The organism is Streptomyces sp. NPDC054770 (assembly GCF_053611985.1).
This window is the reverse complement of record NZ_JBSHBL010000008.1, coordinates 109624-165950: the sequence shown is the minus strand read 5'-3', so window position 1 is coordinate 165950 and position 56327 is coordinate 109624. Positions and strand designations below refer to the sequence as shown.

The 56327-nt window shown below is 69.5% G+C and carries 52 protein-coding genes, 1 tRNA gene and 5 pseudogenes (1 of these 58 running past the window's edge); 31 read left to right on the top strand and 27 right to left on the bottom strand.

The features are described 5' to 3' along the window. The 7 genes from ACWGKQ_RS10725 to ACWGKQ_RS10695 form a co-directional block, all read right to left on the bottom strand. Positions 1-198: the beginning of a flavin reductase gene (locus ACWGKQ_RS10725; protein ID WP_453291523.1), read on the bottom strand. The gene continues 318 nt to the left of window position 1, outside the view; only the first 198 of its 516 coding nucleotides appear in the window; it begins with the start codon at positions 196-198; its stop codon lies beyond the left edge, outside the window. A 38-nt stretch (positions 199-236) separates the two neighbouring features. Beyond that, positions 237-1184, bottom strand: coding sequence for a PDR/VanB family oxidoreductase (locus ACWGKQ_RS10720; protein WP_453291522.1), 948 nt, complete (start codon positions 1182-1184; stop codon positions 237-239). 61 nt (positions 1185-1245) lie between these two features. Beyond that, complete coding sequence (locus ACWGKQ_RS10715) at positions 1246-2007, bottom strand: SDR family NAD(P)-dependent oxidoreductase (protein ID WP_453291521.1); 762 nt, start codon at positions 2005-2007, stop codon at positions 1246-1248. Continuing rightward, a complete protein-coding gene (locus tag ACWGKQ_RS10710; protein ID WP_453291520.1) occupies positions 2004-2531 on the bottom strand; it encodes an aromatic-ring-hydroxylating dioxygenase subunit beta in 528 nt (175 codons plus the stop codon). The genes ACWGKQ_RS10715 and ACWGKQ_RS10710 overlap by 4 nt, the downstream gene beginning before the upstream one ends. Next, positions 2521-3777: an aromatic ring-hydroxylating oxygenase subunit alpha gene (locus ACWGKQ_RS10705; RefSeq protein WP_453291519.1), complete on the bottom strand. Its 1257-nt coding sequence runs from the start codon at positions 3775-3777 to the stop codon at positions 2521-2523. Before ACWGKQ_RS10705 ends, ACWGKQ_RS10710 begins: the two co-directional genes overlap by 11 nt. Next, positions 3774-4133: a hypothetical protein gene (locus ACWGKQ_RS10700; RefSeq protein WP_453291518.1), complete on the bottom strand. Its 360-nt coding sequence runs from the start codon at positions 4131-4133 to the stop codon at positions 3774-3776. The genes ACWGKQ_RS10705 and ACWGKQ_RS10700 overlap by 4 nt, the downstream gene beginning before the upstream one ends. Positions 4134-4147: 14 nt before the next feature. Next, the gene (locus ACWGKQ_RS10695) at positions 4148-5257 is read right to left on the bottom strand and encodes an acyl-CoA dehydrogenase family protein (RefSeq protein WP_453291517.1); all 1110 of its coding nucleotides are present in this window, start codon (positions 5255-5257) and stop codon (positions 4148-4150) included. A 401-nt stretch (positions 5258-5658) separates the two neighbouring features. Here ACWGKQ_RS10695 and ACWGKQ_RS10690 point away from each other — a divergent pair, with 401 nt between their 5' ends. The 5 genes from ACWGKQ_RS10690 to ACWGKQ_RS10670 all read left to right on the top strand — a co-directional run bounded on the left by ACWGKQ_RS10690 (position 5659) and on the right by ACWGKQ_RS10670 (position 8883). Continuing rightward, entirely contained in the window at positions 5659-6492 is an 834-nt protein-coding gene (locus tag ACWGKQ_RS10690; RefSeq protein WP_453291516.1) for a PIG-L family deacetylase, read from the top strand. Positions 6493-6604: 112 nt separating this feature from the next. Next, entirely contained in the window at positions 6605-7168 is a 564-nt protein-coding gene (locus ACWGKQ_RS10685; RefSeq protein WP_453291515.1) for a hypothetical protein, read from the top strand. Then, positions 7089-7295 (top strand): hypothetical protein, encoded by a 207-nt coding sequence (locus ACWGKQ_RS10680; RefSeq protein WP_453291514.1) that lies wholly within the window; start codon positions 7089-7091, stop codon positions 7293-7295. The genes ACWGKQ_RS10685 and ACWGKQ_RS10680 overlap by 80 nt, the downstream gene beginning before the upstream one ends. 32 nt (positions 7296-7327) lie before the next feature. Beyond that, complete coding sequence (locus ACWGKQ_RS10675; protein ID WP_453291513.1) at positions 7328-7699, top strand: VOC family protein; 372 nt, start codon at positions 7328-7330, stop codon at positions 7697-7699. 131 nt (positions 7700-7830) lie between these two features. Further along, entirely contained in the window at positions 7831-8883 is a 1053-nt protein-coding gene (locus ACWGKQ_RS10670) for a fatty acid desaturase family protein (RefSeq protein ID WP_453291512.1), read from the top strand. 116 nt (positions 8884-8999) lie between these two features. Here the strand turns inward: ACWGKQ_RS10670 and ACWGKQ_RS10665 are convergent, their stop codons facing one another. The 5 genes from ACWGKQ_RS10665 to ACWGKQ_RS10645 form a co-directional block, all read right to left on the bottom strand. After that, positions 9000-9605 (bottom strand): hypothetical protein, encoded by a 606-nt coding sequence (locus ACWGKQ_RS10665; RefSeq protein ID WP_453291511.1) that lies wholly within the window; start codon positions 9603-9605, stop codon positions 9000-9002. After that, the gene (locus ACWGKQ_RS10660) at positions 9602-10177 is read right to left on the bottom strand and encodes an RNA polymerase sigma factor (protein WP_453291554.1); all 576 of its coding nucleotides are present in this window, start codon (positions 10175-10177) and stop codon (positions 9602-9604) included. Before ACWGKQ_RS10660 ends, ACWGKQ_RS10665 begins: the two co-directional genes overlap by 4 nt. 150 nt (positions 10178-10327) lie before the next feature. Beyond that, on the bottom strand, positions 10328-11410 hold the full coding sequence (locus ACWGKQ_RS10655; RefSeq protein ID WP_453291510.1) for a hypothetical protein: 1083 nt from the start codon (positions 11408-11410) through the stop codon (positions 10328-10330). A gap of 47 nt (positions 11411-11457) precedes the next feature. Beyond that, the gene (locus ACWGKQ_RS10650; RefSeq protein ID WP_453291509.1) at positions 11458-12603 is read right to left on the bottom strand and encodes an SPFH domain-containing protein; all 1146 of its coding nucleotides are present in this window, start codon (positions 12601-12603) and stop codon (positions 11458-11460) included. 279 nt (positions 12604-12882) lie between these two features. Then, complete coding sequence (locus ACWGKQ_RS10645) at positions 12883-13335, bottom strand: MarR family winged helix-turn-helix transcriptional regulator (protein WP_453291508.1); 453 nt, start codon at positions 13333-13335, stop codon at positions 12883-12885. A gap of 207 nt (positions 13336-13542) precedes the next feature. On the opposite strand from ACWGKQ_RS10645, the gene ACWGKQ_RS10640 reads away from it, so the two are divergent. From ACWGKQ_RS10640 to ACWGKQ_RS10610, 7 genes are all read left to right on the top strand, one after another. Then, positions 13543-14277, top strand: a complete 735-nt coding sequence (locus ACWGKQ_RS10640; RefSeq protein ID WP_453291507.1) for an acetoacetate decarboxylase — start codon at positions 13543-13545, stop codon at positions 14275-14277. A 37-nt stretch (positions 14278-14314) separates the two neighbouring features. Beyond that, entirely contained in the window at positions 14315-15268 is a 954-nt protein-coding gene (locus tag ACWGKQ_RS10635) for a 3-hydroxyacyl-CoA dehydrogenase NAD-binding domain-containing protein (protein ID WP_453291506.1), read from the top strand. Between the two features lie 108 nt (positions 15269-15376). Beyond that, the gene (locus tag ACWGKQ_RS10630) at positions 15377-16906 is read left to right on the top strand and encodes a CoA transferase (protein ID WP_453291505.1); all 1530 of its coding nucleotides are present in this window, start codon (positions 15377-15379) and stop codon (positions 16904-16906) included. A gap of 412 nt (positions 16907-17318) precedes the next feature. After that, positions 17319-17759, top strand: coding sequence for a DUF3761 domain-containing protein (locus ACWGKQ_RS10625; protein WP_453291504.1), 441 nt, complete (start codon positions 17319-17321; stop codon positions 17757-17759). Positions 17760-17971: 212 nt separating this feature from the next. Then, positions 17972-19282 (top strand): hypothetical protein, encoded by a 1311-nt coding sequence (locus ACWGKQ_RS10620; RefSeq protein WP_453291503.1) that lies wholly within the window; start codon positions 17972-17974, stop codon positions 19280-19282. Continuing rightward, on the top strand, positions 19219-19710 hold the full coding sequence (locus tag ACWGKQ_RS10615; RefSeq protein ID WP_453291553.1) for a TerD family protein: 492 nt from the start codon (positions 19219-19221) through the stop codon (positions 19708-19710). The genes ACWGKQ_RS10620 and ACWGKQ_RS10615 overlap by 64 nt, the downstream gene beginning before the upstream one ends. Before the next feature lie 439 nt (positions 19711-20149). After that, a tRNA-Met gene (locus ACWGKQ_RS10610) sits at positions 20150-20227 on the top strand. A gap of 227 nt (positions 20228-20454) precedes the next feature. Here the strand turns inward: ACWGKQ_RS10610 and ACWGKQ_RS10605 are convergent. Next, a complete protein-coding gene (locus tag ACWGKQ_RS10605) occupies positions 20455-21270 on the bottom strand; it encodes an SAM-dependent methyltransferase (RefSeq protein ID WP_453291502.1) in 816 nt (271 codons plus the stop codon). A gap of 167 nt (positions 21271-21437) precedes the next feature. Between ACWGKQ_RS10605 and ACWGKQ_RS10600 the strand changes: the two are divergent. After that, positions 21438-21566 (top strand): annotated as a pseudogene (locus ACWGKQ_RS10600) (peptidylprolyl isomerase); the annotation flags it as partial. 20 nt (positions 21567-21586) lie between these two features. Here ACWGKQ_RS10600 and ACWGKQ_RS10595 read toward each other — a convergent pair. Next, on the bottom strand, positions 21587-22666 hold the full coding sequence (locus tag ACWGKQ_RS10595; RefSeq protein WP_453291501.1) for a hypothetical protein: 1080 nt from the start codon (positions 22664-22666) through the stop codon (positions 21587-21589). 234 nt (positions 22667-22900) lie between these two features. Between ACWGKQ_RS10595 and ACWGKQ_RS10590 the strand changes: the two genes are divergently transcribed. The 7 genes from ACWGKQ_RS10590 (at position 22901) to ACWGKQ_RS10560 (ending at position 31977) form a co-directional block, all read left to right on the top strand. Then, a complete protein-coding gene (locus ACWGKQ_RS10590; RefSeq protein WP_453291500.1) occupies positions 22901-23296 on the top strand; it encodes a hypothetical protein in 396 nt (131 codons plus the stop codon). 498 nt (positions 23297-23794) lie between these two features. Further along, positions 23795-24754 carry a prolyl aminopeptidase gene (gene pip, locus ACWGKQ_RS10585; RefSeq protein ID WP_453291499.1) on the top strand — a complete coding sequence of 320 codons (960 nt, stop codon included), beginning with the start codon at positions 23795-23797 and terminating at the stop codon, positions 24752-24754. Positions 24755-25403: 649 nt separating this feature from the next. Further along, the gene (locus ACWGKQ_RS10580) at positions 25404-27188 is read left to right on the top strand and encodes a peptide ABC transporter substrate-binding protein (RefSeq protein ID WP_453291498.1); all 1785 of its coding nucleotides are present in this window, start codon (positions 25404-25406) and stop codon (positions 27186-27188) included. A gap of 10 nt (positions 27189-27198) precedes the next feature. After that, on the top strand, positions 27199-28152 hold the full coding sequence (locus ACWGKQ_RS10575; protein ID WP_453291497.1) for an ABC transporter permease: 954 nt from the start codon (positions 27199-27201) through the stop codon (positions 28150-28152). Between the two features lie 4 nt (positions 28153-28156). After that, positions 28157-29074, top strand: a complete 918-nt coding sequence (locus tag ACWGKQ_RS10570) for an ABC transporter permease (protein WP_453291496.1) — start codon at positions 28157-28159, stop codon at positions 29072-29074. Between the two features lie 28 nt (positions 29075-29102). Continuing rightward, complete coding sequence (locus ACWGKQ_RS10565; protein ID WP_453291495.1) at positions 29103-31172, top strand: ABC transporter ATP-binding protein; 2070 nt, start codon at positions 29103-29105, stop codon at positions 31170-31172. A 145-nt stretch (positions 31173-31317) separates the two neighbouring features. Next, positions 31318-31977: an integrase core domain-containing protein gene (locus ACWGKQ_RS10560; protein ID WP_453291494.1), complete on the top strand. Its 660-nt coding sequence runs from the start codon at positions 31318-31320 to the stop codon at positions 31975-31977. Between the two features lie 432 nt (positions 31978-32409). Here ACWGKQ_RS10560 and ACWGKQ_RS10555 read toward each other — a convergent pair. The 3 genes and pseudogenes from ACWGKQ_RS10555 to ACWGKQ_RS10545 all read right to left on the bottom strand — a co-directional run. Next, positions 32410-32990 (bottom strand): annotated as a pseudogene (locus tag ACWGKQ_RS10555) (MFS transporter); the annotation flags it as partial. Between the two features lie 740 nt (positions 32991-33730). Further along, positions 33731-34069 carry a thioredoxin family protein gene (locus ACWGKQ_RS10550; RefSeq protein WP_453291493.1) on the bottom strand — a complete coding sequence of 113 codons (339 nt, stop codon included), beginning with the start codon at positions 34067-34069 and terminating at the stop codon, positions 33731-33733. 478 nt (positions 34070-34547) lie between these two features. Then, entirely contained in the window at positions 34548-35687 is a 1140-nt protein-coding gene (locus ACWGKQ_RS10545) for a helix-turn-helix domain-containing protein (protein ID WP_453291492.1), read from the bottom strand. An 87-nt stretch (positions 35688-35774) separates the two neighbouring features. On the opposite strand from ACWGKQ_RS10545, the gene ACWGKQ_RS10540 reads away from it, so the two are divergent. Both ACWGKQ_RS10540 and ACWGKQ_RS10535 read left to right on the top strand, forming a co-directional pair. Continuing rightward, positions 35775-36830, top strand: a complete 1056-nt coding sequence (locus tag ACWGKQ_RS10540) for a ferredoxin reductase (protein ID WP_453291491.1) — start codon at positions 35775-35777, stop codon at positions 36828-36830. Positions 36831-36837: 7 nt separating this feature from the next. Then, on the top strand, positions 36838-37956 hold the full coding sequence (locus tag ACWGKQ_RS10535; RefSeq protein WP_453291490.1) for a fatty acid desaturase family protein: 1119 nt from the start codon (positions 36838-36840) through the stop codon (positions 37954-37956). Between the two features lie 504 nt (positions 37957-38460). Here the strand turns inward: ACWGKQ_RS10535 and ACWGKQ_RS10530 are convergent. Beyond that, positions 38461-39399 (bottom strand): cupin domain-containing protein, encoded by a 939-nt coding sequence (locus ACWGKQ_RS10530; protein WP_453291489.1) that lies wholly within the window; start codon positions 39397-39399, stop codon positions 38461-38463. Between the two features lie 111 nt (positions 39400-39510). On the opposite strand from ACWGKQ_RS10530, the gene ACWGKQ_RS10525 reads away from it, so the two are divergent. Both ACWGKQ_RS10525 and ACWGKQ_RS10520 read left to right on the top strand, forming a co-directional pair. Beyond that, positions 39511-40359 carry an NmrA family NAD(P)-binding protein gene (locus ACWGKQ_RS10525; protein WP_453291488.1) on the top strand — a complete coding sequence of 283 codons (849 nt, stop codon included), beginning with the start codon at positions 39511-39513 and terminating at the stop codon, positions 40357-40359. Next, the gene (locus tag ACWGKQ_RS10520; protein ID WP_453291487.1) at positions 40356-40805 is read left to right on the top strand and encodes a nuclear transport factor 2 family protein; all 450 of its coding nucleotides are present in this window, start codon (positions 40356-40358) and stop codon (positions 40803-40805) included. The genes ACWGKQ_RS10525 and ACWGKQ_RS10520 overlap by 4 nt, the downstream gene beginning before the upstream one ends. Before the next feature lie 322 nt (positions 40806-41127). Here the strand turns inward: ACWGKQ_RS10520 and ACWGKQ_RS10515 are convergent, their stop codons facing one another. The 4 genes from ACWGKQ_RS10515 to ACWGKQ_RS10500 all read right to left on the bottom strand — a co-directional run bounded on the left by ACWGKQ_RS10515 (position 41128) and on the right by ACWGKQ_RS10500 (position 45052). Next, on the bottom strand, positions 41128-41286 hold the full coding sequence (locus tag ACWGKQ_RS10515) for a hypothetical protein (RefSeq protein WP_453291486.1): 159 nt from the start codon (positions 41284-41286) through the stop codon (positions 41128-41130). Between the two features lie 324 nt (positions 41287-41610). Next, positions 41611-42369 carry a hypothetical protein gene (locus ACWGKQ_RS10510; protein WP_453291485.1) on the bottom strand — a complete coding sequence of 253 codons (759 nt, stop codon included), beginning with the start codon at positions 42367-42369 and terminating at the stop codon, positions 41611-41613. A gap of 928 nt (positions 42370-43297) precedes the next feature. Continuing rightward, a complete protein-coding gene (locus ACWGKQ_RS10505) occupies positions 43298-43903 on the bottom strand; it encodes a class I SAM-dependent methyltransferase (protein WP_453291484.1) in 606 nt (201 codons plus the stop codon). Positions 43904-44896: 993 nt separating this feature from the next. Beyond that, positions 44897-45052 (bottom strand): hypothetical protein, encoded by a 156-nt coding sequence (locus ACWGKQ_RS10500; RefSeq protein ID WP_453291483.1) that lies wholly within the window; start codon positions 45050-45052, stop codon positions 44897-44899. A 13-nt stretch (positions 45053-45065) separates the two neighbouring features. On the opposite strand from ACWGKQ_RS10500, the pseudogene ACWGKQ_RS10495 reads away from it, so the two are divergent. After that, a pseudogene (locus ACWGKQ_RS10495) lies at positions 45066-45273 on the top strand (IS5/IS1182 family transposase); the annotation flags it as partial. On the opposite strand, the gene ACWGKQ_RS10490 reads toward ACWGKQ_RS10495, so the two are convergent. Next, on the bottom strand, positions 45222-46757 hold the full coding sequence (locus ACWGKQ_RS10490; protein ID WP_453291482.1) for a hypothetical protein: 1536 nt from the start codon (positions 46755-46757) through the stop codon (positions 45222-45224). The pseudogene ACWGKQ_RS10495 and the gene ACWGKQ_RS10490 overlap by 52 nt on opposite strands. A 173-nt stretch (positions 46758-46930) precedes the next feature. On the opposite strand from ACWGKQ_RS10490, the gene ACWGKQ_RS10485 reads away from it, so the two are divergent. After that, positions 46931-47989: a hypothetical protein gene (locus ACWGKQ_RS10485; protein WP_453291481.1), complete on the top strand. Its 1059-nt coding sequence runs from the start codon at positions 46931-46933 to the stop codon at positions 47987-47989. After that, positions 47982-50651 (top strand): lectin, encoded by a 2670-nt coding sequence (locus ACWGKQ_RS10480; protein WP_453291480.1) that lies wholly within the window; start codon positions 47982-47984, stop codon positions 50649-50651. The genes ACWGKQ_RS10485 and ACWGKQ_RS10480 overlap by 8 nt, the downstream gene beginning before the upstream one ends. Before the next feature lie 222 nt (positions 50652-50873). Here the strand turns inward: ACWGKQ_RS10480 and ACWGKQ_RS10475 are convergent, their stop codons facing one another. After that, positions 50874-51278, bottom strand: coding sequence for an integrase core domain-containing protein (locus tag ACWGKQ_RS10475; protein WP_453291479.1), 405 nt, complete (start codon positions 51276-51278; stop codon positions 50874-50876). 26 nt (positions 51279-51304) lie between these two features. Beyond that, positions 51305-51772 (bottom strand): annotated as a pseudogene (locus tag ACWGKQ_RS10470) (helix-turn-helix domain-containing protein); the annotation flags it as partial. Between the two features lie 633 nt (positions 51773-52405). On the opposite strand from ACWGKQ_RS10470, the gene ACWGKQ_RS10465 reads away from it, so the two are divergent. Beyond that, positions 52406-52564 (top strand): hypothetical protein, encoded by a 159-nt coding sequence (locus ACWGKQ_RS10465; protein ID WP_453291556.1) that lies wholly within the window; start codon positions 52406-52408, stop codon positions 52562-52564. A 29-nt stretch (positions 52565-52593) separates the two neighbouring features. On the opposite strand, the gene ACWGKQ_RS10460 is transcribed toward ACWGKQ_RS10465, so the two are convergent. Continuing rightward, complete coding sequence (locus tag ACWGKQ_RS10460; RefSeq protein WP_453291478.1) at positions 52594-53052, bottom strand: hypothetical protein; 459 nt, start codon at positions 53050-53052, stop codon at positions 52594-52596. A gap of 109 nt (positions 53053-53161) precedes the next feature. On the opposite strand from ACWGKQ_RS10460, the pseudogene ACWGKQ_RS10455 reads away from it, so the two are divergent. Together ACWGKQ_RS10455 and ACWGKQ_RS10450 are read left to right on the top strand one after the other, a co-directional pair. Then, positions 53162-53290, top strand: a pseudogene (locus tag ACWGKQ_RS10455) (IS5/IS1182 family transposase); the annotation flags it as partial. 352 nt (positions 53291-53642) lie between these two features. Then, positions 53643-55145: an MFS transporter gene (locus ACWGKQ_RS10450; RefSeq protein WP_453291477.1), complete on the top strand. Its 1503-nt coding sequence runs from the start codon at positions 53643-53645 to the stop codon at positions 55143-55145. 104 nt (positions 55146-55249) lie between these two features. Here the strand turns inward: ACWGKQ_RS10450 and ACWGKQ_RS10445 are convergent, their stop codons facing one another. Beyond that, on the bottom strand, positions 55250-55498 hold the full coding sequence (locus ACWGKQ_RS10445) for a hypothetical protein (protein WP_453291476.1): 249 nt from the start codon (positions 55496-55498) through the stop codon (positions 55250-55252). 270 nt (positions 55499-55768) lie between these two features. On the opposite strand from ACWGKQ_RS10445, the gene ACWGKQ_RS10440 reads away from it, so the two are divergent. Next, positions 55769-55993: a hypothetical protein gene (locus ACWGKQ_RS10440; protein WP_453291475.1), complete on the top strand. Its 225-nt coding sequence runs from the start codon at positions 55769-55771 to the stop codon at positions 55991-55993. The last annotated feature ends 334 nt before the right edge of the window (positions 55994-56327 follow it).

The window sequence follows — 56327 nt, the reverse complement described above, 5'->3', positions numbered from 1 at the left end:
TCCGTTCGCCTTGAAGACGTCGTGCATGGCGCTGGCGCGGTTGACGCACACCAGGACGGTCGGCGGGTCGTCGGTCACCGAGCAGACCGCGCTGAGCGTGATGCCGCAGCGGCCGTTCGGCCCGTCCGTGGTCAGGATGTTCACGGCGGCCGGCAGGTGCGCCATCGCCTCGCGGAACTCGCTCTGGTCGGGGGTCACCGCGGTGCCCCTCCTCTCTTGGTTCGGTTCGGACCGGCTCACCACAGCTCCACCACGAGGCGTGGCGACCTCGCCCGCGACACGCAGGCGGCGATCTGGTCCCCGGCCGCCTTCTCCTTGGCGGAGAGGCAGTGGTCGCGGTGGTCGGGTTCGCCCTCGATCACCCTGAGGACACAGGTCCCGCAGATGCCCTCGCGGCAGGAGGTGTCCAGCGGGACGCCGTTCTCCTCCAGCACCTCGGCGATGCTCCTGCCGGGCGGCACGGAGTAGACCTCGCCGGTGTCGAGTTCCACCTCGAAGGCCTCCCCCTCGCCGGACACCTCGCCGGCCTGGAAGAGCTCCGAGTGGATCCGTTCCTCGGGCAGGCTGCGGGCGGCGAGTTCACGGACGTACGCCATGAACTCGTGCGGTCCGCAGGTGTAGACGTGGGCGTCCGTCGGGAGGCCGGTGAGTGCGGCGGCCAGTGCGTCCCGGGCGGCCTCCCGGCCGAGTCCGAAGTGCCGGACCACCCGGTGTGCGAAGGGCGACTGGGCCAGCAGCCCGGCGAAGGCCGCCTCCGCACTGCTGCGCGCCACGTAGTGCAGCGTGAACTCCGCTCCCCTGCCGTGCAGTTCGTACGCCATCGCCAGCAGCGGTGTGATCCCGATGCCCGCCGCCAGCAAGTGGTGCCGGGCCCCGTCCGCTGCGAGGCCGAACAGCTGCCGGGGTGCGCCGACGGTCAGTTCCGTGCCCGGTTCGGCCTTGTCGTGCAGGGCCTGGGAGCCGCCGCGCGAGTCCGCCTCCCGTTTGACGGCGATGGTGTAGGCGCCGGTGTCGTGCGGCGGACCGCACAGGGAGTAGGGGCGGGTGATCCCGGTGGGCCCGGTCACGTCGATGTGCGCGCCGGCCGGATAGGGGGCCAGGGGGGTGCCGTCGGAGGGGGCCAGCCGGAGGACCTTGATGGTGTCGGTCTCGTCGTGGGTGTCGGTGACGGTGACTGTGAACATCCGTCTGCCTTCGGGTGGTTCGGGTGAGTCGGCTGAGTCGGGGTGGGAGCTGACGGTGCTGTCAGCGCATGTACAGGCCGCCGTTGGCGTCCCAGCAGGCGCCGGTGACCGCGTCCGCGTGTTCGGAGGCCAGCAGCACGGCCATGTCGGCGATGAAGCGCGGACGGCCCAACCGGCGTACGGGGATGGACTCTTCGATGGCCGCGAGCTGCTCCGGCGGGACCGTCTCGCGGACGATCGGCAGGTCCTGCGGGCCCGGTGAGATGGCGTTGACCGTCACTCCGGAGGGGCCGAGTTCGCGGGCGAACACCTTGGTGAGGGTGGCCACGCCGCCCTTGGCCGCCGCGTAGTGCGCGCCGGTCGCCGTGCCGCCGTTCTGGCCGGCGAGCGAGGCGATGTTGACGATGCGCCCGTAGCCGCGTTCGGCGAAGTAGGTGCCGAGGACCTGGCAGCCGAAGAAGGTGCCGTCGAGGTTGGCGGACACGACCTCGGCGAAGCTCTCCGGGCTGATCTCCATCAGCTTCTCGACCTTGGCGCGACCGGCGTTGTTGACCAGGACGTGCACCGCGCCCCAGCGCTCGACGAGCTGGTCGCGGGCCCGGGCGAAGGCGTCCTTGTCACGAATGTCCAGCGCGAGCCCGACGGCGTACCGGCCCTCCGGGTCGAGCTCGGCCGCAGCCTTCACGGCGGCCTCCTCGTCGAGGTCGGTCAGGGCGACGCAGTAGCCGCGGTCGTAGAGCCGCGCGGCGATGCAGGCGCCCAGGCCGCGGGCCGCGCCCGTCACCAGGGCGACGCGCCTGGCGTCCTCCTCGTGCGGGCTCACAGCAGGAACCCCGATGCCGTGACCGCGTCCTCGGAATTGACCAGCCGGACGATCTTGCGGGCGATGCGCGGACCGTCCCCGCAGAACACGATCCGGTGGGTGACGTCGGCGGCGAGGACGAAGGTCTCCTCCCGCTTGTAGCCGACCAGGATCTGCGCCGCCGACACCTCGATCGCGTCCTCCTCGCGGCCGGTCACGACGAACCGGGACACCGTACGGACGGTGCGGGCGGCCGCCGCGGCGGAGATGGAGAACCCGCCGGTGAGCCGCTCGATGCGCATGCGGCGCATCCGGTCGTCGTCGTAGACGAGGTTCAGGCGGGAGGCGAAGTCGGTCGCCTCGCGGTCGATGGGGACGACGTACTCGGCGCCTTCGGCCCACAGGCCGTCCCACTCCGCATAGCGGCGGGCGTCCAGCAGGTGGGCCTCGCGACAGATCAGGGAGACGGCGGCGAGAGCCCGCGGATCGTCCAGCGGCAGCTCAACCAGCGTGCCCAGGGCCTCGGTTGCGGCCTCAGTTGCCATCGCTCATCATCCTCTTCCACATGTCGTACGCCTCCCGCATCCCGGTCTCGTCGGTCGCGTGGGAGGTGGGCTGCCCGAGGTCGTCGGGCTTCTCCCGGCCGAGGCCGCGGTTGACCAGGATCGGCATGTCGACGCCGCCGGCCACGCCCCGCTGGACGCGGTTCCACGCCTCGGCGTCGTCGGGGCTGCCGAAGCCGAAGGGCCCCTGGAAGTGCTCGTGGATGCGCAGCCGTTCGCGGTTGACGATCTCGGGGCCGCCGTCCAGGCCGAGCGCCACGTGCCGGATCTCCGTCTCGCCGACCGAGATCGGGCGCAGCACCCGGAAGAAGGACATCGACATGGCCACGTTCGGGAAGAGGTTGAGGTTGAACCCGGCGCCGTGCAGGGAGCGGACGATCCGCCGGACCTGCTCCGGGGGCAGGTCCCCGGAGAGTTCGTCGACGATGTGGCTGAAGCGGTCCTGGAGCTTCTCGGTGCCGTCGTCGACGTCCAGGTCGGCGTGTTCGGCGACGGAGATCGAGACGCTGTGGCCGTTGCCGAGGGCATGGGTGACGGCGGTCTCGTCGGTCATGATCGACAGCATGTTCGCGGTCTCCGCGTCGACCGAGGCCATCCACGAGCGGTGCACGATCGGGAAGTGGTACCAGTCGGTGGTGTTCTCCAGCTGGATCTTCCAGTTGCCGTTGAACCGGAACCGGTGCTCGCCCTGCACCTTGATCGGATAGCCCGCGCCCTGCTTCATGAAGCGGTCGATCCACGGCCGGGCCCCGCCGAGGAAGTCCTCCAGCGGCTCGATGTCCTCGCTGAAGGCGGCGAAGACCATGCCCGCGTAGGAGCCCACCTTCAGTCGCTGGAGCGGCAGTTCGGCCTTCTCCAGGACGTCCTCGTAGCCCTCGGGGTACGGGATGCCGCGCAGGCTGCCGTCGAGGCCGTACGACCACGCGTGGTACGGGCAGGTGAAGCCGTTGCCGTTGCCCCTGGGGGTCTCGCAGACGCTGGCGCCGCGGTGCCGGCAGCGGTTCAGCAGGACGTTGATGCCGCCCCGGCGGTCCCGGGTGACGATGACGGGACGGCGGCCCACCCAGGCCGTCTTGAAGTCGCCCGGCTTGACGATCTCGCTCTCGTGGGCGACCCACACCCAGGTGCGGTGGAAGATGCGCTCCATCTCCCGTTCGAAGAGGGCCGGGTCGGTGTAGAGGGTGCCGGCGACGCGGTCGGACTCGACCAGCGACGAGTCGTACGTCATCGGGCCACCTCCGGCTCGGGCAGCGGGCGGCCGAGGCGCGCCTCGATCTTCATGTACCGCCACAGGCCGTGCTCGCCGACCTGGACGGTGCGCAAGAGGTTGCAGGCGGCGGCGACGGCCGGCTGGTCGACGACGTCGGCCAGGAGGTAACAGGTCCACGGCCAGGAGTCGGACGGGCCGACCATGTGCTGGTCGTCGTCGATGGTGCCGAGGACGGTCAGGCCCGGCAGTTCGTAGAGCTGCTCGAGCATGCTCGTGAAGCCGTCCCAGACGGACTTGCCCTGGCCGGTGGGCAGGTCGAAGAAGTTCTGGTTGACGCCGATGCAGAACAGCACCCGCCGGGGGGATTCCGACATGGAGGGCCTGCCTTTCACAGGTAGCCGGGGAAGGGCTGGACGCCCGTGAGGACCGCGCCGGCGCCGTCGTACATGCCCTCCTGGAGGAAGGCGTGCTGCGGTACGACCGACGCGTCGCGCAGGTGGCGCTGGAGGGGGCTGCCGTCGGCGATGGCGCCGATGCCGCCGAGCTGGTAGGCCGCCCGGACCACCTCGAAGGAGGTCTTGGCGAGGTGCGCGGAGGCCAGGCGCAGCGCGCTCGCCTGTACGTCCGTCGCCGGGTCGCCGGCCTCGACGGTGGCCCACGCCTCCTCGGTGGCCTCGTAGAAGAAGGCCCGTGCCGACCGGAGCTGTGCCTCGGCCTGGCCGACCGCGATGCGGTAGGTGGCACGTTCGGCGGGTTTGGGGGCGCCGGTGTAGCCGGGGCGGCCGCCCTGAGCGACGACGTGGTCGAGGGCGGCACGCGCCACGCCGAGGCCGACGACGGCCAGCACCTGGGAGGCGTAGGGGACGGTCGGATAGCGGTACAGCGGTTCGTCCACGGTGGGCTCGCCGCCGCGCACGAACGTCCACTCCTTCGGTACGACGGCTCCGTCCACGACCAGGTCGTGGCTGCCGGTGCCGCGCATGCCGATGACGTCCCAGTTCTCGGCGATCTCCACCTGGTCGGGCCGCAGCACGGCGGTCAGGGGCCGGCCGGCCCGGTCCTCGCCCGCCTTGATGCCGACGCCGAGCACGTCCGCGCCCTTGCAGCCGCTGGCGAACTTCCAGCGGCCCGAGATCCGGTAGCCGCCGTCGACGCGTTCCGCGGGCTGCACCGGGAAGAGGCCGCCGGCGAAGGCGACGTCCGGGCCGTCCGCGTACAGCTCGGCCTGGGTGTCGAGCGGCAGGGCGGCCAGGTAGACAGAGGCCGAGCCGAAGCTCGCGACCCAGCCGGCCGAGCCGTCGACCTCCGATATCCGCTCGATGAGCCGAAGGAATTCGGCGGGCGGCAGACAGGTGCCTCCGAAACGCTTCGGAACGCCCGCCCGGTAGATTCCCGCACGCTTGAATTCAGCGATCGCGTCCGGCGGGACGTGCCGTTTCTCCTCGAACTCGGCCCGCCGTCCGGCCACCAGTGCCAACAGCTGATCGAAATGCGCCATGAGGGAATCTCCTCGTATTGCCCGGCGGTTCTCTCTCCCGCCACACCATCACGCTAGGCTCGACGACTTGTCGTACACCATCGGGAATTGACCGCGTGCCGTAGGGGAAATCCCCTACGCGTCGGCATGATCCCGGATCTGCGACGAGCCGGCGCTTTTGCGCAGGCCACGGCCCGGGGCGGCCCGTGTCCGGCGGGAACAGCCTGGCGGGTCGGCACTGTTGCACCGGCCGGGGGACCACCGCGCGGGCAGGGAACACGGAGACCGAAAGATCGTCCGACCCGACGTGACCGGTGAGCCCTCGGGTCCGCGGTACACCCGGTCGTCTGCTATTGAGGACGCCCGGCCATGTGCCCGCCGCGGACTCGGACCGAGGCCCATTCACCCAGGAGGACTGCTTCATGAACGACCGGCCCTTGACGCTCATGGCGGTACACGCCCACCCCGACGACGAGGCCACCGGAACGGGAGGCGTCCTCGCCCAGTACGCGGCGGAGGGCATCCGCACGGTCCTCGTGACGTGTACCGACGGCGGTTGCGGTGACGGACCAGGGGGTGTCAAGCCGGGCGATCCCGGGCACGATCCGGCGGCCGTCGCCGAGATGCGGCGTCAGGAACTCAAGGCGAGCTGCGACATCCTGAAGATCAGCCACCTGGAACTGCTGGACTACGCCGACTCCGGAATGATGGGCTGGCCGGCCAACGACGCTCCCGGATCCTTCTGGCGGACCCCGGTGGAGGAGGGCGCCGCCCGGCTCGCGGAACTCCTGCTGCGCTACCGACCCGATGTGGTCGTCACCTACGACGAGAACGGCTTCTACGGCCACCCCGACCACATCCAGGCCAACCGCGTCACGATGGCGGCGCTGGCGATGACCGCGCAGACCCCGAAGGTGTACTGGACGACGGCGCCCCGCTCGATGATGCAGCGGTTCGCGGAGGCCATGCGTGAGTTCGGTGCGGACGCACCGGAGCCGGATCCCGCCGAGGCCGCCGCGCTGGCGGAGATCGGACTCCCCGACGAGGAGATCACCACCTGGGTCGACACCAGCGCGTTCGGCGCCCAGAAGTTCGACGCGCTGGCCGCGCACGCCAGCCAGGGCGACAACATCTTCTTCCTCAGGATGGGCCAGGAGCGGTTCACCGAGTTGATGGGCGTCGAGACCTTCGTACGCGTCCAGGACACCACCGGCGCGGCCGTGCCCGAGAACGACCTCTTCGCCGGCCTGCGCTGATCCGCCCGCCCACCGGGCCGGAGAAGGCTCATGGCGGGCTCCGTCGGCCCTGGTCGACATCGATGGGCCGATGTCACACCGATCGCGGTCGAGACGCCGGTAGGGTCCTTGCATGGCTGATCGTCGTCTCGACCTGATCTGTGAGATCGAGCCGCCCACTCGTCCCGATCTGACCCGGGTCCGCCATCAGATCGGTGTGCTGAGCCCGATCGCCGACTCGTTCCTGATCCCCGACAACCACATCGGCCGGGCGACGGTGTCGAGCGTCGCGGTGGCCCATGAGGTGCAGGCCATGGGCGCGCGCTCGATCGCCTGCCTGAACTCGCGGGATCGCAACCTGCCGGGCTTCCGGCGCGATCTGCTGACGGCCGCCGCCTACGGGGTGGAGCGGTTCTTGTTCGTCCACGGCGACAAGCCCACGGCGGGCGGCCGGACCAGCGAGCTGACCGTCCGCGCCATGATCGAGCAGGCGCGGACGGCAGGGGCGGACCCGGCGTTTCGCGGCTGCGCTCCTTTCCAGGTCGGGGTGACCTCCGGACTGCGTCCGCTGCCGGGCTGGAAGAATGCTTCGGGCTTCGTCTTCGTCCAGTGCGGGCATGGCCCGCGACCTCGCGGCGAAGATCCCCGACATCGATATTCCCGGCCAGCTGGTCGCCGCCGTCGAACGCGACCGTGATGCGGGAGTCGCCGCGGCATGTGAGCAGATCCTGGCCATCCGCGACAGCGGTGCCTTCGACGGCGTGCACCTGGTGCCCGTGAGCCGCTATCGGCAGGTCGCCGCGCTACTGGAACGCGAGCTGTGAACACAACGGGCGGAACAGGAATCGGAGAAGCCATGCCCTTGCAGATGACACTGGTCGCGATAACACTCGATTGCCCGGATCCGCCGGCTTTGGCGGCGTTCTACCAGCAGGCCACCGGCCTCGAACCGCATCCGAAGTCGGACGCCGAATTCGCGGGCCTCAATGGTGAGCACGGACTTTTCATCGGCTTTCAACGGGTTGCCGACTACCGGGCTCCCAGCTGGCCCGACCAGGTCGTTCCGCAGCAACTGCACATCTGCTTCAAGATCGAGGGGGGCTTGGACGAGGCGGAGTCCCGGCTGCTGGAGCTGGGGGCGGGCAAGCCGGACCACCAGCCGCACGGGGACAAGGCACGGGTCCTCACCGATCCGGCCGGGCATCCCTTCTGCATCGCCCTGCGCTAGGGGTGACAGAAAAGCCGAGGTCAGCGGCGTGGGAGTGGTGGTAACCCCCGGAGGGGCAGGAGGCGGTCCCCCTTCGGATCCGGTGGCTGCCCCGCTGTCGGCGCGGTGCGGCCGTGCCCAGACTCGGCGGTATGACGTTCTCCATCGACGCTCCCGTCGCCCGTGCGCGGCCCTCCGGTCCCGGCAGCGATTTCGCCAGGCTCTCCCAACGCATCAGCGAGGCAGGCCTGTTGAACCGGCGGCCGGGCTACTACACCGTGCGGCTCGGCCTGGTGATCGCCGCTCTGCTGGGTGGCGGGGCGGCCTTCCTGGCGCTCGGCGACACCTGGTGGCAGCTGGCTGTCGCCGCCGCCATGGCTTTCGTCTTCGGCCAAGTGGCGCTCGTGGCGCACGATCTGGCGCACCGGCAGGTCTTCCGCCGGCGCCGCCCGAGCGAGACCTGGGGCCGCCTCTTCGGCAACCTCGCCATCGGCATGAGCTACGGGTGGTGGATGAACAAGCACACCCGTCACCACGCCAACCCCAACCACGAGGAGCTCGACCCCGACGTCGCTCCGGACATCGTGGTGTGGTCCACCGACCAGGCACGCAACAGCACCGGCTTGGCCCGGTTCATCGGCGGCCACCTGGCGTTCCTGTTCTTCCCGCTGCTGGCGCTGGAGGGTTTCAACCTGCATGTGTCGAGCCTGCGGGCGCTGCGCTCGCCGTCCATGAAGAACCGGGTGCTGGAGGGCGTACTGCTCCTCCTGCACCTGGCGGCCTACCTGTCCGCGCTGTTCCTGGTGCTCTCCCCCGGCAGGGCCGTGGCGTTCCTCGTCGTGCACCAGTGTCTCTTCGGGATCTATCTCGGCTGTACGTTCGCCCCCAACCACAAGGGCATGCCGACCTTCACCGGCGACGAGCGGCCCGACTTCCTGCGGCGTCAGGTGCTCACCTCCCGCAATGTGAGGGGCGGTTGGTTCACGGACCTGATGCTCGGCGGGCTCAACTACCAGATCGAACACCACCTGTTCCCGAGCATGCCCACACCTCATCTGCGACGCGCCCAGGTGATCGTGCGGGAGTACTGCGCGGAGATCGGCGTGCCGTACCACGAGACCGGGCTGCTGCAGTCCTACCGGGAGGCCCTCACCCACCTGCACCGGGTGGGAGAACCCATCAGGCGGCAGCGCAGGGCGTCCTGACGGCTCCCCGACAGCGGCGCCGGCCGCCCGAACCGGCCCGAGCCCACCGCGGCCGTCGGTGGGCTCGGATCGTCCGCGCGGCCGCTTTCCGCTACTTTCCGTGCGGCCGCTCTCCGTTACTTCCCGAATGCCTGGCGGAACTCCTGGACGGTCTCGTCCGAGGCCCCGTTCGCGCCGCACACCGGGACGACGCCGTTCTCGGCGGCCACGATGTACCGCTCACCCGCCGAGAACGTCAGCGTCTCCGGCCGGCTCGTGTCGCTGTCGAGTACGACCGTCTCCTTGTCGCCGCCCTTCAGCCAGTGGTCGACGCGGAAGGTGACCGTGGTGCCCTTGACGGAGGTGACCGTTCCCACGAAGAGGGTCGGGTACCCGCGCAGACTGTCGGGAGTGGGTGCCGCACACTTCTGGCCGCCGAAGCCGCCGGCCGTGGTGAGTGTCAGCGGTCCGGCCGCGGCCGGGTGCCCGTTGCCGTTGTTCGCCATGACTCCTCCGGCGATGCCGCCGCCGAGCAGCAGCAGACCGGCGGCCGCCGCGAGTCCGAGCAGCTGACGGCGGCTCCGTCGCGCAGTCGTCTTCGCGGGGGCCGTGTCGCCGGTCAGCAGTGCGGTGTCGGTGGTCAAGATGTCCTCCACAAGTCGGTCGATGTCGGGCAGCGGAGCATGTGGGGTCAGCGCCGGGTCCGCGGACTTCAGCCGGGCCAGCAACTCGTCGTCGTTCACTGACCGCTCCTTCCTTCATCCCTCTTGTGTCCGGACGGTTCGTCATGCTTTCGCACCAACTGTTCGGCGAGTTTCTTCTTTGCCCGGTGCAGCCGGATGCTCACCGCGTTGGACGTCAGCCCGGTCGCCTCGGCGATCTGCCGGGGCGTCAGCCCCTCCCACGCCCACAGCCGCACCACCTCGCGGTCCAGCGCACCGAGGGCGGCGAGGGCGGCGTGCAGATCGCTGTGGTCGGCGCCTCCGGCCGGCTGCTGCTCCTGCATCCGGATCAACCGATCCACCAGTCGGAGCCGGCGCCCGTCGGCACGGCGGGCATTCGCCAGGCAGCCCCGGGCCACCCCGTAGCACCACGGCAGCACGTCATCGGGGTCGGGCGGGGAACCCGGCGCCGGCCCCAGGCCGGGGACGACGTCGATGCGGCGCCACAGCACCAGCATCGTCTCCGCCAGGATGTCGTCGACCATGTCGGCGCTCGTCCGTCGCAGCAGATACCGGTGCAGGGGTTCCACCACCACGTGCGCCAGTCCTTCGAAGCGCGCCCGCTGCCTCTGGCGCGCCTCGTCCTCCGTCATGGATTCCACAACCCGTCCTGTCCGGCACCGGCCGGATCCTTTCAGGCGAGGACGTACCGACGCATCACGGGTTCACGGCGTCGGCCACGGTCTGCGGCGGCCGTCAGGACGCTCGCGCAACCCGGCCCACCGGGGCAGGCGACGGCGTCCTCAGTGGCGCAGCAGCACCACGAGCAGCACCACCAGGGCGATCAGCAGCGCGCCGGCCACCGACGCCAGGGTGATCTTCACCGCGCTGTACGGCCGTTCGCCGATGACCTCGCCGGTGCGGGCGTTGACCATCACCGGCCACGCCTTGCCTGCGTGGAGGTAGGTCAGGAACCAGACGGGCAGCAGTACCAGCTTGTAGGTGAGACCGCTGTAGGAGGTGGACATCGAGTGCACCCGCTGCTCGTCGCCGCCGATGTCCCGCTTGCAGTCGGCGCGGATCACCGGCGCCATCCGCGCCTTCGCCGCCTCCAGGCCGGCCTCCGGCTCGACGTCGTACCGGACGGTGCGGAAGCCCGCCAGGTACTCGTCCTGGTGGGGCACCGTCTCCTGCAGCGGCCAAGGCGCCAGCTTGTCCAGTTCCTCCACCGGCACCTGGCTGCTGCCGGGCACCAGCACGTCGTCGAAGAACCGGCCGACCGTCCCGGAGGTGTGATGCCAACGGGTGTGCCGCACCTGCCGCTTGCGGCCCTCGGAGTCCTCCTCCTCCACCCAGTAGTGCTCGCCGCGTTCGCCGGTGTACCCGGTGGTGGTCTGCGCGTCGTACGTCCAGTGCGGCAGGTAGCTGCCCCGGAAGGTCTCCGCCTCGGTGACCTTCTTCAACTCGTCGGGCGCGAACCAGCGGGACCTGGTCCACTTGGCCAGCGCGTCACGGGCCTGCTCGCGGCCCACCCCGAAGGGCAGTACCGCCTCGGGTACCACCCGTTCGGTGCCGGAGGCGTCCGCGACCAGCGGTGTGGCGCAGAACGGGCACTTGTCGCTGAGCGTGTCGCTCTCCGTCACCGCGTGGCAGCCGGGGCAGGTGTACACCTTCACCCGGCCCGCCGCGGCTGCCCGGCGGGGCAGCGCGGCCAGCTCCTCGATCGGGTGCTCGGTCACCTGCCGCGGTATCGGCGTGATGTCCTGTTCGTGCTTGCAGTACGGGCAGCGCAGCGCGTACGTCCCGGGCGCGTACTCGCAGACCCCGCCGCACGCCTCGCACTGGAACGCCCGGTCGGGCGCCGGCGCGACATCCTGATCCGTCAACTCACTTCTCCTTGTGCCCTGTTGCCGGGAGTTCCGGGTGGCGGATCTCAGCCCTGCGGGGGCAGCGGCGGCGGGACGTCGGCGAGCAGCGACGCCAGCTCCGGTACCTGGTCCGCGGGCTGCCAGGCGGCCTGCCCGCTGTGCCAGACCAGCGTCGTACGGGTCAGGTTGCCGGCCGCCACCTGCCCGGCCAGCGCGCTCTCGTCGTACGGGCCCTGCTGCTGTCCGCCGACCGCGAGGAACCAGCGCGGCGCGGTCGGCAGCGGCGGCGGGACGTCGGCGGGAGCGGGGGCGGAGGCGGGCTGTGCCGGGGCCTGCGCTGCCGGGGCCGGGACCGAGGGAGCCGCCGCACCGGACGTGCTCTGCACGATCCGCTGGCCGAGCGCCATGCCCACGCCCAGCCCGAGGGCCTCGCCGCCGGTGCCGGGGTTGGCGGCGGCGATCGGGATCGCGTCGGCCGCCTGCAGTTTGGCGTAGTCGTCCAGGTTGCCGGTGATCGTCATCCGGGAGCGGGTGTCGATCGCCGCCTCCACCTCCGGCGGGACGCTGATGTTCTCGATGTAGAACCGGGGGATGGCGATGCCGGTGGAGGACAGCTCCAGGGTCAGCGCCTTGGCCAGCTGCTGCCCGATGCCGTCCTGCCGGGCGGCGAGGTCAAGGAGCGGCACCCCGGACGAGCCCAGCGCGGAGCCCAGCTTGGAGACGATCAGCTGCCGCAGGTGTTCGCCGACCTCCTCGGTGCGGAACTGCGGGTCGGTGCCGACCAGTTCGCGCAGCAGCGCGGCGGCGTCCACCACCTTGGCGGCGAAGGTGCCGAAGGCGCGGACCCGGACCATGCCGAATTCGGCGTCCCGCAGGATCACCGGGTTCTGGGTGCCCCACTTGAAGTCGGTGAACTGCCGGGTGGTGACGAAGTAGACCTCGGCCTTGAACGGCGACTCGAAGCCGTGCTTCCAGCCCTTGAGCGTGGACAGGACCGGCATGTTCTGGGTGGAGAGGGTGTACGTGCCGGGCTCGTAGACGTCGGCCAGCCGCCCCTCGTTGACGAAGACGGCGACCTGCGACTCGCGCACCACGAGCCGGGCGCCCATCTTGATCTCGTTGCCGTAGCGCGGGAAGCGCCACACGATGGTGTCCCGGCCGTCGTCGGTCCACTCGATGATGTCGATGAACTCACCGCGGATGCGGTCCATCAGCCCCACGACAATCCCCCACTCCCCGCGTTCTCGGAGACCGCCGCTCCCCGGTCGGTCCTGGGACAGCGACCGCGCGGCGATCAAGCGATCAGCCGACAGTATGCCCAATACGGTCAGCGTGGGCTACGGGTGGGTGCGCACCCCCGGCCCGCCCACGCTCCGCACCCCCGGCCCGCCCACGCTCCGCACGCCCGGACGGGCGGACGGGCGGTGCATCGGCCTTCCGGGACGGCGCGAGCGCCGAGTGCGCGGCGTCGATGGCCGCCGCGTCGGCGGTCACTCGTGGCCGGGGTCCTCCGGAAGGGCGGAGGCGGCCGCGTTGTAGCGGGCGAGCAGGCCGCGCAGGGTCCGGACCTCGTGCCGGGTCCAGCCTTCGGTGCGCTTGTCCACCTCGCGGTGCATGAGGGCGTCGGCGCGGGCAAGGAGTTCCCGGCCCTGGTCGCTGACGCGCAGCAGCTGGCCGCGGCGGTTGTCCGGCGCGGGCCCGCGCACCACGAGGCCGGCCCGGTGCAGCGCGGCGACCTGCCGGCTGATCGTGGACTTGTTGATGCCGTAGAGGCCGACCAGGTCCGCCGCTCGGGCCCCGTCGCGCTCGGCGATCTCGGACAGCAGGGAGTAGTCGACGAAGCTCAGGTCCGGGTGGAGCCGTTCGGCGTTGGCCCGGAACCGGCGGGAGAGCGTCATCATCTCGCGGACCAGCCCCGGGATGCCCAGGTCGACATCGCTCACCTGCATGTCCTTCCCTTCGGGGCCACGGGCTCGGGACCCGTTACGTGATCATATGCACACCCGTCCATCGTAAGTTGCATTTTGCATCATTGGTACGGAGAGTTACATTCGAAGTGTTGCAGAATGCAACCACCCCAGGAGGGGAACGCACTACTTCGTCCCGTACCGCCCGATGCGGTACAGGGGCCGGAAAGACAGGCGAGAGCCATGCGAGCCGAGGACGTCGTCCGTGTCCCGACCACACCACTGGATGCTCCGGCCTTCCCCATGGGCCCGTACCGGTTCACGGACCGCGAGTACCTGAACATCACCTACCGGACCGATCCCGAGGCCCTGAAGCGCGTCGTGCCGGAGCCGCTGCGGGTGGTGGAGCCGCTGGTCCGCTTCGAGGTCATGCGGATGCCGGACGTCACAGGTCTGGGCGACTACACGGAGTCCGGCCAGCTCGCCGTCGTCGAGTACGAGGGCGAGACGGGCGAGTACCACCTGTCGATGTACGTGGACAACTTCCCGGCCATCGCCGCCGGACGCGAGATCAGCGCCTTCCCCAAGAAGCTCGGCCGGCCTCGGCTCCACGTCGATCACGACACCCTGGTCGGCACCCTCGACTACGGCTCGCTGCCGGTCGCCCGCGCGACCATGGGCTACAAGCACGCGCCCCTGGCCGCGGAGACGGCACGCGACGAGCTCACCCGGCCGGCCTTCATGCTCAAGAAGCTCCCGCACTACGACGGGTCGCCGCGCATCTGCGAACTCGTCCGCACCCAGATCGGCGACCTCACCGTCAAGGGTTCCTGGAGCGGTCCCGCCCGGCTGCAGCTCTTCGCCCACGCCCTGGCCCCGCTCGCGGACCTGCCGGTCCTGGAGGTGGTCTCCGTCTCCCACATCCTCACCGACCTGACCCTGGGCCGGGCCGAGGTCGTCCACGACTACCTGGCCTGATCCGGGCCACCGCACTCACGCACAGAAAGGCTCCCCCATGCCCGAGAACGCCGGCATCGCCGGGATCCGCACCGCCACCGTGGTCGGGGCGGGTGTCATCGGCGCCTCCTGGGCGGCACTGTTCCTGGCCCGCGGACTGTCCGTCACCGTCAGCGACCCCCAGCCGGACGTCCGGGAAGCCGTGCGCGCCCAGATCGCCGAGACCGCGCCCGCACTGGCGGAGCTCGGGCTGGACACCACGGACCTCACCGCCCGCCTCGCCTTCGAGCCCGATCTCGCCACCGCGGTCCGCGAGGCGGACCTCATACAGGAGAACGGACCGGAGCGGCTGGACGTCAAGCACGCGATCTGGCGCACCATCGAGGCGAACGCGCCCGCCGGTGCCCTCTTCGCCACCTCCACCTCCGGCATCCCCGCCACCGAGATCGCCACGGTCCTCGAGGCCCCCGAACGACTCGTCGTCGGCCACCCCTTCAACCCGCCGCACCTGGTACCGCTGGTAGAGGTCGTACCGGGCGAGCGGACCTCCGCCGAGACGGCCGACCGCGCGTGCCGTTTCTACCGCGCGCTCGGCAAGCGTCCGCAGGTGCTGCGCAAGGAGGTGCCCGGCTTCGTCGCCAACCGGCTCCAGTCGGCGATCTTCCGCGAGTGCGTGCATCTCGTGACCGAAGGCGTGGTCACCATGCAGGAGCTCGACGACATCGTCACCGCCTCGATCGGCCCGCGATGGGCGGTCGCCGGTCCCTTCCGTTCCTTCCACCTCGGCGGCGGCGAGGGCGGCCTGGCCCACTTCATGGACCACCTCGGCCCGGGCATGGAGAGCCGCTGGGCCGCCATGGCCGAGGAGGAGGTCGCCTTCGACGGGCCGACCAGGCGGCTGCTGACCGAACAGGCGCAGGACTTCACAGGCACCGTCGGCGAACTCGCCGCCGAACGCGACCGCAAGCAGACCGCCGTCATACGCGCCCTCACCGAGACCCCTGGCGTCTGACGCCTGACGCCTGACGCCTGACGCCTAGGGAGTCCGCCCCCCCCCACACCGCACTCCGCCTCACCACCTCCCCCCACCCCCCACCTCGCAGCAAAGGTTGTCGCCCCCATGAGTACCGACGAACTCACCGTCCGCATCCGCGAGGCCCTCGCCCGTCCGCTGACCGGTGCCGACGGCTTCGACATCCACCAGGCTCTGCGGGACGTCCTCGCCCCGGCCGGCCTGCGCCCCGAGGACAGCGGCGGAAGGATCACGTTCATCGGCAGCGACCCGATCGTCCCGAGCGTCATGCGCCTGGGCGCCGTCCCCGCGCTCGGCCTGACGGCCAAGTCCGTCGCCCTGGCCGCGCTCTGGCGGCAACGCGGCGGCGAGGGCCAGGACATCACGATGGACCTGCGCAAGGCCCCGCACCGGCTCTGCCCCTTCTACGACCAGAAGTGGGAACTCCTCAACGGCTACCCGGGCGGCAACTCCTCCGATCCGGACAGTCCCTTCGGCTTCGGCTTCTACCGGACCCGCGACAACCGCTGGGTGATGCCGCTCAACCCCTACCCGAAGATCAGGAACGCCGTCTACAGGCTGCTGCGCACCTGGCCCGAGAAGCAGGCCGTCGCGGACGCCATCGCCCAGTGGGACGCCGCCGACCTGGAGCAGGCCGGCGACGAGGCCGGTGTGGTCATGCCGATGCTGCGCACCACCGCGGAGTTCCTCCGGCATCCGGCGTACGAGTACATCGCCCGGGAACCGCTCATCAGGATCGAGAAGATCGGCGACAGCGAGCCCGAACCCCTCCCGGCCGCCGCCGACCAGCCGCTCTCCGGCGTACGCGCCCTGGGCATGGGCCACGTCATCGCCGGCGCCGGCGTCGGCCGGGACCTGGCCCAGCACGGCGCCGACGTACTGAACATCTGGCGCCCCAACGAACTCGAGCACGACTCCACGTACAACACCGCCAACGTCGGTGTCCGCTCCACCACCCTCGACCCCTACAGCCCGGAGGGACGCGCGAGGATCCACGGCCTGCTTCGCGACGCCGACGTCTTCTACGCCAACCGGCGCCCCGGCTACCTGGACCGGATCGGCCTGAGCGCCGAGGAGACCGCGGCCGTCCGCCCCGGCATCATCCACGTCAGCATCACGCTCGCGGGCGACACCGGCCCATGGGCCCACCGCGTCGGCTTCGACCAGACTGCGGGCGCGCTCACCGGCATCATGCTCATGGAGGGCGAGGACGGCGTCACCGCCGGGCCGACCAGCCAGCCGGCCCTGCCGTACATCAACGTCGTCAACGACTACGTCCTGTCCTGGCTGGCCACCACCGGCACCCTCGCCGCCCTCATGCGCCGCGCCACCGAAGGCGGCAGCTACCGCATCACCCTCAACCTCACCCGCATCGCCACGTGGATCCTCAGCCTCGGCCTCGTCGACCGCACCCACGCCCACGAAACCGCCCTCGACCCGGACCCCGGCTCCCCGCACGCCTACCTGGACCCGGACACCTTCACCGCGGACACCCCCTGCGGCCGCTACCAGGGCGTCACCGACCAGGTCATCATGTCCAAAACCCCCGGCCGCTTCCGCGACACCCTGCTCCCCCGCGGCAGCAGCGCCCCGCTCTGGCTCCCCCGCCACAGCTGACCGTCGCCGCTACGACCCCGCGCAAATTGCCCGACCAGGATCGACCGGAACCATCGCTCCAGGACGACCGAACGACTGACAGCCTGATGCCCTGCGGAAGGCGTCTCCACATCGGCCGCGGTGGGTGACACGGACCGTGCCCCGGCCGGCGGGGCTCCTGCGGGCGCGGGGTTGTTCCCACAGACATCCCCGTGACCGGATCCCGCCGCTCGGGCCGCACCAGCGCCGCATCACCGCAACCTTCGCCCAACATTCGGGGCGCATGGGGGGCTTGCATGTTTTCTGGGGATGTTTTGTAAAGTATGCGGCTGCCCCGGGTGCGTGTGTGCCCGGGTGTCCGTCATGGGGGGATCGTCGCGTGAGTCAGTACCAGCCCGGGCCGTGGGCCGTCCGTCCACCTGAGCCTGTCCGCATGCCTGACATTCGCCCACTGCACAAGCGCAAGCGCGTGTGGGTCGGTGGTTTCGTGCTGCTCGCCGTCGGTGCCGCGTTCGGTGGCGGCAGTTCCAGCGCGGCCAGTCCCGCACCGCGCCCCACGGTCACCGTCACCGCGACCGCCATGAAGACGCCGGCGCCGGCCCCGACGGTCACCGTGACGAAGTCGGCGGCGCCGGCCCCCACGGTCACCGTGACCAAGACCGCCAAGCCGGCGTCGGCGACCACGCGCAAGTCAAGTTCCGACTCCTCGGGCAGCGGCAGCGGTGGTTCGTCATCGGGTGGCTCGTCGAGTTCCGGCGGCACGGCTGATTCGGCAGGGGCTACCGCCTTGTGCAATGACGGCACCTACAGCTACGCCGCTCATCACCAGGGAGCGTGCTCCCATCACGGCGGTGTCGCCGTCTTCTACAGATAGCAGCCGCTGCGACTGCGGTCGGGCGAAATACTCGGCGAGAGCAGTGTGCTGCGTGCGGAAGGCAGGAACGGAGAGGAACCATGGCTTTCGGCTTTCGTGTGGGTGTGCCGGGGATGAGCGTGCGGATCTCCACTCGGGGTGTACGCACCTCCGTGGGGCCCCGCGCGGCGCGCATCAGTATGGGCAGCGGCGGCACGCGGATCTCTTCGGGAGTGGGCCCGTTCTATGCCTCCAGTTCCCTGGGCGGAGGCCGCCGTCGCACCACTACGAGCCGTACGACCGGCTCGCGGGCTGTCGCCCCGTCGGCAGCGCAGCTGGAGCGTGCTCGCCGACAGGCCGAGCGGGCCCAGCAGGAGGCGGAACGGGACGCGGCGATCGCCCAGTTGAAGGAGCTGCGGCAGCAGACGACCAGTGTCCACCTGCAGTCCTTCACGCCGGCCCGGCCGCCGGTGGTGCCCGGGCCCCAGCAGCTGAGCCTGGCCTGGGCCCTGGCAGAGGCCCAGACCCATCACTTGGCGGGGCTCGGGGTCTTCGCCCGAGCCGAGCGGGCAGCGGCCAAGCGCAGGGCCGAGGAAGACGCCCCCGCCTACCTGGCGGCCGAGGAAGCGCGCCTGACCGCCGTCCACACCGAGTTGACCGCCGAGGCCGGTCAGTGGTGGCAGGCCTTGGTCGCCAACGACGAGGAGACCGTGTGCGAGGCGGTCAACTACGCCTTCTCCGACAACGCCGCCGCGGGCTGCGCGGTGGGAGTCGACGGGGCTGTGCTGTCGGTGGTGATGCGGCAGCAGGACATCGACTCGCTGCCCTCTCAGATGCCAGGAGTCACCCCCGGCGGGCGCCCGACTCTCAAGACCCTGAACAAACGCGACCGCACCATGTGGTGGCTCACCATGATGGGATCGAACATCGTGGCCACCCTCAAAGAAGCGTTCGCTGTCGCGCCCGGGATCATGGCCGTTGACCTGGCCGTGCTCACGCGCCTGCCGGACACTCAGCGTCTGGGGTTCGTGGCCTACGGCCGCTGGACGCGCCGGGCCGTCGAGGCCGGCCCGTGGCGGGAGACGACCGACGCGCTGCGGTTCCTCGACATCGGCCAGGACGTCGCCTGCTCGGTCACCACTACCGCTTCCGGGAACCTGTCCAGCGCCATCAAGCCCCTGGACACCAGCCGGCTGGCCGGCCTGCAAAGCCTTCTCGACCACGCCCAGGAAGACGCCGGATCGGACGAGGAGACCCTGGCCGGCCTCGACGGAGACCTGCGCGCCAACGTCCCCCTCGGGCACACGGCTCCCCTGCCCGATCGCTACCGGATCCGCGCCTTCGCCGAGTGGCAGAGCCAGACGGCTTGCCTGACACCGCCGTCCGCTCCTGCGGCGCCGACCCACGCTCCCGCGCTGCCGAGCCGCGCCCCCGCGACCGCACTCACGCCGGGACAGAACCTGGTGCTGCCCGAGGAGGCCTGGCAAGGGCTGCTCATCGCCTTCGCTTCGCCGGTGCCGATGCCGACCTCACCCTCTTCCTGACCGGCGCCAACGGCCAGGTCACCTGCGATGAGGACTTCGTCTTCTACAACCAGCCCTCCGCCGCGCAGGGCGCGGCCCGCCTGCTGGGCAAGCAGCCCGACGGTCCGCACACCGTCGAACGCGCAGCCCTTCACCTTGTCGCCCTGCCCGCCCACATCCAGCGCGTCACGGTCGCCATCAACATGGCCGTCGACACCGGCCTGACCTGCGGCGCCCTCACCCACGCAAGTCTGTACACGGACTGCGTCACCGGGGCCGCCTGGACCTTCCAGCCGCCCGCCGACCCCGACATCCGCGCCATGGCCGTCGCCGACTTCTACCGACACACCGCCAACGGCCAGCAGGTCTGGAAACTCCGCGCCGTCGGCCAAGGCTGGGCCGACGGCCTCGACGGCCTCGCCCGGGCCCACGGCGTCAACGTCACATAGGCCAGTCAGCGGCTTCGTGCGCGAGAACCACCGGCTGAGGGGCGGCGCCTTCGCGACGAGTGGGCGGCAAAGGGCTCACCGCCGTGCGACCACCCCAGCCTCGTGCCGCACAGTGGCAGACCCGAGGGACGGCCCTGCAGGTCCCGCGGCTTCGTCAGCAATCGCGGGACCCTGACCTGTGGCGTTGGCGGCAGCGGGCACTGGCGTCCTCGGGCTCCGTCGCCGGATCCTGAGCAGTCCGACTCGGGACGTCCAGCCCTCGCGATCGGGCGACACCGAGAAGCCGCAGGCCGAGAGATCCGTTGCTCGCCGAGCCCCGGGTTCTGCTGATCCACTGCTGACGAACGGGCCCCATTGCTGACGAAGTCGCGGAACCTACAGGCCCGACGGCATAAATCCCTGTCGGCGCCGCGCGGATGGCGTAGGGTAAAGACACCGACGCGGGGTGGAGCAGCTCGGTAGCTCGCTGGGCTCATAACCCAGAGGTCGCGTGGTTCAAATCCCGCCCCCGCTACCAACATCCGGCCCCCGGCGACATTTCGTCGCCGGGGGCCGGAGTCGTTCGGCAGCAGGACTCCAGGTCATACGCCGTCGCCAGCCGCATCCGGGTGCCTTCACACGTCAACGGCGCCGGCGTTGACCAGCGCCAAGATGTCCCACCGGGCGGTAGGTAGCGAGGCCGGCGTCAGGAACGAGGGGCGGGCCTGCCGGTGAGTGTGCGCGGCAGCGAGGTGAAGCGAAAGATCACGGCTTCAGCGCCACGGCTCCCAGCTGGGGTACGACCGTGGGCTCTTCGCCGGGCTCCGGCCGCCACAGCGAGCAGGACACGAGCCCGGGCTCCAGGAGCGTGAGTCCGTCGAAGTACTGGGCGACCTCCTCGCTGCTGCGGGCGGTGACCGGCGGTTTGGCGTTGGCGTTCCAGAACTCCATCGCCTCGAGCTGGAGGTCGCCGCCGAGTTCGGGCTCCGTGGTGGGATGGGTCAGTACGAGGAAGCTGCCGGGGGACAGCGCCTCCACGAGCCGACGTGCGATGGCCCGAGCCTCGTCACCGTCGAGGACGAAGTTGAGGATGCCGAGCAGCATGAGTGCGGTGGGCTTGGTGAAGTCGAGTGTCCGTCCGGCGATGCGCAGAATGGTGTCCGGGTCGTGCACATCGGCGTCGATGTAGTCGGTGGCGCCTTCCGGGGCACTGGTCAGCAGGGCGCGGGCGTGCGCGAGCACGATGGGGTCATTGTCGACGTACACGATCCGCGACTCGGGGGCGATCCGCTGGGCGATCTCGTGGGTGTTCTCCAAGGCCGGCAGGCCGGTGCCGATGTCGAGGAACTGACGGATGCCGTGCTTCTCCGCCAGACAGCGCACGGCGCGGCCATGGAACTCCCGGTCGGCGCGCGCGATGTCGCGGATGACGGGGATCATTCCGGCAACGTGATCGCCTACCTGCTGGTCGACCTCGTAGTTGTCCTTGCCGCCCTGCCAGTAGTTCCACACGCGAGCGTTGTGCGCCGTGCCAGTGTCGAGTCGCTGCACTGCGGCGGTGGCGCTCTGGTTCTCGCTCACGTCTTCCTCTCCTCGCACGCCCAAGGACCGCGTGAAACAGGGCACTTGCGGTCACGGCTGCGCTATGCACATCGGTGGGCGTCATTCTGCCGTACACCGCCGTCGTCGTGTCCCGGAACAGGTGGGCCGGCAGACCGCACACCGAAGGATCATCATGGCGGAAGAGCGTGACGCTGAAGACCGACCAGGGCGACATCGAGGTCCGGCGCTTGCCGAACCACGCGCCCCAGACGGTCAAGAACTTCGTGGAACCGGCGACCGGCGAGCGCAATGGGGTCCACCCGGGGGCCGGTCAGCCGACGCCCCGTTTGCTGATTCAGGAAGGTCGGCGGATCCCATTGCCGGGTGACGTGCGTGCGAACCAGGTCCGCGCCTCGTCTGCGGTCAGAACGCGGGTCAGCTCGACCGTGCCGGGGAGATGCGGGAAGAACCGGTCGGCGTTCCAACTGCGCTGGTATGTCGGCTCGTCGAGCACGAGCAGGCGACGCCCCTCCACCACGGGTATGTCGTCGGGCAGCCCCTCGTTCCAGATCCGCTCGCCGTTCGGGCCGAGGAGTTCGAAGGCTCCGGTCGCTACGGTCTGGGTGCGTCCCTGAGCAGGCTCGGGGTCCGTGGCCAGGCGGACGCTCTCCGCCGAAGGCGCGGCGCCGGGCACGTAGCCGCCGCCGACGAGGACGTGGGCGAGCAACGTGTGCAACTGGAAGTTGTCCCCGATGCCGCCGATGCGCACCTCGAACCCAATCCCGGTGGGCCTGTGCAGCACCACAAGGGGCTCGTCGTCCAGAACCGCCAGCGCGTAGGCCAGGCACTTGAGGTCGTGCCGCTCCAGGGACGCCAACTCGCGGCAGGCGGGGAGGATCGCGGATGCGTGCCCACGGCGCACCTCTGCGCTACGGCACAGCACGGCCAGCGCGGGCGGCTGCCACTCCTCGACCGAGCACCAGGCCAGCGCCAGCCGCGTGGCCTCGTACACGTCGCCGCCGAGGCGGGCCAGCAGCGCGTCGTCAATGATCTTCTCGTCCGACTCCGGCAGTGCGTCCTCGGCTGCGCCGGTGGCGGTCCAGCGGCGGGCGAACTCCCGGGCATCGAGAAGGTCCCGGTGGACGCCGCCGAGGATCGGCTCGGCGCAGGCCGCCGGATCGGCCCCGCGCTCGACGCAGAAGCCGGCCGCCGTCGCCAGCATCGGCCTCGGGCCGGTGGGCGGGAAAGCGGGGAGCAGAGCGGCCAACCGGGGCCCCGCCACGACGCGTTCGGCATCCGACGCAGACTGCACACCGTTCAGCACAGCGTTGAAGGCACGCCCGGTGCGGTCGCCATCGCGAGCGGCAACCGCCTCCTCCAGCTCGGACACGGTGGCGGCGAGGCCAGAAGCCTCCCGTTTCCTCTTGAAGATCACCGGCACACCCTAGGCCCGAGGTCTGTCCGGCGTCATCAGGCCAGGACCGTTCAAGTCCCTCGGACCGCCACCTGCTGTCGACGGGGCTCGTGGACAAATCCACTGGCGGGCCTGCCTGTACAGAACCGAGGGTGCCGCGTGGGGTGTCGGGGCTGTGGCCCAGCCTCCGCTCACCGGCTACGGGCCGGTACAGGCCGCACCCAGCGGCCTCACGTCCTTTGGGGTCCAATCACCGTGCGTATCCGCATACTTCCGGCTGCCGTCGCGACGGCAGCCCTCTTCAGCTCCGCGGTGCTCGCGACGGCCGGCCCGGCGGCCGCCGACACCGGCGTGCCGATCAGCGACGGCACCGTGAACGACACCGTCGTCGGCTACAAGGGCACGGTGCTCGACAAGCTCACCGGCCTGCCCCAGGTGTCCGATCTCCAGCCGAGCCCGGACGGCAGCACCCTGACGCCGCGGTCACCGGAGCGGACGAGATCGTCGCGTTCGACACCACGACGCTCACGCAGACCGCCGAGTACCCGACCGGCGCCGGGACGGCGCCGCGCTGGATCGCTCCGACCGAGGGCCGGATCTGGTTCGGCTACGGCGACCAGTGGGACTCCGGGCTCGGCCGCGCCGACCTGACCTCCGACCCGGCCACCGTGACCCTCGACCTCTACGACGTGCCGCCACTCGATAGAAGGAAACTCCCCTCAGCGCCGACCAGATCCGGGAGATCATTGAGAGACCCGGAGACATCGCAAAACGCGTGCAGACCGTCGACACAGAGAAGAAGAGCCCGCTCTACGAAGCCCTCGGGATCACGATCAATTACGAATACGCACGTAGGGCCGCGACCGTTGGGTCGAGGCCGTCATCCACGTATCGCTACGGGCCGGCGTGTGGGACGAACTGCATCGGGTGCTGTTGAAGAGGCTGCGGGTCGCTCGAAGGGGCCCAAAAGCGGACCCAGCCCGGACGGATGGACAGGCACGCGAAGTCTCTGGTGAGCACGGGTTCCCTTGTCGGAAACCCCACCTGCCAAAGGCTTCGCTCGTCTGTCAGCTCAACACCCGTGTAATGCGGCAAGTTGGGAAAGAAATCACGGAACTCAACCGCGATCACCCCGTAGGGTCGACGGTCATGGTTGATCTCTACCCTCCGACTCATCCCTACGACAATGGATTTCTCGACGCCGGAGACGGCAACCGCATCTACTACGAACAATACGGCAACCCTCAAGGCAAGCCTGCCCTCAACGTCCACGGCGGCCCAGGGTCCGGCGCGCCCCAGCGGCCGACAAGGGCCTGGGATCCCGAGCGCTACCGCGTCATCCGCTTCGACCAGCGCAACTGCGGTCGCAGCACCCCGCACGCCAGCGACCCGGCGGCGGACATGAGTCTGAACACCACACAGCACCTGATCGACGACATGGAGCGGCTCCGCGAGCACCTCGGCATCGAAAGGTGGTTGCTGAACGGCGGCTCCTGGGGCGCGACACTCGTCCTGGCCTATGCGCAGCAGCACCCCGCGCGTGTCACTGAAATGGTCATCCCAGCCGTCACGACGACCCGCCGTACCGAGATCGACTGGCTCTACCGGGGTGCCGGGCGGTTCTACCCCGAGGCGTGGGACCGGTTCCGCGACGCCGTCCCCGAGGAGGAGCGGGACGGCGACCTGCTGGCGGCTTACGCGCGGCTGATGGAGAACCCTGACCGGGCGATCCGGGAGAAGGCCGCTGCCGACTGGCTCGCCTGGGAGGACGCGGTCATCTCGAACGAGCCCAACGGCATGCCCGGCATGTACAGCGATCGCGAAGTCGACGCGCAGATCGCATTCGTACGGATCTGCGCCCACTTCTTCAGCAACGGCGCATGGCTGGACGAGGACCAACTGCTATGCAACGCCCACAAGCTGGCCGGGATCCCGGCAGTGTTGGTCCACGGCCGACACGACATGGGCTGCCCGGTACAGACGGCGTGGGAGCTGGCGAAGGCGTGGCCGGACGCGCGGCTCCACATCATCGAGGACTCCGGACACGCCGGAAGCGACGCGATGCAGGAGGCGGTCCGGACGGCCATCGAGGAGTTCAAGAACCGGTGATCCTCAGGGCACGTAGAAGACGTCGAACTTGACCTTCGGATTCCGCGCCGCACAGTCGGCGCGTCTGGCCGCCGGCACCCGGTCCGAGACGTTGACCCGGACCGGGGCACGGTCGGCCCGCGGCTTCCCCTTCTGCGCCTGCCGGTTCGCCCCAGGCCGAATCGATCGCATTGCACTGGGCAGGTCGCCGACCCCTACTGGGCGCACGGAATGGGCTCAATCGCCGCGGATGCGGCTTGTCAGGAGGATCGACAACGCTGTCGCCGCGCCGGTTCCCCCTTTATAGTGAGGCCCGTGAACTCCACCAGCACGGCTGTTGTCACGGTACGCATCGACGCCCATCGCCGTCGCATCGTGCGCCGCTGTTGTAGCTGCTGTCGTTGAGGATGCCCGGGGCCTGACCCGGACATCGGTTCACTTTCCTCGAGTCCCTGCGTGACCGTGCAAGCACTGGCACGCGCGGGAGCATCGTTTCCGGCCGAGCATGGACCACGTACGCCACGGGTAGGCCCATGAAGCCGTGATTGGCATGAGCATGCCGTTACGGGTGGGGTTGATTCGGACGTGGCGTCGTCAGAGCAGAGAGGCGAGGACCCGCATGCGCACTATCCATCGACTGAGAGCCGCCGTGGGCGCGTTAACCCTGGCGATGGTTGCCGTCGCATGCACCGGAGGCGGCAACGGAGCGATCACCAACGGCGCGAGCGCCCATCCCGCCAAAAAACCCGTCAAGCGAGGCGGAACGGTCACCATCGCGGAGGTGGGCGCGGTGCCCGACTTCATCTTTCCGCTGCCACCCGCGACGAACCAGAACGGCTACAACGCCAACCTCACCCAGGCCATGTGGCCCTACCTGGTGTACGCAGGAGACGGCGCCAAGTCGGTGGTGAACAAGGAGAAGAGCCTGTTCACCTCCCTCGACTACACGAACGGCAACAAACGGCTCACCATCCACCTCAAGAGCTGGAACTGGTCGGACGGCCGGCCGATCACGAGCCGTGACTTCACCTTCGTCTACAACCTGCTGAAGGCGAACGCCTCGAACTGGAACGCCCATCTCGTCGGGCTCTTCCCCGAGGACGTCTCGAAGGTGACCACACCGGACGCCCACACCGTGGTGCTGGACCTCACCAAGGCGTACAACCCGGACTTCTACACCGACGACGTGCTCAGCACCATCCCGCTGCTCCCGCAGCACGCCTGGGACAAGACCTCCGCGACGGGCGCGGTCGGCGACCACGACACGACCACCGCGGGCGCGAAGGCCGTGTACGCCTACCTGCAGAAGGAAGGCGCCAAGACGACGGCCTTCGCGACCAATCCCCTGTGGCAGGTCGTGGACGGGCCGTGGAAGCTGGCCGAATTCCGCACCAACGGCTACTACAGCTACGTACCCAACACCGCGTACTCCGGCTCCGCCAAGCCGGTCCTCGACAAGGTCGTCCAAACGCCCTTCACCACCGACACCCCCGAGATCAACGCCCTGCGTTCGGGCAGCTCCCTCGACGTCGCCTCGCTTCCGCTGAACGACATCAAGCAGGCGGAGGCCCTCAAGTCGAGCGGGTACTCGATCGCGAGCGTGCCCATCCCCGGCGTGTCCGGGATCCTGCCCAACCTGTACAACTCTTCGGTCGGCCCGGTGCTGCGCCAGTTGTACGTGCGCCAGGCCTTCGAGTACCTGATCAACCGCACGCAGATCGTCTCCAAGGTCTACAGCGGCTACGCGGATCCGGGTAACGGACCCGTACCGGTCAAGGCCGGCGGGCCGTGGGTGTCGGCCCTGGAGAAGGCCGGCGGGCCGTATCCGTACTCCCCTGACAAGGCGAAGGCGCTCCTGCAGGCGCACGGTTGGAAGGTGGTGCCGGGCGGGACGACGACGTGTGAGAACCCCGGGACCGGCTCCTCGCAGTGCGGAGCCGGCATCAAGGCAGGCCAGGCGCTGACCTTCGACCTGGTCTACTCCTCGGGCCGGGCCACCACGGACGAGCAGAACGCCGCCATCAAGTCATCGGAGGCCCAGGCCGGGATCACCGTCAACCTCAGGTCCGAGCCGTTCAACACGCTGATCAGCAAGATCGGCACGTGCACCGCCAAGTCCCACCCCTCGTCGACCTGCGGCTGGCAGCTGGCGGAGTTCGGCTACGACCCGTATCCGCTCTACCCCAACGGCACCGGGTTCTTCGACACCGGCGGCTACAACAACTCCGGCGGCTACTCAGACCCCAAGATGGACCAACTGGTCAAGGCCACCGAATACGGTTCCTCGGCCCAGGCGTTCACCGCCTACGAGGACTACACGGCCCGTCAACTGCCCTGGTTGTGGCTGCCGTTGCGCGAAGGCCTGCTGGTGTACCGGACGAAGCTGCAGGGCGTCGTCCCGCTCAACCCGTTCTCCAGCGCGAACACCTTCGAAGACTGGGGCTACTCCAAGTGACGAGCGCTCTGTGACCGCTTACCTCATCCGCCGGACCGGGCAGGCGATCGTGGTGGTGTTCGGCGTCATGCTCCTGACGTTCATCATGATCCACCTGGTGCCGGGCAGCGCCGCCCGGGCCACCCTCGGGACCCGGGCCACCGCCGAGCGGATCTCCGTCTTCAACGCTGCCAACGGCCTGGACCGGCCGTTGGCGGCGCAGTTCGTGACCTTCGTGAAGCAGGCCGCCGTCGGCGACTTCGGGACGTCGTACTCCCTGCACCAGTCCGTGTCCACGCTGATCGCGCAGCGGCTGCCGCGTGACGCCGTGCTGCTGGGGCTGTCCACGCTGCTCACCCTCGCGGTCGCCCTGCCGATGGGGATCTTCCAGGCGGTGCGGCGGGACCGCGTCACGGACCACGTCCTCACCGTGGTCTCCTTCGTGCTGTACTCGATGCCGGACTTCTTCTTCGCGCTGCTGCTGGTCGCGGTCTTCTCGGTGCAGTGGCACCTGCTGCCGCCCCAGGCCCCACAGGCCGAGTCCGTCGGCGGCATCCTGGCCGACCCGCAGGCCCTGGTCCTGCCGGTGGTCACCCTGAGCCTGGTCAGCGTGGCCGGGTTCAGCCGGTACATGCGGTCGTCGGCCATCACCACCCTGGCACAGGACTACGTACGCGTCTCCCGCGCCAAGGGACTGCCGGAGCGGCTGGTCCTGCTCCGGCACGTCCTGCGCAACTCCCTGCTGCCGGTCATCACCGTTCTGGGGCTGGCCGCCCCGAACATCGTCGCCGGCGCGGTGATCGCCGAGTCGGTGTTCAACTACCCGGGCATGGGGCTGCTGTTCTACCAGGCCGCCACCAGCAAGGACTACCCGATCCTGCTCGGCTCGACCCTGGTGGTCGGTGTGGCCACCGTCGTCGGCAGCCTCCTCGCCGACATCGCCTACGGCCTCCTCGACCCCCGGATCCGCTATGTCGACGCTTGAACCCGTGGACCTGCCCGAACCCGAGCCTGCGCCCGAATCGCCGGGCGCGCCCGAACCCGCGGCCCCGGCGACCGCTGTGCGCGGCTCCCGCCCGCTGCTGACAGCGTTCGTGCGCAACCGGCGGGCCCTGGTCGGACTGGGCATGGTCGCGGTGATCGCCGCCTTCTGCTTCATCGGGCCGCTGCTGTACCGGACCGACCAGACCACCGTCCGGCTGGACCTGAACGATCTCGCGCCCGGCGCCGGGCATCCGCTGGGCACGGACGCCTCCGGATACGACGTGCTGGGGCGGCTGATGACGGGCGGGCAGTCGTCGCTCGAACTCGGTTTTGCCGTGGCCCTCGCCACGACCGTCGTCGGCACGCTGTACGGTGCCGTAGCCGGCTATGCCGGCGGAGTCGTCGACGCGGTCATGATGCGGGTCATCGACACGTTCCTGGCCGTCCCCGGCATCGTCCTGCTGCTGATCATGGTCAGCCTGTTCACGCCCAGCCTGTGGCTGATCGTCGTGCTGCTGTCGCTGCTGTCCTGGCTCGGGGCCGCACGCCTGGTCAGGGGCGAGGTACTCAGCCTGCGGTCGCGGGAGTTCGTCCAGGCCGCACGGATGATGGGCGGCACCTCGGGGCGCATCGTCCTACGCCACCTGGTGCCGAACGCCGCCGGCGTCATCATCGTCAGCGGCACCTTCACCATCGCCGACTCGATCCTCACCCTGTCGGCCCTGAGCTTCCTCGGACTCGGGCTGCCCCCGCCGCACGCCGACTGGGGCTCCATGCTTTCCGCCGGGCTCAACTCCCTTTACGACGGCTACTGGTGGCTGGTCTACCCGCCCGCGACGATCCTGATCACCACCGTGGTGGCGTTCAACCTGATCGGCGACGCCGTCCATGACGCCCTGGACGTCCGACTGCAACGCCCGTGACCGCTGTGACGATGCGAGGACAACACGCATGCCGCCCCTCCTCGAGGTCAGGAACCTCACCACGCACATCAGCACCCGCCGTGGCGTCGTGCGCGCCGTGGACGACGTGTCCTTCACCCTGGAAGCCGGCCAAACCCTGGGCCTGGTCGGCGAATCAGGCTGCGGCAAGTCCATGACCGGTCTGTCCCTCATGGGCCTGCTGCCACCCGGTGGCGCATTGGTCGGCGACTCCTCGGTGGCGCTGGACGGACGCGAGCTGGTCGGACTGCCCGAACGCGAACTGCGCCGGGTGCGCGGCAACGACATCGCGATGGTCTTCCAGGACCCGATGACCTCCCTGAACCCCACCAGGACCATCGGTCACCAGGTCGCCGAAGCCGTCCTGGCGCACCGTGACTGCACCCCGGGCCAGGCAGCCGACCGAGCAGCCGAGGTCCTCGGCCTGGTCGGTCTCCCGCACCCCCGCGAGCGCCTGAAGGACTACCCCCACCAGCTGTCCGGCGGCTTGCGCCAGCGGGTGCTGATCGCCATGGCACTGGCCAACGAGCCCCGGGTGCTGATCGCCGACGAGCCCACCACCGCCCTCGACGTCACCATCCAGGCGCAGATCCTCACCCTGCTGGCCGACCTGCGCGACCGGCTCGGCATGGCGATGATCCTCATCACCCACGACATGGGTGTCACCGCCGGCCACGCCGACCGGATCAACGTCATGTACGCCGGCCGCATCGCCGAGAGCGCCGGCACCGACCGGCTGTTCCACGGCATGCGGCACCCCTACACCCAGCGCCTGCTGGCCTCGGTGCCACGCCTGGACCAGGACCCGGCCAGGCAGCTACCCAGCATCCCCGGCCTGCCCCCGGATCTCACCGACCCGCCGGGCGGCTGCCGGTTCGCCGACCGCTGCTCGTACGCCACCGAGCGCTGCCGTGCCGAGGAGCCGGAGCTCACCGGCCCGGACGGCTCCGACGGCCACCGGTACGCCTGCTGGCATCCGACCAGCGGCCCCCTGCCGCCGCACGCCGTCGCCGTCGCGCCGCACCCGGACGCCGTACCGGCCACGGTCCCTGCCCGGCCGCTGCTCGAAGCGCGCGGCCTGGTCCGGGAGTTCCCGGTCCGCGGGAACCGGCTGCTCGTCCGTGGCCGGCGCGTCGTGCACGCCGTCTCCGGCGTCTCCCTCGCCCTCGGCCCCGGCGAGACCTTCGGCCTGGTCGGCGAGTCCGGCTGCGGCAAGACCACGCTCGGGCGCCTGCTGGTCGGCCTCGACCGGCCCGACGCCGGCACCGTCACCCTGGACGGCACCGACCTCGGCCACCTGCGCGGCCGTGAGCTGCGGCGACGCCGCCGCGACCTGCAGATGATGTTCCAGGACCCGTTCTCCTCCCTCGACCCTCGCATGCGGGTCGGCAGCATCCTGCGCGAACCCCTCCGGATCCAGGGCATCGGCACCGCCCGCCAGCAGAAGGCACGCATCGCCGAACTGCTCGCCGAGGTCGGCCTGCCCGAGCGGGGACTGGAGCTGTACCCGCACGAGTTCTCCGGCGGCCAGCGTCAGCGCATCGGCCTTGCCCGAGCGCTGGCGCTCACCCCGAAGCTGATCGTCGCCGACGAGCCGGTCTCGGCGCTGGACGTGTCCGTACGGGCCCAGGTGCTCAACCTGATGAAACGGCTCCAGGCGTCCCACGGACTGTCTTACATCGTCATCTCGCACGACCTCGCGGTGGTCCGCTACCTCGCGGACCGGATCGGCGTGATGTACCTGGGTCGCCTGGTGGAAGTCGGCAGTTCCGACGACATCCATCTGCGTGCCGCCCATCCCTACACCGCCGGGCTGCTCAAGGCGGTTCCGATACCGGACCCGGCAGCGGAACGGGCCAAACACGGCACCGGCATCAGCGGCGAACTGCCCAGCCCCGTCGACCCACCCTCGGGGTGTCGCTTCCGGACGCGGTGCCCGCTGGCCCGTGAGCGCTGCACGCACGAAGAACCCGCCCTGCGCCTGTTCGGCCCCGGCCACACCGCGGCCTGCCACTTCCCACTCCTGCCGGCGCTCTCGGACACCCCGGCAAACGCCGCCACGGACACCTCCGGACACTGATGGCTGGAAGCATCCCGTGGTGCCAGTCGGGAGTAGCGCTACAGGTGATCTTTGGGCCCCGGTCCGGCCCGTATCCACGGCGAGTCGGGATCTGGGTGGGATTGCGGGACGGCACCGGCACCGACCTGCCGGGATCCGCAGGAGCGTGACAATTCGGCGGCACGGCTTCGGCGCGGCCGCCGAACAGGCCGGCTGCGTGGGTCCCATCCCAGGGCTTTCCGGGATCTTCGAAGTCGAGCGGTGCGCTGGTTTCGGCTTGCTGACGCGACGTCACGCCCGCTATGGGGTCGAGCGGCTTGGCCCTGGACGCAAGGTGCCCGTCGCCCTGCGTGACCAATTCTGTTCTCCACGCAGAACGGTCCACCCCACCGCACAGCGGGCGGCGCAGCAGGCCCGCAACCTCGCCGCGGATCTCGGCGCCCACATCGAATCCCTGCGCTTCGCCCTTCGCGACCGCGATAGCGAGTACACCGGCTCCTTCGACGCCGTCTTCGCAGCGGAGGAGATGGAGGTGCTGCTCAGCACGCCACAGGCGCCGCGGATGAACGCTCACTGCGAGCGCGTGATCGGCACGATCCGCCGGGAGGCACTCGACCACGTCCTGATCATGAACGAGGGCCACGCCCGACAGATCCTCGCCGAGTACCAGCACCACTACAACAGACATCGACCACACCGGGCCCGAGACCAACGACCGCCCGAAGCTCAGGACCAGCCCGCTGCCGGGAACGACCCCCACGCGCAAAGGCTCCTACGCACCAGCGTCCTCGGCGGAGTCATCCACGAATACAGATACGCCGCTTGAACTGCAGCGATGACTTTCCGAGCCCCACACTCGAACGTCCACTTGCCGGAGAACCCGCCCCTCCCCATCGCCCTCGAAGTGCTGCCACAGGTCTCGGCCCTCGTCATACATGCGGATCCACATCGCCATGGCGCCACGCTCCCACAGGCGACAGGGCTCCTCTGCTACGGCACGCGTGCGACCACTAACGTGATCAAATACGGGCTGACCTGGACCGCCTCCGAGGGAGTGCATCGCGCATCCGCGGTGTTCCCTGGCAAGTCGTTCTGCTCAGGTGGGCGGCCTTCATCGACAAGGTGCAGGAGAGACACCGGCCGCACGAACTGGTAAGGAGCGGCCACTTGGTCGTGTGACGCGGGCGTCCTGCACCGCAGTCCAGCGGTGCCGGAGAAAACGAGCGGTCTACTTGCTGTCGGTCCAACTGTTGTCCGGTCAGCGGGCGGCGGCCTCGGTCGTCTCTGTCGCGTCCGCGAAGGTGGGGGCCGAGTTCTTGGGGCCTCGGAGGGCGATGCAGAGGAAGAGGGCACCCATGACGGTGACGCCTGCCCACACGGCTTGTTGCCAGCCGTCGACGAAGGACTGCTGGGCGGCGTGTAGCAGGTCCTGCGCGTGCGGGCCGGTGTTGTCCGCCACCTCAACGGCGTTCGCGATGCCTTCCCGGGCGGTGTCCCCAGCCGCCTGGGGGATGCCTGGAGCCTGTCGTCGATGGCGTTGCGGTAGCCGGTGGACAGGAGCGGGCCGAGCAGGGCGACGCCGAGTGCGGTGCCGAATTCGCGGGTGACGTCGTTGAGCGCGGAGGCAACGCCCTGCTTCTCGCGTGGCAGGGAGGCGGTGATGGCTTCGGTGGAGGGGGTCATGGACAGGCCCATGCCGATGCCCATGGCGAGCATGCCGGGCAGGACGCTCAGGTAGCCGCCGTCGACGGAGACGAACAGCGCCATGAGGGCCAGGCCGACGCCGGACAGAGCGATTCCCGCGGCCATGGTCGAGCGGGAACCGATACGGGCGGCGAGATGTCCGTCTTCGGCGGCATGAGCAAGAGAGAACGCAACCGCATCAAAAACCGGGTCCGCACCGCCATGAGCTCCCAGGCCCAGCTCCAAGGCCGCCACCTCGGCGGACGCCCCCCGTACGGGTACCTGATCGGCGACGCGAGGCCGCACCCGAACCCGGCCAAGGCAGCGACGGGACAGCGGATCCACCGCCTGGAGCCCGACCAGCGCTTGAGCGCTGGGACCAGCTCCTGCACCACCAACCCGGAAGGTCCCGATCGCCACGGACATCACCGGAGGCAAGCTCATCCTCGACCACCGTGATGGAGGCCGGTTCGGGAACGTGCTGTACGGCCTGCACGCCGGGGACACGGAGGGTCCGGTGAGGGTGTGGGACAGCCTGTCGGACATGTTCCGGGACCTTCTCGTCGCCCTGAGTGAGGGGACGGAGATCCGCTTGCCTAGCTATGCCGATCCGGTGACACCACACCTGACCGGCACCGGCAGCGATGCCTTCGTGAGGTGGGAGTACCGCAGAGCGGCGGCCCGAGGCATGACGCGTCGGACCGCAGCCGTGAAAAGCGGGGCAGGAATCACACCGCCCGCACGAAGCCAACATCAGGAAGTTCAGCGAAAGTCGCCCTGACGAGCCGAAGTCGGTATGTGACCTGTGGGGTGTCTCAGCCCCAAGGTGTCTCAGGCGGCGCAGCGCCCATGGACGAGACGCGACGGGCGTCGCGGCCATGTGTCGCAGCGGCCGCTCAGAGCTGGCCGTCCAGGAACATCCGTACCTCGGCGATGGTCATAGGCCCCGTGCCGTGCGCCACCGCCTCTCCCTCCTTCAGCAGGACGTAGGACGGGGCTCCGGTGATCCCGTATCGCTCGGTTGCGGCCGGACAACGCGTGATGTCGGCGCGGACGGCCGTCAGGCGGCCCGTGTAGTCGTCGGCGATGCCATCCACGACGAGGTCCATCACCCGGCAGGGCTCGATTGCCTTGGGCCATGTCCCGGTGAAGTATGCGAGGACCGGAACTCCGCTCATCCCGAGGATGAAATCGAACTCCGCGTCCTCACGGGGTCGGTGAACCCGCTTCGTCATGGAAACTCCTGACCTCACGTTCCGTCATTCCATCCCCATCATCCCTCGCACGGTGTGCCAGGCCGGCCCGGTTGGTCGTCCGGATGACCTGCCGGAAGGGAGGCGCGGGGCCGTCGCAGAACCACGGTGGTCCCGGCGGGAGCGGCCCGGCCCCCGCCCCTGGTGACCCGGCCTGGCCGCCTCGCCGGTCACCCAGCTGCAGCCCGCCGCGCGCCCGTGGGTCAGCTCGTGCCAGGACAGGGCCTTCCGCGACGACATGAAAGCACCGGTTCCAGTCGAGCCGTATCTGTCACCGCGCTTCTCAGAGACAACGCCCCCGACGGGCTTCCCGAGGCCTTGTCTCGTCTTCACATCAACCCTCGGTCTCAGCCGGCCAATACCGCTCTTCCCGGGCCGCATGAGCCAGCTGATGGCACCGAGAACGAGGCACGATTCCTGGACCGCTCGCGGACGCGGTCGTGGACGGTCGAAGTACGCGTCAGCTGACCCGAAGACCGACCGCCAGCGTCAGTTCAAGGACCCGGTGTGGCGACGCGAGATCCGGAAACAGCTCCCGCAGCTGCGACATCCGGTACCGGACCGTCTGGGGATGGACGAACAACGCCGCCGCCACCTCGTCCCGCCTGCCCTGGTGCAGCAGCCACGCCCGCAATGTCTCCTCCAGCCGCCGTGCGGTGGCGACAGGCAAGGTCCGCAGCGGTGCGAGGGCTCGGGCACGCAGGTCTGCGAACGCGGCCGCGTCGGCGCTCAGCACCAGCTCGGACAGGTGGTCCTCGGTGTCGCGAATATCAGAGGAGAGGGAGCGCGCACGTACGGCTCGTGCGTACGAGGCGGACGCACGAGCCCATGGCCGGGCCGGGCCGACCACGGCGGTGCGGTCGGTGAGCTGCCGCAAGAGATGTGATCGGTCGGCATCGGGGACGAGCAGCACACCGGTGGCGTCCGGCAGATCGTCGAGGACGAGGGTGCTCGGGTCGAGCGTGCGGTAGGCGGGCCGGGCCTGGGCGGCGGGCAGCAGGACCGCGGTCAGCGAAACCGGAGGCTGCCACCCGGCCCGTTGAACAGAGGCCAGCAGCACGTCCGGGCTCGCGCCGGCGAGGAGGTCGCGGGCCAGGTGCTCCAGGTGGCGCTCCTGGGCCCTGCCCCGGGCGGCCAGTTCGTCGGCGTGGCCCGCGGCGCTCGCGGCGGAGAGCTCGTCGATGTAGGCGAAGGTCAGCTCGGCGAACTTGGCGACCTCGGCGGCGGGCAGACCCGCGGGTACGGCACCCGCCGCCAGGCATCGCCAGGCCACGCGGGCACCGACGCGGTAGGCGCTGAGCAGAGCGTCCATCGAACGGCCGTCGCGCACCTCGCCGCGGCCCAGCTCGTAGGCGGCGTCGCCGGCGTCGCCGCCCGTGGCGTTCCCGCTCGCGAGGTCCAGGTAGTTACCCAGGGCGGTGCGGACGGCTCGGCGGATGGTGACGCCCATGCGGCCCGAAAGAGCGTTGGCGTAGGAGGGGACCTCGTCGATGATCGCCTCTACGACCTCATCGGCGGTGCTCGTCAGCGCGGCCCGAAGTGCGGTGACCGTCGTCTCATCCAGGGCCAGTTCGCTGGCCCTCTCGATTGCATGACTCACGTTTTTGTTCCCTGCGAACAATTCAGTCGACCAGATTCACGTCCTGCGGTCAGGACTTTACGCCCTGCGGCGCAGCAAGCTGGAGCCATGACGAGTGCAGCGCTCCGCAGCAGGGCGTGGAAACTGCTGGAGATGGTCACGACGCCGCTGCTGCCGTCGGACTACCTCGATCTGGTCAGCCCGCTGCGTGCGGGCGCCGACCTGCGTGGGCGCATCGAGGCCGTGCACCCCGAGACGGATGACGCCGCGACCATCGTGATCAGACCGGGACGGGGCTGGCGCGGCCACACAGCCGGTCAGTACGTGCGGATCGGGGTCGACGTCGACGGCGTGCGCCTGTGGCGTGCCTACTCCCTCACCTCGCCGACCAACCGCCCGGACGGCCGCGTCACGATCACCGTGAAGGCGATCCCGGACGGCAAGGTCAGCAACCACCTGGTCCGCAGGGCGAAACCGGGCACGCTGATCCAGCTCGACCAGCCGACCGGTGACTTCGTGCTGCCGAAGGCCAAGCCCGCCAAGGTGCTCTACCTGACGGCCGGCAGCGGCATCACGCCCGTGATGGGCATGCTGCGCGACACCGAGTTCGACGACGTCGTCATGGTCCACTCCGCGCCACAGCCGCAGGACGTGATCTTCCGCAACGAACTGCACGACCTGGTCGCGGACAAGAAGCTGCGGCTCACCGAGGTGCACACCGACACGGACGGCATGCTCGACATCGCCCGTCTCGACGAACTCGTGCCCGACTGGGCCGAGCGCGAGACCTGGGCCTGCGGGCCCGCGGGCCTGCTCGACGCCGCCGAAGAGCACTGGACCGAGCACGGCGTACAAGAGCGCCTGCACACCGAACGCTTCCGCCCCGGCATCGTCGTCACCGGCGACGGCGGCGAGGTCACGTTCAGCGCCACCGGCAAGACCGTCGACGCGGACGGCGCCACGCCGTTGCTGGACATCGGCGAGGAGGCCGGCGTGCTCATGCCCTCCGGGTGCCGCATGGGCATCTGCTTCGGCTGCATCACGCCGCTCAAGGCGGGCGCCGTCCGCGACCTGCGCACCGGCGAGATCACCGCGGCCGAACCGGGCGTCCTCATCCAGACCTGCGTGTCCGCCGCGGCGGGCCCCTGCGACATCGAACGGTAGGAGCACCTTGACCGCCATCGACCCCACCGCCCACCTGACCGCCGAGCAGATCGAGGAGCTCGGCCGCGAACTGGACGCGATCCGCGACGAGGTGATCGCCGGCCGCGGCGAGAAGGACGCCGCCTACATCCGTAGGGTCATCGCGGCGCAGCGCAAGCTCGAACTGGTCAGCAGGGGCGTGCTGCTGTTCTCGATCTTCCCGCCCGCGTGGCTGCTCGGCACCGCCGGTCTGTCCGTGGCGAAGATCATGGACAACATGGAGATCGGCCACAACATCCTGCACGGCCAGTGGGACTGGATGCGCGACCCGAAGATCCACTCCACCACCTGGGAGTGGGATCACGTCTCGCCGGCCGACCAGTGGAAGCACTCGCACAACGAGTTGCACCACACGTACACCAACGTGATCGGCAAGGACAACGACCTCGGCTACGGCATCATGCGCGTCGACGAGGACCAGAAGTGGCACCCGTTCCACCTCGGCCAGCCGCTGTGGAACTTCATCAACGCCTGCTTCTTCGAGTACGGCATCGCGGCGTACGACCTGGAGCTCGGCAAGAACCTGCACAAGCGCCGCCGCAAGAACCCGGAGTTCCGCGCGCGGGCCAAGGCCGTGGGCCGCAAGATCCGCAAGCAGGTGCTCAAGGACTACGTGATCCACCCGCTGCTGTCGGGCCCGTCGTTCCTCACCACGCTCGCCGCCACGTTCACCGCGAACCTGGTCCGCAACATCTGGTCCCACTCGGTGATCATGTGCGGGCATTTCCCCGAGGGCGTGCAGGTCTTCGAGCGCCGGTCGATCAAGGGCGAGACGCGCGGCCAGTGGTACCTGCGCCAGATGATGGGCTCGGCGAACATCAGCGGCAGCAGGGCCATGCACTTCATGACCGGCAACCTGTCGCACCAGATCGAGCACCACCTGTTCCCGGACCTGCCGAGCAACCGGTACGCCGAGGTCGCGGTGAAGGTGCGCGCGCTGTTCGAAAAGTACGAGCTGGAGTACGTCACCGGGCCGCTGCCCAAGCAGGTGTTCTCCGCGTGGCGCAAGGTCTTCCGGCTCTCGCTGCCGAACAAGAAGCCCAAGGTCAAGACGCCGGAGCGCGAGCAGGAACTCGTCGCGGCCTGATTCCCGGTATGGGTTCAGATCTTTCGGCCGTACCGGCGGCACCACCGGGTTCGGTGAGATCCGTTGCCGTGGTCGGGCCGGTAGTCGGGTGCGTACGCGCACTCGGACTGCCGACGGGCGGGCTGGGTGGAAGGCATGGGCTGTGACGAGGACACTGCCGGAACCGATGCTCGCCGCACCTGTGTCCGACCCTGCGCTGCCGCCGGGGTGGGCGGGTGAGCCGGAGCAGGACGGGGGGGCGGGCCCTGGTCTGCATCGACGTGGGCAGGGTAGTGCCGCACTCACGGCGGGGCACGAGCCTGGCGGCTTCGTCCCCGGAGATCGAATGCGGGAGCAGCCGGCCGCCGGACGCGACGGCACCGGACGGCGTTGTGCGACCTGCACGGGTGTCTCAGGCGACTTTCCCCGATCGGCCCCTTCAGTGGCGAGCCGCCCCGTCACCGGCGGAACCTCCGCGCAGATCAAGGTGTTGATCGTCGACAAGGCACCAGGGCATGGCGCTGCTCACGAGCCGTTGTGCGTGGTGAGCAGTCGCGTCTGGGCGGCCGTTCGCTCCCTCTGTCGCCAGGTTCCGGGCGGTTCTCCGTGGTGGCGCCGGAAGGCTGCGGCGAAGGCGAAGGGGGAGCCGTAGCCGACGGCGTCGGCGATCTGGGGCAGGGTGAGATCGTCGGCGCGCAGGTGGTCGCGGGCGAGGGTCATGCGCCATTCGGTCAGATACTGCATGGGGGCCTGGCCGAGAGCCTCCCGGAACACCCGCGCGAAGGCGGCCCGGGACAGGCCGCTGACCGCGGCGAGTTCGGGGACCGTCCACGGGTGGGCCGCGTTCTCGTGCATGGCTTGCAGCGCGGCTCCCAGCCGCGGGTCCGCGGCCGCCCGGTACCAGCGCGGTGCGGTCGCACTGCGACGAAAGTCGCTGCGGATGGCCAGGACGAGCAGCAGGTCCAGGAGGCGGTCCAGGACGATCTGCTGGGCGAGCTCGTTGCGGACCAGTTCGCGGGACAGCAAGGTGATCACGTCCCGCAGCGGATCGTCATCGGCCGCCGAGAGGGTCATGACCTGGGGCAGCGCGTCCAGCAGCCCGCTGCCGACATCGCCGGAGAACTGGTAGGCGCCGCACAGGAAAACGGTGGCCTGCGGGTTGTCCCCGGGGCGCGACTGGGCGTGGCGTGCCCGGAACTCCTCCGGCTCCAGGCAGGCGGCGCCCGGCTCATGCCCGATGTAGTGGTCCGGTCCGCCGCGTACCAGGGTGACGCTTCCCGGTATGAGCTCCACGGTGCTGTCGGGGGTGTTCAGCCAGAGGTAGCCGCGGCCGCGGACGACCGTGTGTACCGACAGCTGTATCGAACCGCCCAGCCGCAGGCCCCACGGCGGCTCGACGACCGTCCGCGCGAACACCGCGCCGGTGGCGCGTGCCCGCACCAGGTGGTCCGCCAGCAGGTCCATGGGATCAGCTTGACCAGCACGAGCATCCAGGGTCAAGGTGTGAGAGCTTCACGTAAAAATCCGAGCAGATCACGCATGGATTGTCTCGCTCTGGGCTTCGAGCATGGAGTCATGAACAACGAAGCATCCATCGCACTCATCCTCGGCGGCACCGGCCGGACCGGCTCGCTGCTGGCCGACGCGCTCGCCCGGCGAGGGATCATCCCCCGTACCGCGGCACGAAGCGGAGCGGACGTCCGGTTCGACTGGGACGCCCCGGTCACCCACCAGGCCGCCCTGGACGGCGTTGACCGTCTCTATCTGGTGACACCCACCGCGCGTATCAGCTACGCCGGCCAGGTCAGGGCCTTCCTGGACCTCGCCGAGGCGGCCGGCGTGCGCCACGTCACCTACCTGAGCGTGTACAACGCCGACCAGGCGCCGACGGAGGTCGACATCGCGGCCGTCGAGGCCGATCTGGCGTCCCGGCACGGCATCACGCACTCGGTCCTGCGCACGTCGTGGGTGATGCAGAACTTCGCCGACGACCACCTCCCGATGATCGACGGAGCGATCATGGTCCCTAGCGCCGGCGGCAGGGAAGCCTTCGTCGACGCGGCCGACATCGCGGCGGTCGCGGTCCAGACGCTGCTGGACCCGGCAACCCACGCCGGCGCCACCTACTCGCTCACCGGCCCGCAGGCCCTCACCTTCCAGGAGGTCGCGGACATCATCGCCGCCGTGAGCGGCCGCCCCGTCGCCTACCACGACATCGACCAGGAAACGTGGATCAATGGCGCGCTCGCCGCAGGAGTCCCCGCCGACTACGCGGTGATGATGCGCTGGCTCACCGGCAGCGTCATCGCCGGCAACGGTGCTACGCCCACCGGCGACATCGAGAAGGTCACCGGCCGGCCGGCCACCACCTTCCGCGCGTTCGCCGAGCGCACCGCCCACGCCTGGACCCCGGAGGCGAAGTGACCAAGACCGTTGACGACAAGGCTCCCTTCGGGGCGGACAGCCCGTTCTTCCGCATCATCAAGGAGGGGCTGGACGGCCTGGTCGACGGGGAGGACTACTACGACCTCCTCGCCGAGGACGTGGTCTTCGAGTACGTGATCACCGTGCCGGGCTACCCCCGGCGGGTCGAGGGACGCCAGGGGATCATCGACCTGTACAGCGACTACGGGGACTACATCAAGCTGCGCGGCGCGGACAACCTCCGCGTTCACCGGGACCCCGAGACCTCGACGGTCGTCCTGGAGTACGAGGTCCACGGCACGTCGGCGGTGACGGGACGGCCCTACGACAACCGCTTCGTCTCCGTCGTGACCGTCAAGGACCGCAAGGTGACGCACTGGCGCGACTACCTGGATCCCATCGCCGTATTCGACGCGCAGGGATGGCCAGAGGACCGGCGCTCGTAACAGCCGGCGCACCCGCCGAGGCCACCGTCACCCAGAGGCGATCGGCTTCCTCACCAAGGCGCTCAACGCCTGAGCCGTGGCGACCGCCTTCAAGACGTCACGGGGAGAGAGGCGCAGCGTGCGCTCCGCCTTCTCAGGCGAGCGATGTCCGCGGTCAGGACGTCGGTCTGCGGGCGGGGTACGTCGGGTGTCTTGAGGAGCCCGGCGAGGATCTTCGCAGGGGTGAGCGGTAGTAGGTGGCGCGCGAGACGCCGCTTCTTTGCACAGCATGGAGATGGTCGGGGCGCCGCTGGTGTGTTCGGGGGTTCCGGTCACGATTCGCTCAAAGGTGTCGATGACGGCCTGGTCCGTACCCGGTCGTGGCGATGGCGCGTTCCGCCGCGACCTCGGCGGCGAAGCCGGAGACGGAGGCGCCTGCGTAGCCTTCGAACAGGGCGAGTTCGGCGTGCTGGCACTGCCGGGTACTCAACCGCCACGGCATGTGGTCCTCCGCCCCTTCCTCACCCCCCGGTTCTTCATGAGCGGACGCGCCGTTACCCGGCGACGGCGCGGCCGTGTGGAGCGGCACGTAGGGGGCGTCCTGGGTGCTGAACAGCTCGTTGAGGTGGTCACGGAAGTCGTTCGAGCACGGCCCATTCGGCTTCCTCGCCGGAGAGCTTGCGGCCCTTGAGGACCCTGCCACGCAGCTTGTGACGGATACGGCCGTGCGCATGTGGACCGGTTCGGTGGCAAGTTCCGTCGGGCCAAGGCCCTGCCGCCACGGGCGTCCGCTGTCGGCAGATGCCGTGTGACACCAGGGCAGAGCTCAGGGAGTGTCGCTGTCTGCCTCTTGCGGTCGCATGAAGTCAAGGTCGTCGCCCCATGCGTCCAGCACCTCCTCGTGTCCGGCCTCTCGGGCCGCCTTCTCGACAAGGGTGAACAGGCGCCGCTGCAGGGTCACGTCGCCTGTTGCCGAGATGCGGTCCACGGCACGGAGCAGCACGTCGGTGTCCCAGCCCGGCAGCGGGTGCCGGGCGAGTTCCCACTCCAGGTACTTGTTGTAGGGGCGGGGGCGACGGTGGAGAGCGAACAGCAACTCGAGCAGGAGCCGCATGCTGTCGGCCGCGTCGAGACGTGCGGCCAGAGCCCTGCCGTCCCGGTGGTTCTTGAGGGAGCGGTAGAGGGAGTTGGCGTAGGCGTCGAGCCATCCGCCGGAGCCCCGGAACGCCTCGTCCGCATCCAGCCGGGCCCAGTCGGCAAGGATGCGGGCGATGCCTCCGTCGAGCCGGTCGAGCACGATCTGGGCACGGGCGAGGGCATAGCGTTCCCAACCAGGTATCCCGGCCCCGCGGAACTCGGTGAGAGTGACGACAACGAGGTCGAGCTCGGCGCTGCGGTGACCCGCGAACCGGGTCAGGTCGGTCCTGGCGTCATCGGCAACGACCACGTACAGGTCGTGGTCGGAGTGCGGGGTGATCATGCCGTCGTGGGCCTGGGAACCTTTGAGGACGAGGCCGACGACGGCTGAATCAGCGGCAGCGAGTTCGACGAACGCGTCGTAGGTGATGGGCTGCTGAGCAGTCATGGGGTGGATCTCCGGTGAGGTGATGACGGGTATGCCTGCTGGGGCGACCTCGTTACGAGGCGCCCTGCACCGTCCGCGGCTGCACGTGGCTGCCGCCCGGAAGATCAACGCACGCCTGGACTCTATCGCCCAGCCGGGCCATGGGATGGGGCATGGGGAGACGTCAAGTTGCTGGTAATGCGCGACCGACGAGCTCACTTCAGAAGAGCCGCACCCATCGCCCGCCCTCCCTCAGCCACTGGGGTGGGCAGACCGGCCATAGAACAGCGAGCTTCACTCGTTTGGGTCAACATTCTGTTGCGCGGTGCGGTGATCCACTCTGGTCGGGCAAGTCGATGGGTAGGGCCGGACACGCACGACGGCTGAGGGGAGGCGCCGGCTATGACAGCGTGGCATCAGCCGGTCGGACAGGCCCCCGCCTCCGCTGCGGACCAGGTCCTTGTCATGGACTGGGCCCGCAATTGGGCTCCCCACTCCTCCTCCGAGAACCCGCACCGGGCCGGACCCACCTCCTGGCCGGCCTGCTGTGCTGCGGCGTGTGCAGCCGCCGTATGGAATTTCACCGGAGTCACCACCGTCCCGGCCACCGGTGCCGCCACGGCCACTCCAGCGCCACCCGCCCACAACCCAACCAAGCCACCCCGAGGGCCCCGAAACGAAAAACACCCGCCCTGGCCGAAGGCCACGAACGGGTGCCGATGTCCCCTGCCCTGAAACCGGGCGCCGCGGGGCAACTCTGTGTCCGAGGGGGGATTTGACCACTGACGATACGGTCGTGGTCGCGCAAGGACACCTCGCGGTACCGGATCCACGGCGTGCTCCCAGCGTCTCCCCGTGAGAGCCATTACCAAAGAGAACTGCTCGCGGACTGCTCGGAGAAGCCCCTGGCCGTATGGCCTGCATGGTGATCAAGATGTCGGGCATAGCCTCACCGGCGGTGGACGCTGACGGCATAGCCGCCGCCATCGTAAGGGACCGCGTCCCAGGTGGCGAAGCGGTCCACCAGGGTAAGGCCGACCGCGGCGCAACACTCGTCATACTCCGGCAGGGTGATGCCGGGCGGCACCGGCAAGTGGGCCTCGTCCAGGCCGAAGCCCGCGACCATCAGACCACCCGGGCGCAGGACCCCGGCCAGGCGCTTGACCACCGTGGCCTCGGTGCCGGCAGCAAGCAGCGGGAAAACGTTGCCCGCAGCGACCACGAGATCGAAGTCCGCTGCGAGGCCGAGCGGGGCCGGCTCGAACTCGGCCAGATCGACCTGGAACCACGGCAGGCCAGGCGCCTGCTTCTGCGCCACTGCGAGCATCGACGCATCAAGATCCACCCCGGCACACTCATACCCGAGTTCCGCAAGCCGGATCATGACCCGTCCGGTACCGCACCCGGCGTCCAGCACCCGCGCTCCGGCAGGCACAAGCGCTGCGCAGAACCGCGCCTCACCGTGCACATCCTTCCCGCTACGGGCCAGATCCGTGAACCGTGCAGCGTAGCCCTGCCCGGACATCCCCCCGGTCAACTCCTGCCAACGGCTCATGACGCCAACTATAGGTCGACCGCGTGCCATTGCATCCGACCAGGTCAGGCAGAGCGTCCCCCTCGGGCACCTCGACGGAAAGGGCCGGGCTCGAGCACCAGGAGATCTTGACCTGGACGGTGTGCACGCCCGGGGAGACCTCACTCGGGCACGCTTCGCCCGGCCACAGGTCTCCGGCACTCCTCCCGTCCATGCAGACCTTGTAGCGCCGCAGTTGCGCCTAACTCTCCGGCTCATCCCGGTCTACCGAAATTTCTGTCGTATCGTCCGCCCTGCTGGGAACGGACATGGAAACCGCATGGAGGTCGGACTTCGCACCCCTGAAGTGCCTGGGCAGCATGAAGCGCGGTCCACCGAAGAACCCTATGGACAGCTGCGCGAGAAATCCGGCCAAGAAGACGGCCAGCCCGAGAGCTGCGCCCCCCAGGGCGGCCGGGTTCTCCTTGGCCGCACTCCCCGCCGGGGGCAGCCACGCTCCGCCATGCTCGTCACGGCAGCGCGTGTGCGGGACCGCCCTTCCTGACGGTCCGTCATGTAGTTGCAACCGTACGCCGCAACGCTTCCCGCTCCGGCGAGTGCCTTGGTGGCTCCGAGCGACATGAGCCTTGGGCTGAGCAGGGCGGTCCGCAACAGCCCGGTCCCGGTGCTCTGCACCTCCAGAACCCGGTTCGCCTCGGCCACCCCTTCCGCGGAGCTGCCGCTGTTGACCGCCAAGATGAGCGCCGAGGGGGTGGATGTGCTGAGGTACGACTGCGCGCCGCCGATACCGGTGACGAGAACGCCCGTCGTCGGGCCTCGCGCAGGGCGCGCAGCAGCCCGGGTGCACGGCCGGCGAGCAGGTCGACGACGGCTGTCGTGCAGGCGTGGGCGAACGCCCGTCGTGCTCCGCCCAACTGCGCACCACCATGAACGACCTGGCGGAGCAGGCGGCGGCTCCGAGGTCGGGCAGACCGTCGACTCCCGGTTCCCCGGCACCGGCTACGCCCTCGTGCACTACGACGACTCCAGCTCGTCCCCCGCCAGCTCCGGGATGACGTGCCGGACCCCGCGTCCACGCAGGTAGGCGCGGGTGCGACGGTTGCTGTAGCCCTTGTCGGCGCTGACGCTGCCGGGTGTCGTGCGAGGCCGGCCGGTGGCCAGGCGGGGCACCCGACAGCGTCACCAAGCGGCCGGCCGTCTGCGGCGCGGGAGCACCGGTGGCCGGCCACCCGGGCTTCGACAAGGAGCGGTACGCCAAGCGCAACACTGTCGAGCGGGCGATCAACAAGCTGAAACAGTTCCGCGCGGTCGCGACCAGATACCACAAACGCGCCGACGTCTACCTCGGCACCGTCACCGCCGCAGCACTCGTCATCTGGCTCCGCTCATGATCGCCAGGGTTGTGGACCTGTGCCTTCCAGGCCGAGCCGGAGCGGGTGACGGGGGCGGACTTCCAGGTCTTGCCGCCGTCGGTGGAGGCCCAGAAGCGGCAGGACTTGGGGGGCACCTTGGTGAACTTCGCATCAGGGCCCTGGGAGCCGCGCTCGGGACTGACGGTGACCGTCGTAGTGCTGCCCGCCGCGGCCTGGTTACGGTTGTTCAGGCCATCGGGGACAAAGCTGGTCAGGAACACGGGCGCGACAACCGACTCGGCCGGGTCAGCCTTGAACCGCCAGTCGAGGGTGATGCGCGGTGAGAGCATGCCGGACGGGAAGGTGATGCCGGGGCGGTAGCGGTGGGCATCGACGGCCAGCCGGTACCAGCCGGTCGCGTGGACGGCCGCGGAGAACTCGGCGTCGCCGGTGCCCCAGTCGGTCAGGGTCTGCTTCTTCACGGTGGTGCCGCCCTTGTACAGGGCCACCGTCTCCTTCGTGATGTCGGCGCCCCAAACGCCCGCGTCGGGGTCACCGATCAGGGCGTCCGGAAGAAAGCCGACGGACTTCTGTCCGACGGTCGGCAGGTAGTGCAGCGGACCATAAGCGGCCCGGCCGACGGACTGGGTGAAACTCTGGCCCGCCTTCAGCGTCCTGGGCGAGGGGCAACCGCTGCTGACGCCCTCCCTGTTGCTTCCTGCAATGTCGTCACGCGGCTGCCACCGCCCGGGAGTCACATGGACGCCGGCGCTGTACGGCGCGTCATCGTCGCGGACGCCGGCGTACAGGTCGTACGTACAGTCCCTGACCTTGGGCTCCGCCTGGAGCGCGGTGTCGATCTGAGTGCCCATCTCCGTCCCACTGCGCACCGCGAACCGCACCGTCGCCAGCCCCGAGCGCCTGAACGACCCGCCGGGCGCGGCCGGGATCCCTGTGCTGTTCTTCACCGCGACGTAGGTGTCGTTGCCCGTCCACTGCGCCATGAACGCGAACTGCAGCAGCTTGGAGGAGTTCGGGATGGCGTAGAGGGACCCCGCGTCGTTCCAGCCGCCCGCGGCGAAGGCGGAGGGCATGTCGGCGTGGGCATCGCACACCTCGGCGCTGATCCGCGCCGGCCCGGTCACATCGGCTGGAGTGTCCAGTGACACCTTCACCGCCCGGCCCTTGCGCGCGTCGAGCGTCACCGACTTCGCCCCGGACACCGACACGACCTGCGCGCCGATGGTGTCAGTCCCCAGGCCGTTCGTGGTGCTCTCGTAGATGTCGGTCATCACGATGAACCGCCCCGTCGGCAGGCTGATCCGCTTGCCGGACTTGACGGTGCGCATCTCGTCCGACGACGCGTTGACGACGGTGACCGTCGTCGACACCTTCCCCCCGTGCCGCCCCAGCGTGGTGACGGCCAGTGAGCCCGACGCCGCCTGGGCGGACGCGGCCGGAACGACCAGCGGCGCCAGCACGGCCATGCCGGCGAAAGCGAGCGGTATCCGTCGCACAGTCATCGAATCCCCCTCCAGACCCCCGAAGCCGGCTCACCGTAAACCTTCCCGACTGCCCCTTCGTCAAAGGGGTTCAGGATCGCGACGGCAAGTTGTTACCGAGTGGTAGCGGATGTCCATCCGGCCCCTCTAAGCTCTGCGCGTCCCTGGGCACCACGAAAGGATCTGGCATGCTCATGATCCGCAGAATCCGGACCGTGCTTCTGACGGCCTCGGCCCTGCTGCTCGGTGCGGTGGCGATGCCCGCCGCGCACGCCGACGACGTCGGCGGGCAGACGCTGGCCGGGGTCTCCGGCACGGGCATCCACAACACGTACGACGACAAGTCCACGTACACCTACCTGGCCAACGCCCTGGACACCGGCACCTCCCTGGTCGAACTCGACACCTGGCACAACGTGTTCAACGGCAAGTGGGACGTGAGCCACAGCAACCCGCTGGGCAGTGACAACAACTGCGTGCAGGCGAGCACGGCCGCCGACCTCTACACCGGTGACCGCAACCAGAACCTCGACAGCTGCCTCGACGACATCCGGATCTGGCTCCAGGCTCACCCCACGAGCCACCCGGTCATGGTCAAGATCGAGATGAAGAACGGGTTCTACAGCACCCTCGGCATGACGCCGACCACGTTCGACAGCTACGTCAAGACGCACCTCGGCAGCGTCCTCTACACGCCCGCCGACCTGCTCACCAAGAGCGACGGCTCGCAGTACGCGGATCTCGACACCGCCGCGAAGGCGAACAACTGGGCGAGCTACGGCTCACTCGCCGGCCGGGCGATCGTGGAGATCATCCCCGGCACCTTCGAGCAGGCCGTGAGCCCCGCCTCCTCGTGGTCGGACGTGGTCTACGCCCAGCACCTCAAGGACCTCGCCGCCGCGGGGAACATCAGCCAGGCGGCGGTCTTCCCGAGCGTCCTCGGCGCCCAGGCCGTCGACCCGCGCACACGCTACAGCAACATCACGCTGCGCCCCTGGTTCGTGGTGTTCGACGCGGACGCGGGCGCCTGGGTCGGCGACGGCAACACCGAGTGGTACACCACCAACCACTATCTGACGGTCGTCACCGACGCCCACGACGTCTCGCCCGCGCTGAGTTCCTCCGCGCCGTCGCTGGCCGACGCCCAGGCCCGGGTCGCCCTGCTCGCCGCCGACGGGGCCTCGTACATCTCCTCGGACTGGATCACCGCCCCGGCCGACGGCGTCCTCAGCGACGTACTGCTCCGTGGCTGACGCCCGCCGCCCGCGGGCGCTCCTGCGTGTCCTCACCACGGGTGCCGCGGCCCTCGCACTCGCCGTGTCCGGCCAACTGGCCGGCGCGGCGGGGGCGGTGGCCGCGACCGCCCCCGTGTCTCTGGTCAACCCGTACATCGGCACCGGCGGCAACGGCGACTTCAGCGCCGGGAACACCTTCCCGGGCGCAGACGTGCCGCACGGCATGCTCCAGTGGTCGCCCGACACCTCGTCACGCCCCAAGGGCGGCGGCTACGACTACTCCGACTCGGCCGTCTCGGGCTTCAGCCTCACCCATGTCTCCGGCGTCGGCTGCGACGCGGCCGGGGACCTGCCGATCCTGCCCGTGGTCGGTCCGCTCGGCTCGGACCCCGCCTCGACGACCGAGTCCTTCGCGCACTCCGACGAGACGGCCTCGCCCGGCTCCTACTCCGTCAGCCTGGGCAACAGCACCAGCGTCGCGCTGACCACCAGCACGCGTGCCGGCATCGGCCAGTTCACCTTCCCGTCCTCCACCCAGGCGAGCCTGCTCCTCAAGGTGCAGGACACACAGACGCCGTACGCCTCCTCGACGCTCGGCCTGTCCGGCGGCGACACGGTGACCGGGTCGATCACCAGCACCGGCTTCTGCGAGGACACCACCCCGATCACGCTCCACTACGCGATCACCTTCGACCACCCGTTCACCGCCACCGGCACCTTCACCGGCGGCGAGTACCTGACGTTCGACACCACGAGCAGCAGGACGGTGGAGGCCCGGGTGGGCATCTCCTACACCTCGGTGGCGGAGGCCGCGGCCAACCGGGACGCCGAGGTGACCGGGAAGACCTTCGCGGCCGTCAAGGCGGCGTCGGCGGCGGCGTGGAGCGCCGAGCTGTCGAAGATCGCCGTCACCGGCGGCACCCCGGACCAGCAGACCGTCTTCTACACCGCGCTCTACCACGCCTCGCTCTTCCCCGCCGTCATCAGCGACGCGGACGGCTCCTACCGGGGCTTCGACGGCGCGGTGCACACGGTGGGCAGCGGTCACTCGGCGAAGTACGCCGACTTCTCCACCTGGGACACCTACCGCTCACAGGCCCAACTCACCGCGTTGCTCGACCCGTCGGCCGCGTCCGACATGGCGCAGTCGGTCGTCGACGACTACCAGCAGGGCGGCACGCTCACCAAGTGGGGCATGGAGACCGCCGAGACGCACATCATGGTCGGCGACTCCGCCGTTCCACTGCTCGCCGGCTACCACGCCTTCGGCGCGCGGAACTTCGACACGTCGACGGCCCTGTCCGCCATGGTCAGGGAACAGACGACCAACACGGACGTCACACCCGGCGTGACCTACCTGGACTCCTTCGGCTACCTGCCCACCAACTCGCTCTACGGCTGCTGCCACGAGTACGCCACGACGTCCACCCAACTCGAGTACGACACTGATGACTTCGCGCTCTCGGCGTTCGCGGGCGCGCTCGGTGACACCGCCACGCAGAAGAAGTTCCAGGACCGGGCGCAGGACTGGGAGAACATCTACAACTCGTCCTCCGGCTACATCCAGCCCCAGCACTCCAACGGCCGCTGGATGGACGGCTTCAACGCCAAGCTGATCACCGGCACCTCGTCCAACGACTTCGCCGAGGGCGACGCCTTCACCTACACCCCGATGATCCCCTTCAACCTCGCCAAGCTGGCGTCCCTGGAGGGCGGCACCTCGTCCCTGGCGTCGTACCTGGACGGCGTGCTCGGCGGCTTCCAGGGCCTGGGCAGCGTCATCGGCACCCAGTCCAACATGGGCAACGAGCCCAGTATCGGGCTGCCTTGGGAGTACGACTGGGTGGGAGAGCCGTACAAGACGCAGTCCACCGTGCGGGCGGTCCAGGACCAGCTGTGGACCAACACAGCGGGCGGGCTGCCCGGCAACGACGACCTCGGCGAGATGAGCGCCTGGTACGTGTGGTCAGCCCTCGGCCTCTACCCGGAGATCCCGGGCACCGCCGACCTGGCCATCGGCAGCCCGATGTTCACTTCGGCGGTCGTCACGGCCGGCGGACACACGCTCGCGGTCAACGCCCCGGCGGCGGCGGACGGTTCGCCGTATGTACAGTCGCTGAGCCTCAACGGCGCCTCCTGGAACAAGGCGTACGTACCGGCCTCGTACCTCAGCAGCTCCGCAGAGCTGGACTTCACTCTCTCCTCGTCCGCCAACACCTCCTGGGCCGCAGCCAGTTCCGCTGCTCCGCCGTCCTACGACGGCACCCCGGGCACCGGAGTGGCGCAGCCCAGCGGCACGCTCACCGAGACCGCCACCGGCAAGTGTGTCGACGACGCCGACGCGGGCACGTCGAACGGCACCGCCATCCAGATCTACACCTGCAACGGCACCAGCGCGCAGACCTGGAAGGTCGTCCCGGACGGCACCCTCCAGGTGCTCGACGACTGCATGGACGTGACAGACGGCGCGACCACCTCCGGCACGAAGGTCCAACTGCACACCTGCAACGGCACCCAGGCCGAGCAGTGGCAGGCGAACTCGTCCGGCGAGATCGTCAACCCGGCCTCCGGCCTCTGCCTCACCGATGCGAGCAACGGTGCCACCAACAAGACCCAGCTGACCATCGCCACCTGCACGGGCAGCGTCGGCCAGCGCTGGACGGTCCCGTCGTCCGGGTGACGCATGTTGAAGAAGTGCCGAAGAAACACCCGGCGTGGTGTCAGCGGTTCCGGCGTTGTGCTGCGATGGCCGACGTCGGAACCGCTGCCGTTTCGGCCCTCGCCCTCGCTCTGCTCCCCTGCCAGGGCGCATCCGCTACGCCCCCGGCCGCGTCCACGGCCTCGACCCGTACCGTACGCTCCCCGCAGGACGTTGCGCTTGCCGAAAACCTCATCCGTTCAGTCAGGCGGCATGTTGATACTCGCGGAGGATGCCGCCGAGTCGTTGGCGTCGTCGTATGGCGAGGCGGTTGATCTGTTCGGGATCGGTGATCGGCGGGGGCAGGGGGTGCAGCGGGCGGGCGTTGGCGATGCCCTGATGGGGCCGGTGGGAGTTGTAGAAGTCTTCGGACTCGCGTAGCGCGTGGACCAGGTGCCGCTGGTTCCAGATCAGGGTGCGGTCCAGCAGTTCGCGTCGGCAGGTCTGCACCCACCGTTCCGTGATCGAGTTCATGCGCGGCATCCGTACCCCGCTCAGCACCACCTCGATCCCCGCGTCGCTGAGGACGGTGCCGAACAGGGCGGGAAACTTTCCATCCCGGTCCCGGATCAGGAACCTGGCGCGGCAGCCGGCGTCTTCGAGGTCCATGACGAGGTTCTTCCCAGCCCGCGTTACCGCTGGAAGGTGATGCCGTGGCGGGCGAGCAGGCAACGTAATGTCTCGCGGCCGATTCGGATGATCCGGCCGTGGACTTTGCGCAGGTAGGCACGCAGGTAGGCGACGAGCTTGCGCAACGACCAGTGGGTAAAGGGCTGGCCGAACCTGACCGGTCGGGTACTGGCCGTCGAGGCGACGAAGTTCTCGTCGTCATCACTGAGTTGGCGGGGCCGGCCTCCCGCCCATTGAGGGTCCAAGCAGGCCAGGTCGATCTCGTTGAAGCGATGGATCACATCACGGACGGTGTCCTCATCAGCCTGCACCAGCTGGGCAATCACCGGCACGCGGTTCCCGCCGGCCGAGGCCGGCAGCGTCATCGCGCGTCGATGGCGCACCGAACTGGTGCTGCCCCGGCGCACGATCTGCTGCAGCCTCTGCCCTTCCCGATGATCGGTCAGTCTGCGCACCCGCACAGGCTCGGCCACCACACCTCCAACGGTCGGAACGAACGTCACTACCCGTCCAACCGCTCCAACCGCCATCCCGGCGAACCTAATCCGTAGTCAAGGGCGTCCCGATGGAGCGGAAGCTTCTGGGGATGTTCGAGCAGAGGGCTGCGATGCCTGCGGCGAACCGGGTCTGCTGAGACCTCCGCATCGAGCGGCGCGCGGTCCTCGCACTCATGGTGGCGGCCGTTGCGCGGGCGCCGGACGTATGCCTTTGAGCCCTGGCTGACGTACGCCTGGTCATAGAGAGGTGACGCCCGACGCCTCCGCGGCGGTCACCGATGCTTGGCTCCCCGGCCTCGACGTCCACGGATAGATCGGCGACGCCGGCGTCCATGCGCCTTCGCCGTCCCGCCGGTGTTGGCGCCCGTTAGCGCTGGTCGGATGTTTGACGTCCCTCCCAGTGCGCGAGGCCTCCCGAAAGATCGGCGCCGTCCAGCGTCGCCAGGCGTCAACACCCGCCGAAAGATCACTCGTTGGTGTTGGTGGTGCGAGCCGGCTCCATGGTGACCTCTTGTGAAGCCCGAGCCGTCCGAGCTCCCGCAGAGACCGAGGCCTGTGGGACGAGCTGGTGCCACGAACGGCTACTGAGGTAGCGGCAGGAACAGCACGATGGAGGGGAAATACTTGATCTACTGCGGCATCGACTGGGCCGAACGCGTGCACGACGTCGCCCTGGTCGACGACAGCGGCCAGTTACTGGCCAAGCGGCACATCACCGACGACGCGGCCGGCTACAAGATCCACGCGCCGCGACGACCTTCCCCATGACAACTGAGGCTCTCGCGGCCTGAGCTCCATCAGCCGCCGACTGCACGGGACCAGCGTTCATGGACGATGGCCAGCTTCTGCTCGAACTCCGGGTCCGACCTCCGATTGGTGAAGGCTCCAGGAATCGTGAGCGAGCGCCCACGAACCCTGACGGCCCGCAGGTCCCACCAGGACCCGCCGCGCGTCTGATGCTGCCGCTTCTCGATGCCAACGATCTCGGCCCATGAGACAGAGCGTCGGCTGATGAAGGTGCGGAACTCCATTCCATTCGCGGTCAGGAGTGTCCGGCCATAACCACGGTTGATCATGTAGAGGGTCGAGGCCAACCAGGCCACACCGACGCCACCGCCCCACCACCAACGGTTTGACGCCGGTCCAGCCACGGTCACTGCCACCGCGGTACCGGCACATATAAGCGTCAGGAACCCGGTCCACCACCAGTTCCTCCGCAGCGCAGCAGCACTGAGACCGATCCAAACATCGGGCATGTTCATGATGCTACCGACACGTATCCGAACAGCGAGCCGCCCTACTTGACGAGTCAGACGCCTGAGGTGAAGACCGAGGTCCGGTTCTCAGCAGTGAAACGATCACAGCGTGGCTGGTGTGATCACGGCGTCGGCGCCGTCCTGGACAGTGCCCTTCAATGGGCTCAACCCGCGCCAGTTCGGCAAGTTGGTGACCGCTGTGCGACGTCAAGGTGCAGACGCTGCCAGGGCGGCTCGTCGAGGTCTCACGTGCCGAGGGCCAGACCGGCTCCGCCGGCCGGCAGACGGCGCCGGGAGGGGCGGGACGAGGATGCGCACGAGGACACGGCGGATGAGCTCATGGCGGCTCCTTGGCAGTGGGCTCGGAAATGGACCACACCCGCACACCCTGTTCGTCTTCCGGCTCTGCGCCGAGCCGAAGGTCACGACCCCTGCCGGGCTGCCCTTGGGGGAGGAGGCCGCCAAAGGGGACGCCGCCCCCGAGGCCGCCGCGCAACCGTGCCGGGCCCAGAGGCCGGGCTCGACGATCCCGCATCCCGGCGCCTTTCCCCCGGCTGGTGCGACCGGTCGCGGCTGCATAGCGTGATCACATGACCACAGAAACGGCCCGGCCCGCTCTCGACGACCGGCGGTGGAAAGCGCTCGCGGTCTGTCTGACCGCGGGATTCATCTCGCTGCTCGACGTCTCGATCGTGAACGTGGCGCTGCCTTCCATGGAGCGCGGGCTCGGTGCCTCCGCAGCCACCCAGTCCTGGGTGGTTTCCGGGTACGCACTCGCCTTCGGGCTCGCGCTGGCACCGGCGGGACGACTGGGTGACGTGCGGGGCCGCCGCCAGGCGCTGTTGTTCGGCCTCGCCGTGTTCACGGCCGCTTCGGTGGCGTGCGGCCTCGCCACCGGCCCCACCTGGCTGGTGGTATGCCGGCTGATCCAAGGTGCGGCCGCCGGTGTGGTCGCACCGCAGACCTCGGGGCTGATCCAGCAGATGTTCCAGGGTGCCGAGCGGGCCCGGGCGTTCGGCTTCCACGGCAGCTGCGTCGCCGTGTCCACCGCGGTGGGCCCGCTGGCGGGCGGGCTGCTGATCCACGCGTTCGGCGCGGCCGACGGGTGGCGCTGGGTGTTCTTCGTCAACGTGCCGATCGGCGTGGCGGCCCTCGTCGCGGGGAACCGGCTGCTGCCCCGTCTCCCGGTGCAGAATGATGGACGGGAGAAGTCCGACCTGTTCGGCGTACTGCTGCTCGGTGCGGGCGTACTCGCCCTGCTGCTGCCCCTGGTGCAGGAGCAGCAGTGGCAGGGCCGGGCCAAGTGGCTGCTGATTCCGGTGGCCGCACTGCTGCTCGGGGCCTTCTGGGTGTGGGAGAGGACCCAGGGACGCCTCGGGAAGGCACCGCTGGTCGACCTCGGGCTCTTCTCCCTCCGCTCCTTCACGCTCGGCGCTCTCATCAGCCTCATGTTCTTCGCCGGGCTGACCACCATCTTCTTCGTCCTGTCACTGTTCCTGCAGAACACCGCGGGATACAGCGCGCTCGCCGCGGGTGTGACGATCCTGCCGTTCGCGGCCGCCTCGGCGGTCGGCGCGGCCACAGGGGGCCGACTGGTGATGCGCTACGGCCGCAGCCTGGTCGTCATCGGCCTGAGCGCGGTGGCTCTCGGGCTGCTCGGTGTCGTCGTCGCCGTTCAGCTGGTGCCCGGGGACGGCGTGGGCTGGGCCATGGCGCTGCCGCTGGTCATCGGCGGAATCGGGTCCGGACTCACGGTCTCACCCAACACGACCCTCACGCTCACACTCGTGCCGGTACGAGGTGCCGGTGCGGCGGGTGGGGTGCTGCAGACCGGCCAACGCATCGGCTCGGCCACCGGTATCGCCGTGGTCGGCTCTGTCTATTTCGCCCATGTCGCCAACCACGGCCGCTCCACGACAGCCCTTCAGCTCGGGCTGCTCACCGCCATGGCGATCATCCTCGTCGCCCTGGTCCTGGCGGTGGCCGACCTACGGGAGCGCCGGGCGCACCCCGGACGCGACGGCCTCACGGCGGCGGTACCGCGGGGCCTCGGGGAGAGCGGGGCCGGCGAGAAGGTGGGGCGCGGGGCCTGACAACGGGCGGGGACCGGAGACGTGCGCCGCCCAAGGGACAGGCGCCCCGACCCCGAAGAAGCGCTCCGGCCGCCGGATGACGGAACGAAGAGGGGCGCCGAGCGTCAATCCTTCGACGTGCAAGGCCGCCGACGCGCTTCGAACAGGACCATCGAAATCTTCACCGCGGTCGAAATGGTCAAGGCCTGCATGAAGGGCATACCCATGAGCCACAGTGCCACCATCATGGCGGTGAGGACCAGGAACACCGGCAGCAGCATGGTTTCCTTGGCCGCGGAACGCAGAACACTCCGGAGCGTTCGGGGCTGATCCGCGGTATCGATCGCGCCGACGCGGATCTCTTCCTCGTCCACCTGAGGCATTCTGTGTCCCTTCCCGCGAACTCGTTTCCGCTAGCGAGCCTAGGTACGGCCGGATCGGGCCGCCACCGCTGCTACTTCGACCCCGCCGGGACGCGGCCGGTGCGGCCGGTGATGTGAACCTGCACGCCCGACCGGAGGCATGTTCGGTACGCCGCGTTCGTCGCCGTACTCCTCGGTGTGGGCGCCGGTGCCCTCCCGGCCGCCGCGTCACCGCGAACCCCGACGGTGCACCCGGTCGAGTCGATCCGGAAGGCGGTGAACGTGGCCCGTGCTGGTGACACGGTCTTGGTGCAGGCCGGCACGTACCGCGAGAGCGTCACCGTCAAGACCTCCGGGCTGACACTGCGCGGCGTCGGTCCCCGCCCGGTGATCGTGCCTCCCGAGAAGAAGTCCGCCACCGACCGCCGGGCCGTGCAGCGGGTCAGGGCCGAGGAGAACGGCAGGTGGGACATCTCGCAGGAGCGCCGGCCTGATCGTGATCGGTGACGAGAACAAGCCCCGTGCCAGCGCTCTCACCATCAGCGGCAACCAGGTGCTCCACAACAACAGGTACTGCGCCAGGACGGCCCGGTTGCCGTTCGTGCAGGGCTTGGGCATCCTGCCGGCCGGTGACGCAGGACGTGGTCGCGGGCAACATCGGCCGGTCCTCGCTGTCGGGCGGAATCGGACTGTGCCGAGGCGAACCCGCGCGTCGGCCGTGGGGCGCCGGGTGAACGTCCGCCCCGGCAAACAACAAACGAAGACCCCGCCACAAGGGGCCCCGTTGTACGTGGGACCCCAACAACCCGGACCAAGGACACCCCCCCCGGGGTGGGAAGCC

Bases quoted from the DNA above. Each gene is read 5' to 3' on its own strand.
- ACWGKQ_RS10720 (WP_453291522.1), bottom strand. From the start codon at position 1,184: ATGTTCACAGTCACCGTCACCGACACCCACGACGAGACCGACACCATC.
- ACWGKQ_RS10710 (WP_453291520.1), bottom strand. From the start codon at position 2,531: ATGGCAACTGAGGCCGCAACCGAGGCCCTGGGCACGCTGGTTGAGCTG.
- ACWGKQ_RS10705 (WP_453291519.1), bottom strand. From the start codon at position 3,777: ATGACGTACGACTCGTCGCTGGTCGAGTCCGACCGCGTCGCCGGCACC.
- ACWGKQ_RS10700 (WP_453291518.1), bottom strand. From the start codon at position 4,133: ATGTCGGAATCCCCCCGGCGGGTGCTGTTCTGCATCGGCGTCAACCAG.
- ACWGKQ_RS10695 (WP_453291517.1), bottom strand. From the start codon at position 5,257: ATGGCGCATTTCGATCAGCTGTTGGCACTGGTGGCCGGACGGCGGGCC.
- ACWGKQ_RS10690 (WP_453291516.1), top strand. From the start codon at position 5,659: ATGAACGACCGGCCCTTGACGCTCATGGCGGTACACGCCCACCCCGAC.
- ACWGKQ_RS10685 (WP_453291515.1), top strand. From the start codon at position 6,605: ATGGCTGATCGTCGTCTCGACCTGATCTGTGAGATCGAGCCGCCCACT.
- ACWGKQ_RS10680 (WP_453291514.1), top strand. From the start codon at position 7,089: ATGGCCCGCGACCTCGCGGCGAAGATCCCCGACATCGATATTCCCGGC.
- ACWGKQ_RS10675 (WP_453291513.1), top strand. From the start codon at position 7,328: ATGCCCTTGCAGATGACACTGGTCGCGATAACACTCGATTGCCCGGAT.
- ACWGKQ_RS10670 (WP_453291512.1), top strand. From the start codon at position 7,831: ATGACGTTCTCCATCGACGCTCCCGTCGCCCGTGCGCGGCCCTCCGGT.
- ACWGKQ_RS10660 (WP_453291554.1), bottom strand. From the start codon at position 10,177: ATGACGGAGGACGAGGCGCGCCAGAGGCAGCGGGCGCGCTTCGAAGGA.
- ACWGKQ_RS10650 (WP_453291509.1), bottom strand. From the start codon at position 12,603: ATGGACCGCATCCGCGGTGAGTTCATCGACATCATCGAGTGGACCGAC.
- ACWGKQ_RS10640 (WP_453291507.1), top strand. From the start codon at position 13,543: ATGCGAGCCGAGGACGTCGTCCGTGTCCCGACCACACCACTGGATGCT.
- ACWGKQ_RS10635 (WP_453291506.1), top strand. From the start codon at position 14,315: ATGCCCGAGAACGCCGGCATCGCCGGGATCCGCACCGCCACCGTGGTC.
- ACWGKQ_RS10630 (WP_453291505.1), top strand. From the start codon at position 15,377: ATGAGTACCGACGAACTCACCGTCCGCATCCGCGAGGCCCTCGCCCGT.
- ACWGKQ_RS10625 (WP_453291504.1), top strand. From the start codon at position 17,319: ATGCCTGACATTCGCCCACTGCACAAGCGCAAGCGCGTGTGGGTCGGT.
- pip (WP_453291499.1), top strand. From the start codon at position 23,795: ATGGTTGATCTCTACCCTCCGACTCATCCCTACGACAATGGATTTCTC.
- ACWGKQ_RS10580 (WP_453291498.1), top strand. From the start codon at position 25,404: ATGGTTGCCGTCGCATGCACCGGAGGCGGCAACGGAGCGATCACCAAC.
- ACWGKQ_RS10565 (WP_453291495.1), top strand. From the start codon at position 29,103: ATGCCGCCCCTCCTCGAGGTCAGGAACCTCACCACGCACATCAGCACC.
- ACWGKQ_RS10550 (WP_453291493.1), bottom strand. From the start codon at position 34,069: ATGACGAAGCGGGTTCACCGACCCCGTGAGGACGCGGAGTTCGATTTC.
- ACWGKQ_RS10540 (WP_453291491.1), top strand. From the start codon at position 35,775: ATGACGAGTGCAGCGCTCCGCAGCAGGGCGTGGAAACTGCTGGAGATG.
- ACWGKQ_RS10530 (WP_453291489.1), bottom strand. From the start codon at position 39,399: ATGGACCTGCTGGCGGACCACCTGGTGCGGGCACGCGCCACCGGCGCG.
- ACWGKQ_RS10525 (WP_453291488.1), top strand. From the start codon at position 39,511: ATGAACAACGAAGCATCCATCGCACTCATCCTCGGCGGCACCGGCCGG.
- ACWGKQ_RS10515 (WP_453291486.1), bottom strand. From the start codon at position 41,286: ATGCCGTGGCGGTTGAGTACCCGGCAGTGCCAGCACGCCGAACTCGCC.
- ACWGKQ_RS10510 (WP_453291485.1), bottom strand. From the start codon at position 42,369: ATGACTGCTCAGCAGCCCATCACCTACGACGCGTTCGTCGAACTCGCT.
- ACWGKQ_RS10505 (WP_453291484.1), bottom strand. From the start codon at position 43,903: ATGAGCCGTTGGCAGGAGTTGACCGGGGGGATGTCCGGGCAGGGCTAC.
- ACWGKQ_RS10490 (WP_453291482.1), bottom strand. From the start codon at position 46,757: ATGACTGTGCGACGGATACCGCTCGCTTTCGCCGGCATGGCCGTGCTG.
- ACWGKQ_RS10485 (WP_453291481.1), top strand. From the start codon at position 46,931: ATGATCCGCAGAATCCGGACCGTGCTTCTGACGGCCTCGGCCCTGCTG.
- ACWGKQ_RS10475 (WP_453291479.1), bottom strand. From the start codon at position 51,278: ATGGACCTCGAAGACGCCGGCTGCCGCGCCAGGTTCCTGATCCGGGAC.
- ACWGKQ_RS10465 (WP_453291556.1), top strand. From the start codon at position 52,406: ATGGAGGGGAAATACTTGATCTACTGCGGCATCGACTGGGCCGAACGC.
- ACWGKQ_RS10460 (WP_453291478.1), bottom strand. From the start codon at position 53,052: ATGCCCGATGTTTGGATCGGTCTCAGTGCTGCTGCGCTGCGGAGGAAC.
- ACWGKQ_RS10450 (WP_453291477.1), top strand. From the start codon at position 53,643: ATGACCACAGAAACGGCCCGGCCCGCTCTCGACGACCGGCGGTGGAAA.